This window comes from Kocuria sp. NPDC057446 (genome assembly GCF_042802875.1).
In the GTDB taxonomy this organism is placed as follows: domain Bacteria; phylum Actinomycetota; class Actinomycetes; order Actinomycetales; family Micrococcaceae; genus Kocuria.
In genome coordinates this window covers 1-54,719 of sequence record NZ_JBHVDI010000006.1, presented here as the reverse complement: position 1 = coordinate 54,719, position 54,719 = coordinate 1, and the positions used below count along the sequence as shown (strand labels likewise).

Sequence of the window (54,719 nt, the reverse complement as noted above, 5' to 3'; positions counted from 1 at the left end):
AGGGCCGCGCCGCTGATCGCGCACCCGGTGCCGGCGAGCACGTGGGTGGTGCCGCGCCGCAGGCTGGTGTCGGTCCAGGTCGCAAATTCGGCCTTCTGCAACCTCGACAGCAGATCAGGAGCCTGCATGGTGAACTTCGACGAGGACCCGCCCAGGTGGGGCGAGTCGGTGAACTCCTGCGCCCAGTCCGCAAAAGCATGCGGCGGCAGCCAGGTGTCGGCGTCAATGCACACAACCATGTCGGCGTCCTGGGCGTACCGGGCCCAGGCACGATTGAGCGCCTCCGACTTCCGGTGCTCCAGCTGCGGCAGCTCCATGACGGTCACCGGATACCCTCGCGCCACCTCGGCGGTGTCATCGGTGCACCCGTTGGGGACCACCACGACGTGATCAGCCGGCCGGTCCTGATCCAGGACAGCCTGGATCGTGGTTCCGATGCTTGCGGACTCGTTGTAGGCAGGCACCAGCGCAACGATTTTCATTCGGCCCCCCAGCCATGAATGTGCAGGGGCCATGTGGATCTATCAGCACCACCCCCACGGTGTGAACAAGAGGCGGCGCCGTCGCGCGAAGTCCCCACTTCTCCGCGGATCGCCGGAGCCCCCTGCTCCCGAACTACCCTCAACTATGCTTAAGCAATAAGCTACTGCCAAGTATTACATGATATGTCATTGGTGACTTGTCACTAACTTTGGGGACAACGGATTGGCAGGACTCAGTGGGCTTCTGTCGGCGCTGGCTACACTTGGCTGACCATGACGACCCCTCGCCCGGCGCATGACGTGCCGTCCTCGTGGCGCCCGGGCCACGAACACGGCCGCCGGCCGACCCGCCGAGGGGTGCTGCTCGGAATGGGAGCACTAATGCTCACCGGATGCGGTGGTTCCCCGGCGTCACGGCCCTTTGCTCCTCCTGTGCGCACCCGTTCCCTGGAGCACGGGGTGTGCCTGCCCGCAGGCCCAGCGGACCGTGCGGGCGTGAGCACCTACAACGCCATGGTCGGATCCCCCGCACAGTGGATTCTCCTGTTCTGCGACTGGGCCCTGGAGCGCCCACCGCTGCAGACCCTCGATGCGGCCCTGGCCCAAGGGGCGGTGCCGGTTCTGACCTGGGAGCCGTGGCACGCGCCCGCCTCAGAGGAATCACCCTCCGTTGTGGTGGAGCAAGCACAGTTCAGCTTGGTCCGGATCGCCGCAGGAGACCACGACGACCACATCCGCACCTGGGCCCAGGAACTGGGGCGATGGGGGCGCGACGTCGTGCTGCGTTTCGCCCATGAGATGAACGGTGACTGGTATCCCTGGGGTGCCGGTGTGCAAGGAAACACCGCGGAGCATTACGTGCAGGCCTGGCGCCACGTCCGCAACATCTTCGACACCGCCGAGGCTGACAATGTGCGCTGGTGCTGGGCCCCCAACGTCCCCAACGGGCTCACGACCAAGACACCCGGGACGCTCACGGACTACTTCCCAGGCCCTGAAACCGTGGACCTGCTCGGCCTTGACGGTTACAACTGGGGACAGCCCGGCCCCACCGGCTGGATTCAAGCACACAGCCTGTTCCAGGAAGGAATCCAGCAACTGCGGTCCCTCGACACCGACCTGCCGATCATCATCACCGAAACAGCATCGGCAGAAGACCCCGACGACGGTGAAGCCAAGGCCACCTGGATCACCGAGGCCTTCACGTACTTCGAACAACAAGGCGATGTGAAAGCCATCATCTGGTTCCACCTGGACAAGGAACTCGACTGGCGCATCAACTCATCGCCACAATCCCAAGCCGCCTACCACAACGCAGTGGCACGCCTGTAGCCCACCACACTGCCGGTGTCCTTTGTCGGCGGAGGACCCCGCCGACAGGCCCACAGCAAAAACGTGCTGGACTTCCTTCGGGTCTGCTGCCCGGGCGCTACACCACTACCTGGGGCTTGACCGATTCAGCCGAGTCTGGGGCGGTCCCAGGGCGGGGCTGACCGCTTCCCATGGGCCCGATCGTTCCCGCTGATGCATTGGGCAATACTCGCTGTTATCAGTAGTTGATGCCGGTGGACGCCGGCTGTCGTTCACCGATGAGCGCCTGGTTGTTGCTGGGCAAGACGTTCGCTTTCGGCTCGGACGCATACGGATCCTTTGACGACCACGGAGCGCAGACCCTCGTGCTGCGCACAGAGGTTGAGCATTTCTGAATCGCTCAGGATCTGTCCCTTGTCCACCGGACCCGGGCCCGCGCCCAAGCGTGTGTGACGGGATACGTCAGCTGATGACACCATTTCGATTTCCGTTCGCACATGGGGGTATGTGCCAGCGCCACCGGTGATGGACAGAAGTCCTGGAGAGCCACCGAGGCAGAACATATGGTGACCGCGGTTGACCGAGGACCCCCATCGCCGACCAGCCGCACCCTCCACCCCATGCAGCGACGGCACAGGACAAGGCCCTACCTCGGGCTCCGTCGCGGAACAGGACCCCCCATGCGCACTCCCTCCCCTCGTGCCCGCAAGATCGCCGGTTTCTCCGCCGCCCCTGTCGCCGTTCTGGTGGCCGGTCTCATGGTGTGGCAGGGCTCCACGGCCGCTTTCACGGCCACCACCCGCAATGCCGGCAACTCCTGGGCCACCGGCCAGGTCGCCCTGACCGACGACGACGCCGGACGCGCCGGGTTCACCGTGCAGAACCTGGTTCCTGGCCAGACCGGGCAGAAGTGCATCGAGGTGACCTCCAACTCCACCGTCGCCGGCGAGGTGCGCGCCTACACCCAGAACCTCTCCGGCTCCGCCGCCGGACTGCAGGACCACATCGACCTGGTCGTCGAGCGCGGCACCGGCGGTTCCTTCGACAACTGCGACGGCTTCAGCCCCGTGCCCGGCGCCCTGCCGGCTCAGTCGCTGTCCACCCTGGCCCAGGTCAACAACAACTACGCCACCGGCGGCGCCCGGTGGCAGACGGCCGGCACGGCCGGGGAGTCGACGACCTACCGCGGCACCTGGACGTTCGACACCACCGGGCTGACCCCGCAGCAGGTCGACGCCCTGCAGGGCGCGAACGTGAGCGTGGACCTGGTCTGGGAGCTGCAGAGCGCCGACGCCCCGGCCGGCTGAGCCGTTTCTCCGTGCGGAACCGGACCGAGCCAACCCCCAGCCCCACCGCCGAGCCAGCACCTGAGGGTATGACGGCCGCACTGTGGGGCTGGGCCCGGCTGGTCACCGGCACCGCCGCCCAAATCTACCTAGTGATGCTCGCCGCCCTGGCCGCGATCGCCCTCATCCCGGCCGTGTTCGGCTGGAGTTCCACCGTCATCCAGACCGGGTCCATGGAACCGCACATCGACCCCGGTGACGTCGTCGTGCTCTCCGCGCTGCCCGACGACCAGCCCGTGCCGCTGGGAGGCGTCGTGCAATTCACCAGCCCGGCCCCGGCCCAGCCCGACGGCATCGAACGCTCGGTGCTGCACCGGATCGTGATCGACCACGAGGACGGCACCTACGCCACCGCCGGGGACGCCAACGCCGACGTCGACTCCACCCCACTGATCCGGGAGCAGATCACCGGCCAGGCCCGCCTGCTGGTGCCCTTCATCGGCCTACCCGCACTGTGGGCCGACGCCGGCCGGCAACTGCCCCTGGCCTTGTGGGCCTCCGGCACTGTGGCTGCGCTGCTGCTCACCCTGACGGTCTTCGCCCCGCGCAACCACAGCGAGGACCTCACCGACGGCGCGGACAGCGACCACAACACACGACAGCTGCCCGTGCTCGCCCGCCGCAACGCCCTGGCCGTGGCCGGCACCGCGCTCCTGGCAGGGCTGGTGTCCGCCCCGATGCCACCGAGTACCGCGGCCTTCACCGCCCGCACCGGGACCCGGGCGTCCTGGCGGGTTGCCGCCCCGCCACCAGCGCTGACCCTGGGCCGGGCCGCCCCCTACGGTCTGCTGGCCTCCACCAGCGTCATCAATCAGACCCCGGGCGGGCACGAGACCGCCGTGAGCGCCAACGTCGGAACCTCCCCGGGGACCAATATCGTGGCGCTGCACAACACCGGCTCGCGACCCAACGTGACCGGCGCCGTCGAAGCCGGCACCCCGGCTGCGGCCGCTGCGATGACCGACGCCCGTGCCCTGGAGAGCGCCCTGCTGGCCCGGCCCGTCACCGCCAACCGCTCGGCGGCACTGACCGGCCCGATCACCGCCGGGGTCTACACCAGCACGACCGGGGCGTTCACCGTCTCCTCCACCCTGACCCTGGACGCCCAAGGGGACCCGACGGCGGTGTTCGTCTTCCGCGCCACCACCCTGACCGCTGCCCTGAACAGCCAGATCATCCTGGCCGGAGGAGCCAGAGCCGCCAACGTCTACTGGGTCGCGGCCGGGAACATCACCCTGGGAGCCAACACCACCACCCGTGGCACCTACCTCGCCCGCGGCGCCATCACGGCCAACCTCAACTCCGGCGGCCCCACCCAGCGGTTTACCCTGGAGGGTCGCCTGATCAGTCTGGGCACCGCATCCCCCGGTGGGACGATCGACCTGAACCGGCCCACCATCACCCTTCCCGCCTGAGCAACCACTCACCCTGCGAAGACCCAGATCCCCATGACAAGACGAGCGTTCCGGTGCACAGGAAACCGCCTCAAGCGTCTTCTGGAGGGAGAAGCCGTCGATCGCCTGATCGAATGATGGCCGTGGAATACCGTCCCGGCCGCTAACCGGTCTTATGAAAAGTCGTAAAGACTAGACCTGCGCTTTCCGCACATCGTGAGGTTCCGGGTGAAGGCCTTGGCACTCCCCCGATTGGCCCCTGACGTGGGATACCTCTGCCCGGGCATCGCAAGGCGACGTGGTGCGCATGACCTCACTGGTCCCGTCCTCCCGGTGGTGAGCCATGTGGGTGGCGCGCACGACATGTCCCGCGTGGCGCTCGGCCATGAGGACGCACCACACCTTCGCCGGCATGACCGGCCCCGTCGGCACCGAGACGATACGGGGGTTCCTTGCCGCATGCGCTCCAGCGCGCCGACAGGCACGCGCCGCGCCCCCTGGTCTACATCAGGACGAATCGAGTTGCCCGATGGAGAGCTTGGTTGCGGGCGGCCCTGACGGCTGCCCGATGCCACTCGTCCTCGACACATCCGTGGTGACTCTTGTCACAGGCACGTATCCGGCCATACGCTTGTGCGACATACACAGCGTTGTTGCAATATACGCAACATAGAGGAAAGAGGACGATGATGTCCGCACGATCGACGACCCGGCGCCGGCGCAGCATCACGGTGACTACCGCGCTGACCGGCTTGCTAGTGCTGAGTGCATGCGCTGACCGCGGCGGCGCTTCTGCTGCCGGTGGTGAGTTTCCTTCCGAGACGATCACTTTCATGACGCCTACCTCCGCCGGGGGCGCGACCGACCTGACGGCTCGCACGCTGGCTACGGAGATGGAGGAGGACCTCGGTGTTTCCATCGTGGTGGAGAACCGTCCCGGCGGGGCCGGAAGCGTTGGTATGGAGCACCTCGCAGCTCAGACCGCCGATGGCTACACCATCGCGGTCCTGCCGGTGGAGGTCAGCCTGCTGGGACACCAGGACTACGAGATCGATCCTGCCGACTACGACTTCCTCGGACAGGCGAACTCGCAGCCCGGGACCATCGCGGTCCCGGCCGACAGCCCCTTCCGCACCCTGGAGGACCTGGTCCACGCGGCCCAGGAGGAACCGGGCAGCGTGGCCGTGTCCAACGCCGGGCCCGGGTCCATCTGGGAGTTGGGCGCCACCGAGCTGGGCAACGCCGCCGGCGTGGAGTTCAAGAACGTCCCCTTCGACGGGGGCGCCCCGGCCGTGACGGCAGCCGTCGGTGGACAGGTCGACGCGGTCGTGGCCGGCATCGGTGAAACGGCGCCTGCCCACGAAGATGGCCGTTTGCGGGTGCTGGCGGTCTTCACCGAAGATCGCGCGCCTGCCCTTCCCGACGTGCCGACGGCCTCCGAGCAGGGCCACGACGTGGTGATCGGGAGCTGGGCCACGGTCGCCGCACCAGCCGGACTCGACCCGGAGGTCGCCGGCACCTTGGAGAAGTCCTTGGAGAAGGCGGTCTCCTCCGAGGCCTACGTCTCCTTCATCGAGAAGGGCGGCAATATCCCGCTTCACCGTTCCGCGTCCGAGACGGAAGAATTCGTCAACGCCGAGAGCAGCCGCTTCGCCGAGCTGGTCGGAGCCGGGTCGTGAAAGACGTGCCGGTGCTGAGCGCGCCGGATGTGGTGGCCGACACCGGTTCCACGGTTGTCACCGACCGTTCCGCGGCGGAGCCGGCGCCGGGGCCCGGGAAGATCAACGGACGCGGCCTCCTCGTGGCCCTGGCCGTGGCTTTGCTCGGTGGCACGGCGGTATGGTCGGCCACCGCCCTGGAGCTTGCGGTGGTGGATGGATCCGTCGGTCCGGGATGGTGGCCGACGGTGCTGGGCGGCTTGCTCGTCGCCGGTGCCGTGGCCATCGCGGTCGTGGCCCTGCGACGACCTGATCCGGTGCCGGAGGGCCGCGTCAGCGCCCACGGTCTGGGGCGGTTGGGAGCCGTCGTCGCGGCGATCGTTGTGTACGGCATCGGCTGGCAGTTCTTCCACTTCCTGCCGGTCACGGTCGTGTTCCTGTCCGTCTTGCTGTTCGTCACCGGCGGGCGGGGGATCAAGGCGTTGGTGGTGTTTCCGGCACTGACCGCAACGGTGCTGTACGGGTTGTTCGGTCTGCTGCTGCGGGTGCCGCTGTGAACGCCGTGGTCGAGGGTGTCACCGCCCTCCTGGATCCGACCATCGGGCTGTGCCTGCTGATCGGGGTGCTCCTGGGCACGCTGGTCGGCGCCGTGCCGGGGATCACGGCGACGATGGCCGTGGCCCTGGCCGCCGGATTCACCCTGACGCTGGAACCTCTCCAGGGCCTGGCCGTGCTGCTGTCCATCTATGTGGCAGCTCAGTTCGGCGACCGGGTGCCTGCCATCCTGGTGAACACCCCGGGCACCCCGGCCTCCATTGCTTCCACCTTTGACGGGTATCCGCTGGCGAAACAGGGCAAGGCGGGCATCGCGCTGACCAGTTCGGCGCTGGTCTCCGCGGTGGGCTCGATGGCCGGGATCCTCATCCTCGTGCTCGCCGCCCAACCCCTGGCCTCGGTGGCCCTGCGTTTCGGCCCGGCCGAGATGTTCGCCCTGGTCGTGTTCGGCCTGACCATGATGGTCGGGGTCTCGGGCAGCAACGTCCTGAGAGGCCTCGTCGCTGGGGCGGCAGGCCTGTTGCTGGGCACCGTCGGACGCGATCCCATCACCGGCGATACCCGGTTCACCCTCGGGTTCTCGGAGCTCAGTTCTGGCATCCCGTTCATCGCAGCGATCATCGGTCTGTTCGGGATCGCGGAGCTCTTCAACCAGCTGGCCGAAAGGCGCAAGAAGAACAACCCTGTGCCCATCACCCAACTGGGAGCGTGGTGGCCCACCCGGGCGCAACAGCGGGAGCTGCTCAAGCCCTCCGCCATCGGCACCGGGGTCGGTGCCGTCGTGGGTGTGGTCCCCGCCGCCGGCGGGGACATCGCCGGCGTCATCGCCTGGGCGCAGGCCAAACGTGCCTCCAAGCACCCGGAAAAGTTCGGGCACGGCTCGCTCGAGGGTCTGGCAGCGGCCGACAGCGCGAGCACGGCGACCATGGGCGGGTCCGTCACCACCACACTGGCCCTGGGCGTGCCCGGGGATTCCGTGATGGCCGTGATGATCGGCTCCATGATCATCTGGGGACTCCAGCCCGGCCCTGCCCTGTTCGTGGAGTCGCCTGATCTCGTCTACAGCCTGGCCACCATCATGGTGTTCGCCACGTTCCTGGCCCTGGCCCTGGCCCTCGTCCGGATGCAGGGCGTGGTCAAGTTGCTCGCCCTGCCGCAGCAGTACCTGACGGCCATCATCATCGCCTTCTGCATCGTAGGCACCTACGCAGTGCAGAGCAGCGTCTTCGACGTGGTCCTCATGCTGTGCTTCGGCGTCGTCGGTCTGCTCATGCGCCGGTTCGGTTTTCCCGCCGGCCCCATGGTGCTGGGTCTGATCCTGGGCCCCCTGGCCGAGAGCAATCTGCGTCGGGCCCTCGTCATCGACGGCTTCGGGACTGTGCTCACCAGTCCCATCGCCGTCGGTCTCCTCCTCCTCAGTCTCGGCGCTGTGTTGCTGCCGTGGCTCCGTTCCACCTCGAAAGCGAGGAAGCTCCGTGCCCGAGTCCCTGAATCCGTCCGGTGACGGCCCCGCCGTCCTGTGCCTGGGCGAGACGATGGCCCTCGTCGCACCGGCCGCCGCTGAACCCCTCGAGACCGCGGAGAGTTTTGTTCTCTCCGCCGGGGGCGCCGAGTCCACCGTCGCTCTCTATCTCTCCGGTGCGGGGCACCGCGCCGCCTGGTTGAGCCGTGTGGGCGACGACCCCCTGGGCCGGCGCCTGCTGCGGCAGATGCAGACGCACGAGGTCGACATCTCGCTCGTCGGCTTGGACCCCAGCGCCCCGACGGGGGTGTACTTCAAAGATCCCGGCGAGAGCGCCACCACGGTCTACTACTACCGTTCCGGCTCGGCCGCCTCGACGATGGGGCCCTCCGTCCTGCACGACGTCAACTGGGCGCAGCTACCGGTGCTGCACCTGTCCGGCATCACTGCTGGGCTCTCTGCGAGCTGCCGTGCCCTGCTCCATGCCGCTTTCCCCACCGCCCGGGACCACGGCACCCTCGTGTCCTTCGACGTCAATCACCGACCGGGGTTGTGGTCAGCTGAGGAAGCAGCACCAGTGCTCGCCGAGTGCGCTCGGCAGGCCGATCTCGTCTTCGTCGGCCGGGACGAGGCCGAGACGCTGTGGGGCACCGGTGACTCCGAGGAACTCTACGAACTCCTCGGGGCGCCACAACACCTGGTGGTCAAGGACGGAGCAGTGGGCGCCACTGACGTCTCCGCCGCCGAGTCCGTGTTCGTGCCCGCTCACACCATCGATGTCGTGGAGGTAGTCGGCGCCGGCGATGCCTTCGCCGCCGGATACCTTTCCGGGGTGCTCACCGGCGAGCAACCCGGTGCACGGCTGGCGCTGGGCCACACCCTGGCCGCCCGCGCCCTCTCCAGCGTCCACGACTTCGATCTGGTGTAGTGGGCGCCATGTCACAGAGCATTCAACGGGCCATCGAAATCCTCGAGTACGTCAGTATCCAGCCCCGCACGCCCAGCGAGGTCGGCGTGCACTTCGACATCCACCGGTCCACGGCCTTGCGCACCCTGCAGACCCTCACCGAGAGCGGACTGACTCGCCGACGGGAGGACGGGCGCTACGGCGTGGGCTACCGCCTGGCCGGACTGGCCAACCTCGCCCTGGACCAGTTCGACCTGGCCAATATCGCCCACCCCCACCTGCAGGAACTGGGGCGCCGGTGTGGGCACACGGTCCATCTGGCCGCCGTGCAGGGCCGGTCCATCGTCTACGCCGACAAGATCGAACAACCCGGCATGGTGCGGCTGTACTCCCAGATCGGCCACCCGGTCACGATCCACACCTCCGGGGTCAGCAAAGCCATCCTGGCTTACCAGACCCCGGAGTTCGTGGAGCATGTGCTCAGCGGCGTCGACTTCTCCCGCTACACCGCCACGACGATCACCTCCCGCGAGCAGTTCCTGGAGCAGCTGGCCCAGGTCGTGGAACGGGGCTACGCGGTGGACGACGGCGAGTACGAAGACTTCCTGCATTGTGTCGCCATGCCACTGCGCGACGCCACCGGCCAGGTCACCGGGGCTGTGTCGATCACCGCCCTGAAAGCGCGGGCCACCATGGACGACCTCGTGGACCTGCTGCCGGCCTTGAGAACCACCACCACCACGATCTCAGAGGAGTTGGGATGGCGTCCGTAGACGACCTTTTCGACAGTACTTTCGCCCACACATCGGTCATGGCCATCCTGCGCGGCTACACGCCCGAGCGCACCGTCGAGCTGGCCACCCGCGCCTGGGAACTCGGCATCGACTGTGTGGAGGTCCCGATCCAATCACCTGCAGCCATTGAGGCCCTGGCCGCGACCGTCGCCGCCGGGCGCGACCACGGGCGTGTGGTGGGTGCGGGCACCGTCGTGAGCCTGGAGCACCTGGAACAGGCCGTCGCGGCCGGAGCGGGCTTCACCGTGGCACCGGGCCTGGACCTCGCCGTGGCCCAGGCCAGCATCGCAGCAGGATTGGCTCACCTTCCCGGAGTCGCCACCGCCTCGGAGATCCAGCGTGCCGCCGATCACGGCATGCACTGGGTCAAAGCCTTCCCCGCCATCAGCCTCGGAACCTCCTGGTTCCACGGGATGCGCGGGCCTTTCCCCCAGATCAAGATCGTCGCCACCGGCGGCATCAACGCCCACAACGCCCCGGAGTACCTCGAGGCCGGAGCCGATGTCGTCGCGGTCGGATCCGCCCTCGAGGACCCGACGCAGCTGGAGCTATTGGCAGCACTGATGCCCTCACCGTCCACCACCGCCCCCTAAGCACCGCGGACACTCACCGCCCACCCCGAGAACAAGGACACACCCGTGCAGACCACCACCAGCCACTACACCCCGACCCCCACCCGGTACGACACGATGCATTACCGCCGGGTCGGCAACAGCGGGCTGAAGCTGCCCGCCGTGTCCCTGGGCATGTGGCACAACTTCGGCGACGACACACCCTTGGACCGGCAGCGCGCCATCATCCGCCGCGCCTTCGACCTGGGCATCACCCACTTCGACCTGGCCGATGGCTACGGCCCGCCCGCCGGCGCCTCCGAACGCAACGTCGGACGGCTCCTGGCCGAGGACTTCCGTGGGCTGCGCGACGAGCTGGTGATCTCCACGAAGTCCGGCTACCCGTTCTCCCCCGGCCCCTACGGCACCGGCAGCTCCCGCAAGCACCTGCTGGCCGCCTTGGAGCGGTCCCTCGACAACCTCGGGCTGGACTACGTGGACATCTACTACAGCCACCGCTTCGACCCGGAAACTCCCGTGGAAGAGACCGCTGCAGCCCTGGACACCGCGGTCCGGCAAGGCAAAGCCCTCTACGCCGGCGTCTCCTCCTACTCCCCCGCGCGCACCCAGGAGATCGCCACCGCACTGCGCGACCTGGGTACGCCTCTGCTGATCCACCAACCCTCCTACTCCCTGCTGAACCGATGGGTCGAGCACGGCACCCCCAGCCTGCTCGACGTCCTGGCCGGCGAAGACACCGGTTGCATCGCCTTCTCCGTCCTGGCCCAGGGCCTACTCACCGGCAAATACCTCAACGGCGTACCCGCCGGCTCCCGGGCCACCCAAGGCAAAACCCTCAAGGACGGCATGCTCTCCGAGGAGAACCTCGACCACGTCCGCGCGCTGGCCCGTATCGCCGAAGAGCGAGGACAGTCGCTGGCGCAGATGGCCGTCGCCTGGGTCCTGAAAGACCCCCAAATCTCCTCCGTGCTGGTCGGCGCGAGCAGGCCCGAGCAACTGGACGACACCGTCCAGGGGCTGCAGGGCCCGGACTTCACCACCGAGGAGCTCTCCCGCATCGAGGAGCACGCCCTCGACGGCAGGCTCAACCTCTGGACCGTCTCGAGCGAGGCATAGATGACCGCCGACCGCGCCTACCTGGAGCAGATCCAGGCCGACGAGCACGAGCTGCAATTCGCCACCTTCGACCGAGAGGACGCCTGGCGTTTAGGCAACGCACTACGCGAGGCGGCCATAGCGCAAGGCCTGCCCCTGGTCATCGGCATCTCCTTGGGCGCACAACGGGTCTTCCACACGGCACTCCCAGGGGCCACCCCGGACAACGACTCGTGGCTGGAACGCAAAGCGGCCGTGGTCACCCACTTCGAGCGCAGCTCCATGGGAGTCGGCGAGCAGTTCCGGGCACTGGGCCGGAGCTTCGAAGACGACTCGCGCCTGCCGTCCCACCGATACGCAGCCAATGGAGGAGTGTTCCCCATCAAGCTGCGCGAGTCCGGGACCGTCATCGGCACCGTCGGGGTGTCCGGACTACCCCAGCGCGACGACCACGCGTTCCTGACGCAGCAGCTACGGGCCTTCCTCTCCGGGCAGTGACCCCGGCCCCACCATCCCCGCGGCACGGTGTCCAAGAACCGGTCTCATGTGAAGGGGTAGTTGCCCGTGCATCTGAGCTGAGAGCAACCTGCGATCCGTACATAGGAGATGCACTGATCGATCGGACTCGTCGACGCGCAACTCCTGTCCTCATCGACGTCGCCGACTGATGTCCTCCGCGCCAGTCGGCAGGAGCTGCGTCGCGCATTGCACGAAGACGTTGGATACCTCTCCGCGGATGCTCCAGTCAGGGATCGGGCAGTAGGACGCAGCTCTCGGACCGGGCAAGGCATCGAGGTGCGTTGCGTAGGCTTGTTGCCGTGGCAGCGGAACGAACCTCCTCTGTGGCGCTGGTCGCCGTGGATGACACCGTACTGGCGCAGCTCGTCCGTGCCGCGATCACTGACGCCGGGGCCGATGAGGTGACTCCGCCGCTGACGGCCGGCCGAGCATGGACATCAGCCCGAGTCGGGTGGCTACGTGACTTCCATCGTGTCCGTCGCCCCGGACTGGCCGGGCCGACCGGAGAGGGAACCTGGGCTGTGGTCGTCGACGAGCTGGTCGTGGGTTCGGTCCGCCTCAAGCACACCGATGAGCCTGGCGTCCTGGAGACGGGCATATGGCTGACTCGTGGCGCCCGTGGTCGCGGCGTTGGAGGAGCAGCCACGGCCGCAGCTCTGCGTCAGGCCGCTTCACTCGGGGCGTCTGGTGTGCGGGCAGACACCACCGCCGCTAACGCGGGTGCCCTGGCCGTGCTGCGTCGCTTTGGCTTCCACCTCACGCTATCCGACGGCGGTCAGGACGTCCGGGCGCTGCTCCTTTTCGATCCAGAGAGGGACCGCTGCAAGTGACGACTGACCTGACTTGATGGCCGCTATCCGGCCATATGTAGAGCACAGGGCGTCTGTCTGCCTTGCTATCCCGAAGGAAGGTCCAGGGGTGGTCCCACCGAGTGAGTCGCCCACGGCCACCCATCACGCGGCACCACGGTCCACGGACTCAGCGGAGCCCCTGCCGGAGTGGTTCCGGCAGGGGCCCCGCTGCGACCACTGTCGCGGGCTACCGCTCGACGGTCGTGGCGTCGAGCATTGCTCTGACCTCGGGCCACGTCGCAGGTGCCTGCTCAGCGGGGAGCGTGCGGAAGGTCGACTCCTGCAGATGCGGCCGGTAGGTCCGCATGACGTGGGCGTGGAGTGCGGAGCGGGTGTAGCGGCGCATCGCGTCCTCGTCCGTCCAGCTGGACCAGGTCCAGAAGGTGGCGGTCAGCGGCTGGGCGGCCAGATCGAGCCAAAGGGCCCCTGGTGCTTGTCGCAAAGCCCGCCGCAGCCGCAGCGAAACGAGCAGAAAGCCCGGCACGTGCCGGAGCGAGCACAGCTGAAGCCGGGAGACGAGCACGATGCCGGCGTTGGGGGCCTCGTGTGTCGCTTCGGCGGGTCCGTAAGCCCGTGGCAGGGCGATGATGAGCTTCCCGGGCGCGTCGCTGAACACCGCGCGACGCCAGTGAGTGATCACCACGGCGATGGCGGAGGCGATGTAGAGCAGTTGCATGACGGCGCGCGGCAGCAGGGCGGTGGCCGGTTCCCCGGACAGCGTCAGACCGGCGGTGGCGGCGTAAACGTTCGCAGGGAACATCGCCACCATCAGCAGCGCCAGCCCACCTGCCGCCCATGCGGCCGTCCGCGGCAGCAGCAGTCCGACCGCACCGGCGAGCTCCAGCACCCCGGTGACCGTGACGAGCAGCTCAGGGTAGGGCATTACGGGCGGCACCATGGCGACGAGATCGTCGCGCAGACCCGCGAAGTGCGACACCCCGGTGACGAGGAACATCACCGACAGACCTCCGCGCAGGGCCAGGGGTGCTGACTCCCGGAAGCGGCGGCGCCCGAGGAGTGCGGCGACGCCGAGCGTAGCCAGGGTCGCGGCGAGAAAGACGAGCAGGACTGACATGATGCCCTCCTTGGCGTTCTATCTTGTCACTGACAAGACTGCGCCTCCAGCGCGATCTTGTCAATGCCTAAATATGGGATAGGGTGCAGGAATGAACCCCCGCACCTATCACCACGGCGACCTGCACCGCGCGGTGCTCGATGCCGCCGTCCAGGCCGTGCTCGAGGTGGGGCCCTCCCAGTTGAGCCTGCGGGACCTGGCGCGCCGGGCGGGGGTCTCCCACGCGGCCCCCGCCTATCACTTCGGCAACAAGGCCGGGCTCCTGACGACGCTGGCGGCGGAGGGGTTCCAGCTGCTCGCGGATCACCTCACCGAGGTGCTCGACCGCACCGGCAGCTTCCTCGAGGTCGGTGTCGCCTACGTGCACTTCGCCGTGGAGCACCGGGGGCACACCCAGGTGATGTTCCGCCCGGACCTCTACGAGGCCTCCCGCGCCGACGTCGTCCAGGCGCGCGCCGCCGCCGCCGAGGCGCTCTCCGCGGGGATCGCGACGTTGCCACCCGAGGTGGTGGGACCGGATCCGAAGGTCGCCGCCCTGGCCGCCTGGTCCCTGGTGCACGGTTTCGCGGACCTCTGGCTCGGCGGAGCGCTCACGGACACGGGAAAGGGCGATCTCACCGAGTCCGCCCAGGCGGTGGCCCGGTTCCTCTTCGACAAGGGCACAGCGGAGTAGCCGGAAGAGAGCGCCCGCGCCGGCTCCTGGACTTCCCGTGCCGCGGAGACAGGCCGCCTCGTGGGGACCCGCCGGGGTCCCGCCCGCACCAAGCTTTCCACCCGGACCCTGGCATGCCCGGCTTCCTCCCCGATGGGCACGCCGCGCGGGGGACCCACCATGACGAGGCCGGTGAGAGCGTTTCGGCCGGTGCTGGCGGACCCCCCTCCTTCCTGGAGACGATCACTCTCCCCCTGCTGACGGGCCGCTGAACCGGCCCAAGGTCCGCTCGATCGCTCCTTCACCGGTGGCCGAGTCTGCCCGCGCCTCCATCGGGACCGGGCGCTTCACGGCTGCGGTCAGCAGGCGGCACAGGTGCCGGTGCCGGTCATCGTTGCTACCCTTAACCGCATGGAGCGTGTTCAGCGATTTCTTCGCCCCCGGCCGTTCAGTGGCCGCGGGGTGGTGAGCGCGCCTTTCCAAGCCGCCTAGTCTCCGCAGGCACGGCCGGGGGAATTTCTCTTCCCAGCATCGGCCCAACCGCCTCAGGAGACTTCCATGTCGGCACTCTCGTACCTCAGCCCCGACCAGCTTGCCCGCGCGCTGGGCCTGCGTGACCTCAGCGACCCGGCACAAGGGGCGCACTCGATGCAGCTTCTGCTGGATCATCTCGTCACCGCGCTGCAGCACCAATGGGGCAGCTCCGTCCGCCAGGTCCGCAATCCACCTCTCGTTGCCGTCCGTGACAACTACGACCGTCTGGGCTACGACCGCGGTGACATCACCAGAGCACAGCGGTACACCCGCTACGTCTCGCCCACCGTGGTGCTGCGTACCCACACCAGCGCGGAGCTGCCCAGGGCCCTGCAGGACTACCGCGGCCGGACCGCCGTCGACGAACTGCTCGTCGTCCCAGGCCTCGTCTACCGGCGCGACGTCGTCGACCGCACGCACGTGGGGGAACCACATCAGGTCGACCTGTGGCGCATCCGGTCCACGTCGCAGACCACCGATCGGGACCTGCTCGAAATGATCACCACTGTCGTCGAAGCGGTCCTGCCGGGGGCGCAATGGCAGATCACCGACGTCGAGCACCCGTACACGCTCGACGGACGGCAGGTGGACGTGAACCTGGAGGGCGAGTGGCTCGAGCTTGCCGAATGCGGGCGCATCCACCCCCAGGTGCTGCACGGCTCGGGCCTGGACCCGGAGAAATGGTCCGGACTGGCCCTGGGCATGGGGCTGGAACGGGCCCTGATGCTGCGCAAGTCGATTCCAGATATCCGCTACCTGCGCTCCTCAGAGCCGCGCATCGCAGCCCAGATGCTCGACCTGCAACCATGGCAGCAGGTCTCGTTGCTCCCCAGGACGCGTCGGGACATCTCCGTCGTGCTCGACGACAGCGAGGACGGCGAGACCATCGGTGACCGGGTCCGGACAGCCCTGGGCAAGGACGCGGACCTCCTCGAAGCCGTCGAGGTCCTGTCGTTGACGCGATGTGCGGAGCTTCCGGTCACAGCTCGTGAGCGCCTCGGCATCAACGCCGGCCAGAGCAACGCGCTGATCCGGATCCACATCCGCCCGCTCCTGCGGACACTCACGTCCGCCGAGGCCAACGAGCTGCGCAACAGGATCTACCTCGCCGTCCACGAGGGTCCCCACGCCGAATTGATCTAAGCGCAAGCGCAGCCGTTGTGGATGAGCGCGAGCAGGACTCTGTCACCAGAAGCAGTATCAGCCGATGGAGGAACCTCCACCGCCCCACGGTCTGCCGCCAACCGGGCCATACGTAAAGCGGGTGGTAGGCCACCTGGACCGGATGTCTTCCAAGGTGTGGCCATGGCCGCCTCCACCCGTCCCAGTGTCCCGGCAGATGCCCGTGCGATCGCCGCTGCCGACCCCGCCGGGCAAGGCACCGCGGCCACCCTGCTCAGCTACCCGGGCCTGCACGCGGTGGCCGCCCATCGACTCGCCCACCGCCTGTGGTCCACCCGGTGGGGCAAACCGGGCGCCCAGGCCATCGCCACCGCTTCGGCGAAGGTCACCGGTATCACCATTCACCCGGGTGCGGTGATCGGGCATCGGCTGTTCATCGACCACGGCAGCGAGGTCGTCATCGGGGACACCAGCGTGATCGGCGACGACGTGACCATCTCCCAAGGTGCAAGCTTCGTCGGCGACGGCTCCCCGGGACGGCGCCACGCCCTCGTCGGGCACGGGGTGCTCATCGGTTCCGGGGCCAAGGTCGTCGGCCCAGTCGCCCTCGGGCCCAGGGCGCGAATCGGCGCGGGTGCTGTGGTCACCCACGATGTACCCGCCGACACCACGGTCGTGGGCATCAACGAATGATGAGCCCACACCGAGCCCTCCCTGCATCAGGCGCCACCGGATCCGGCGTGAGGTCGTCACACGGAGACCGGAATGTCGTCACACGGAGACCGGAATATGGGCGAAAAGGTTCAGTCGGTGTCTGCCTCGACGGGTTCGACCGTGGCGGTCGCTGCAGGGGTGCAGGGGGTTTGTGGGGGCAGTGCTGCGCTTAGGTGCGGGGCGATGCGTGCCAGCTGGGCGAGATGGCCGCAGATCTCCAGCTCGGTCAACGCGACAGGAAGCCGGGCCTTGGCAGTGCTGGCGCGGGCGGCGAGCTCGGCCAGGGCCAGCGTGTGCTCGGGACGGGTGCGGGCCACCGCGCGCAGCACCCGACGGGCCTCCGGGCTCAGCCGGGAGTCGGCGCTCGACTGGTGGATCAAGGCCTCCAGGTCCGGGCGCAGCGCGGCGAAGGCCGCCGCCCGGGACAGCGGATCCATCACGGAACTCGCCCAACTGACGTGCTCGCCGGCACGGTGGAGATCGTTCATGCGGGCCTCCTCAACCGGGACAACTTCCTGAGGGTGGTCCTCGTGCTGCCACAGAGCCAGAGGCCTTGTCATGGGTGCTGTGTGGGCCCGCCGCTCTGGCGGCAGAAGAGTCGCCCCCCGACGACGGAGCCCAAGGCCCCAGGTCTTCTGCCGCCAGGACGGCGGTCATTCGACCGGTCTGGAGCGGGTCAGCCCCCCGGCTGAGCACTCCGACACGGTCCACGCTGGGTGGGTCAGCCCCCCGACTGAGCACCGTGCGTGATATCCCAACCGTACCGACCAGTAAGGAGAAGATCGACTTTCATACTGTCCCCACTTTCGCTGGCGGACCTCCCCGTCGTGCTCGCGAGGTGTTTCCGGTCCGCGCGCTCCCCCCAGATGCGGCTTCCACCGGCTCGTACAGCAGGCGGGCGTTGCTGTGGCGCTGGCCCTGCGGACACCAACCCCTACTGGGTCTCTGTACGGCGATACGAGATCTGGTCGCCTCATCGGTGTGAGTGTCCTGGTCCCCGTAGGGTGTCGCCCAGGAAGCCCGCACACCGAGGAGCCGATGATGACCGCACCCCACGAGCCGGGCGGCACCGCTGGAAGGCCCTCGGGGTGGCCATCGGCCGGCGCGGGTTCGCGAGCTGCGGCCCTGAAGCTCATCGGGGGTTTCGAGAAGCACTGCGGTCATGGCGCTCCTTTGGTCTCGGAGGTGACGTTCGCGAATGAGCGCATCGGTCTGCGGCTGAGCTCCGGGCAGGAGCTGTCCTTTGCCGGCCTGCCCCCGCTGAAGAGTTACGTCGCCATCTGCACCGCAGCATCGGGCCCCGCGTCCGATCCGGCACCTGATCCGGAGCAACACCGGAAATGGGAGCAGTGGTGGGAGATGCTGCTGGATCTGTCCGGCTATCCCACCTACTTCCAGGACCTGCATCCTGGGCTGGAGGTGATCACCGTGCGGCGGCACCATCGCCAGGCACTGATCACCGTCGGGGACGGAACGACCGTTGAGACCTACAGCGTGGCCCTCGACGAGGACGTGCACTATCCCTTAGGGATCCCGGACGACATCCGTTACAGCTTCAACAACGAGATGGGCCCACCGGCACCATTCGCCAAGAAAATCGCACAACCACCCCTACCGCGCTGTCCTGGGCATGGAATGGTAGGCGGCGCCAGGGACGTAGGTTCACGATCGCGCCCGACGCCGGAGAACGAGAGCAAACACCGCCGTCAGCGCCAGTATCGACAGCGAAATCCAGAAGAGCCAGGGGCCGAGCGGATACATGTCGACGACGATCGGGGGCTGACCGACACCTTGATGGGGGTAGCCGCAGAAGAACGTCGGAGGGAAGAACGACATCTCCCCGGTGAGGTTCGCCTGGTCCATTGCCCCGAGTGCCTGCGTGCTCTGCGGGGGCCCCTCACTGAGGCAGACGTACTGAGGACCGTCCCGGACGGCCAACCCGTGTCCGAGCTGGTTGAAGCTCCACAGCATCAGCGCGAGCACCGCGATGATCCGGTTGGCGAAGCGCCAATCGCTGGGTTCCCTGCCGGCTCTCGGACCGGTTGAAGTGTCCGGCCCCCGGCAAGCCGGCACAGGCGTGCTCATGGCCTGAGCATAGGTCTCGGCGCCCGAACAGCCGTCGTACGGCGCCGGGCCGCTCGATGGGCCACGGGTCGGATTCGGAACCTCGACCGGGTGGAGAAGCCGCAAACCGGGCTAGAGCATCATCCGCGTGGACGGTCCCTGTTACTGCCGGGCCGACCGGGTGTGAGCATTCCGAGCTCATTCACCAGCAGCGCACCTCCTGCCGCAGGCAGGAAAAGCAAGGCGGGCATCCACTCGGTCACGGCGAACAGGCCTAGTGCGAGGAGGAGAACGACGATCGCTGCGACCCGGACTTTGGTGTGCATGACATCACTTCCGTTGCGTACGTGAAGCCAAGCATTCGCCTCTGGGGCAGCTCCGCGCCGGCTGCTTCAGCGTGCGGATTCCTCGTGAGAACAGGAACCGTTACTGAATCACAGCGGGGGGTCGAGGTGCTCGTCGACGTCGTGGATCTCATTGGTGAGACTGGTGCCCTCGGTACCGTCCAACGGGGTGAGATCCACGACGATGCCGGTGCCCACGTCCAGATGCACCCGGTACACCGTGGCCAGACCGCCCGTCGGGGTCGGGTCCTCGGGCCCGTATTCATAGATCCGGGATGCCGGACTGTCCAGCAACGGGCAGCACCCGCACCATGGGAGGTAACCACCCGCCCAGTCCTCGCCGTGACCGGCCAGCGGCCGGCAGGTGGCCGCCCAGGTTGCCCGGCCCCTCAGTACGGTGGCGGTGACGTCGCCGATTTCCACGCCCTGGTCCAGCTCGACGGGGTCGAGCATCGCCGTCCACTGGTAGTCCTGCCACATCGGGTCGCCATGGTCTAGGTGCCAGCCCTCTGGCCGCTGGGCGACCAGCCCGTCCGGGCGCAGCACCACCCCTATCTCGGGCAGGGACAACTCATTTCCCACGCCGTCCACGGCCCCGCCATAGGGCACGCCCTCGGCGACCTCGATCCCGCCCAAGGTGCGCACGACCACCCGGTGCCGGGCCCGGTCGAGCCAGGCCTCCACCGGCCCGCCCTCGGCGGTGGCCCCACCCTCCGACTGCCGACGGTGGGTGAAGTGCAACGTGGTGAACCGCCACGGCGAGCTGGCGGCCAGGGCACGGAAGTCCGCCACATCAGGCATGTCAGGCAGAACCGTCTCGCTCATGCACCCGAGTAGAGCACACCTCGGAGCACACCCAAGGAACGCAACTGCAACGTCGTTTTCTCGGGCAGTGTCCGGTGGTCGGCCATATGCAAAACGGAAAGGTCCGGGTCGATCTCGCATCTGCTGCCCACACGGCGGCTCCTCCGCTGGTCGGTCGTCTCCACGACCCAGGTGGCGCCCCGGCCGCAGAAGGGGCGTGACACCTTCGGTAGTTGGGTAACGATCCGGGGCAGGTCGGCCGGCCGGTCCGGAAGGCCGTCCTACGCTGGGGGCACCGCCTGTCCCACGAGCTCGTCCGGGCCGGTGTGTGATCCAGGGCCGTGGACCGGCCCGTGATCTCATCGATTCCATGGCCCGTGCGTGCTGTCGAGATGTGCCTTCGCGGTGGCGTGCGGCGCAGGGGTCGACTTCGTCGTCCACGACGACCGAGCCTGAAGCACTGTTCTCCGGGTGCAGGCCCTCCCCGGACGTGGTCTGCGCCGATCGAGAAGGAAACGAAGATGTCCTCACCTGCACGATCCACGCGCCACACGTTCGCCGCCGCCACGGCGGCGGTGCTCCTCATCGGGACCGGCGGGGCAACCGCCGTCCCGCCCTCTCCGGCCGCGCCGGCGGCCACTCCGGCCGCCGCGGCGGCACCGTCGGCTTCGGCCACGGGCTCCGAGTCCTGTGTCACCGATGTCGACGACGTCGTCGCCCGAGAACCCTCCGCACAGATGGCCGAGCCGTTGCCCGAGGAGCTGGCGACGACGTTGGATGCCGCCGCTCGGGCCTCGTTCGCCCATGCCTCTACCCCCGGCGCGGTGGTGGGGGTCTCCTCACCGGAGGGCACCTGGACGGCCGCCTACGGAGTGGCCGACCCGGCCACCGGGGAGCCCATGGAGGTGGGGGTGCACACCCGCGTCGGATCGGTCACCAAGCCCTTCACCGCCACCTTGATCCTGCAGCTGGCCGAGGAGGGTGAGCTCTCCCTGGAGGACCCCATCGCCGACTACGTCGAGGGCATCCCCAACGGGGAGCAGATCACCCTGCGCCATCTGGCGGACATGACCAGCGGGGTGGCCAGCTACACGCGCAGCACCCAGTTCACGGACCGCTTCTTCGCGGATCCGCAGCAGGTCTTCACCCCGGAGGAACTGGTCGCCGTCGGCGTCTCGGAATCTCCCCTGTTCGCCCCCGGTGAGCAGTTCGACTACTCCAACACCAACTACATCCTGCTGGGCCTGGTCATCGAACAGGTCACCGGCCAGCCGATCGGGGAGGTCCTGGAGGAGCAGATCTTCGACCCGCTGGGACTCGACGAGACCGCATGGCCCGGGGACTCCACCGAGATGCCGGAACCCTACGCGCAGGGCTTCACGCTCCAGGGCGACACCGCGACCCCGGAGGCACCGGTCAACGCCACCCACTGGAACCCCAGCTGGGGAGCCACCGCCGGGGCCCTGATCTCGGACGTGGACGACCTGCTGGCCTACGGCCGTGCCATGGGCACCGGGCACGGCCTGCTGGAACCGGAGGCCCAGCGAGAGCGCCTCACCTCGTTCCAGCCCCCCGAGTCCGGCTACGGGCTGGGCTTCGGGTGCATCGACGGCTGGGTCGGGCACACCGGGACGCAACCCGGCTACAACACCACCGTCTACTACGACACCACCACCGACACCACCGTGGTCGTGCAGGCCACCAGCGACATCCCCTCCGGGGACTGCCCGGAGTCCCCGGTGCTGGCCGACGACCCCAGGACACTGCCGTGCGCCACCCCGGCCACACGCATCTTCGCCGAGGTCTCCACCGCCCTGGGCCACACCTTCACCCCCAACCCAGAACGCTGATCACCCGCCCCACCGAATCGGGCGGACATCGATGATGGGCAGGTCCCCGTCTGTCTCGATGGCGTCCCCGCCTCCGTTGCGGGCGTGATAGCCGGCGGAGTACTGCTCCACGACGTGGACCGTGGCGCCGACGGCATGCAGGGACGAGACGACGAGATCACGCTCGCGGTCGGTGTCCGCGGCGATCTTGTGCGTGATCTGGAGGGTGAACAGGGACAGTCCCACGCGCCGGTCGAAAGTGGCCGCCCCGATGAGGTCGACGGCGTACCCGCCGGGAAGCCTCCACCCCGGCGGGCAGATCCAGAACCGGACGTGGTGGCGCTGGGCCGGGCTGCCCGCCACCTCCCGCTCGAACGCCAGGGACTGTCTGGACCCGAAGGCGAACAAGGGGCTGACGGGCGCCGCCGGGTAGCTCCGACGGAGCAGGGACGCCCGCACGATGTGCCAGCCGGTGCCGAGGGTCAGCGGATCCGCGGCGGTCCAGCCGGCCCCGACCATCGCCGCGGACAGCTGCGCGGGGGTACCGACCACCGCCAGGTTAACCGGGTCCCCCAGCAGGCCGTCGGAGGTGCGGGCCCGCCCGATGAAGTAGCTGGGGACGTAGATGCCGGTGAGCAGACGATTCAACCGGGGCAGGAGCACATAGGCCGACAGCACCCAGAGGGGCAGGAACAACCAGGGCAGACGCCCGTCGTCGTCGACCTCCTCGAGGACGAGATGGTAAACGCCCCAGCCGGACAGCACGCTGGTGATAAGGAAGCCGAACCGGTGCGCCCACAGCACCACGGTGGCCCGTCGGGCACCGCCCCCGGGCAGCGGGCTTCGCTCGTCGCTGTCGGGGTGCCCACGTCCTGCGTCCATCTCGTGCTCCCCGCCCCGTGTCCCGCACCGGACGTCCCCGGCGCCGGTCGTGGTACTCCCAGGCTAGTGACGGCACCAGCACCGGTGGAAGCGCCGCGGGGGCCTGCCGCAGGACTGGGCGCTGTCCGAGTCGGCTGATGGCCGCCATCCGGCCCTATGTAAAGCGGCAGGGTCTGACGCGTGGTCAGGTTCCATCTGATCGCTGATCAGATCCACCAATGACAGAGCGCCGGCGAATCCACCAGCAGAAGAAGGAATCGAGGCGATCATGGACAAGCCGGTGAACTGCGCCCCAGTGACACTGCGGTCCACTTGTCGTTGGCTGCGGCCATCAGCGTTGCGGCCACTACGAGCGGCCCTAGCACGAGATGACCCTTCCCCAACTAATGAACGTGTTTCACATCACGCGTAACATGCACTCTTTACGTTCGCAATGAGATGCGTTTTCATCCTATTGTGAAGGCGCCCCCCTGGCTCGAGCGACGCCTCCCTTCGCCTTTCGCGGACCTTCCTGGTGTGTCGATGCGAGTGCCCCCGCCTGATGGACACATTCATGCACTCTTCCTCGCCTTCTCCTGCGACATCTGAAATCCTCGCCGTGAAGTACCCGGCCGAATGGCCGCAGGCACACGCCGCGCATAGGGCACTCCTGTCTGTGGAGCTTCGTCGATGATCCGAGTGCAGAGTGGCCTGTGGCGCTCCATCGTGTGGTTGCTGGTCCCGGTCCTGTTGGCGACATCCTTGCTCTTCCTGGCCGCTGCTCCAGCCCGAGCGGCCGGCAGCGTTCTGCTCACGGAATCCTTCTCCGGGACTTCAGTGCCCGATTCCGCGTGGGCTCGACTGGGTCAGGCGTGCTTGACCCGGGCGACCACCGCCCCTGCTGCTGGCTCGTCCCCCTTGGGGGTGTGTGCGAACCGCACCAGCGCACCAGTGTCCAGCACGAATCCCGGTTTTCTTCAGCTCACCGACACCCGGGGCAACGTCAGTGGTGGGGTGGTCTACAACAAGCCGATCCCGGCCAATGGCGGGCTGGATGTGACTTTTGATCAGTACCAGTACGGCGGCACCGGGGCGGACGGCATCGGGTTCTTCCTTTCAGACGGTTCCAAGGACCTGACCAGCACCGGTGCCATCGGCGGGTCCTTGGGCTACGCACCGAACACCAGCACAGATGGTGTCAACGGTGGCTATTTCGGGGTGGGACTGGATGCTTTCGGCAACTACTCGAACCCCACCGAGGGTCGTGACACCGGCTGCACCGCCCCGACCCGTGGTCCTGGTCCACGGGCGAACTCCATCGCACTGCGAGGACCTGGACAAGGCAAGACCGGATACTGCTATCTGGGGGGCACCGCCGCTGGATCTGCCACGTTCCTGCGCGCCTCCTCCACCAACCTCAGCACCTCGAACCCAGCGGCCGGAGCTGGGCGCAGTATCCGGGTCACGGTCTCGGCCGAGACCCGGCCGCTGGTCATCGTCTACCGAGGCACCAGCGCCGGGGCGGCAACCACTGAAGTCTTCAGGTACCGGATGACCACCGATACGCCGGCCACCTACAAGCTGGGCTTCGTCGCTTCCACCGGTGGATCCACCGACACTCACTTGATCCGCAACGTCAGCGTGTCCTCCGTCGAAGACCTCGGGGCACTGAATCTGGTGAAGCAGATCGACCAGACCACCACCCAGCCGGCCTCCTACAAGGAGGGCGACAGAATCCCGTATTCCTTCGTGGTCACCAACCCATCCCAAGCCACGCTGAGCAACGTCGCCGTCAACGACCCGAAGATCGCCAATGTGTCCTGCCCGGCGACCACCTTGGCCCCGCTGGCCTCGGTCACCTGCACCGGCAGCTACACCGTCACCGCCGCGGACGCGGTCGGCTCCGCACGGGAGGTCACGAACACCGCCACGGCCACCGCCCAGCAGGGCACCACCACCATCACCTCCAATGTCTCTACAGCCACCGCCCCGCTCACGGCCCCGTCCCCCGCCCTGGGGCTGACCAAAACCGGCAACCTGGCTGACACCAACGGCAATGGTGCCGGGGACCCCGGGGAGAAAGTCACCTACTCCTTCACGGCCCGCAATACCGGCAACGTGACCTTGTCGGGGGTGACCGTGACGGATCCGAAGGTCACAGGGATCACCCCGGCCACGGCCACGATTGCCCCGGGCGCGACCGCGACGTTCACCTCCGCGGCTTACACGATCACCCAGGCCGACGTGGATGCCGGCACCGCGTTGCGCAACACCGCCACCGCCACCGGGCGCACCGGAGTCAACGTCACGGTGTCCTCCGCGGCGGCCACCGCCGACACCCCGATCCGCTACACCCCACAACTGTCCTTGACCAAGACCGGGGCCCTGCCCTCGACCACGACCAGCACGGCCGGGGACACCGTGCGCTACTCCTTCACCGTGGAGAACACCGGCAACGTCGCGGTGACCGGGGTGGGGATCACCGACCCGCTGGCCGGGCTGTCGAACATCTCCTTCGGCGCTTGGCCCGGTACCACCGGCGCCCTGAGCCCAGGACAAAAGGTTACCGCCACCGCCACCTACCCCTTGAAGCAGTCCGACATCGACGCCGGGAAGCTGGCCAACACCGCCACCGCCACTGGCCAAGCGCCCAACGGCTCGACCGTGACCCGACAGGCCACCCACACCCTCACCGTGCCGCAAACCCCGAAACTGGCCCTGACCAAGACCGCGGACCGCTCCGGGATCACCGCGGCCGGGGAGAAGATCACCTACACGTTTACCGCCACCAACACCGGCAACACCACCCTGACCGGGGTGCGGATCACCGACCCCAAGGCCGGGCTGTCGACGATCACCTACGGCACCTGGCCCGGGGCCGCCAACACCTTAGGCCCGGGGCAGAAGGTCACCGCGACCGCCACCTACACCGTGACCACAGCGGACATGTCCACCACCGCGGTCTCCAACACCGCCACGGCCACCGGCACCCCGGGCACGGCCGCAGCGATCACCACCACCGCTACCTCCACCGTGGCGGTGCGCCCGGATCCACGGGCCGATCAGGTGCGGGTGACCCAGGGGGAGGAAATCACCTTCAACGTGCTGGCCAACGACGGGCCGGCCGCCGAAGGGGCCACTTTCACCCGCGCCCAGGCATCCCCCACACCGAAGCTGATCGGGGAAGCCACCGGCCCCGTCCCGGTCTCTCCCGCCCACGGCAGTATCACCTGCATCGATTCCGGACCCGACCGCGGGCAGTGCACCTACCGGTCCCTGGACTCCTACACCGGCACCGACGGCTTCGACTACGCCCTGCGCCAGTCCTACCAGACCTGGAACGTGCACGTGGCCATCACCGTGGTTCCCACCAACCACACTCCCACCGCCCGGGCCGACCGGGCCGTGGCCACCGCCGGCGGTGACCCGGTCACCATCCGGCCCCTCACCAACGACAGTGACCCGGACACCGGCGACACCCTGGTGATCGCCGAGGCCACCGCCCCGGCTAGCACCGCCGGGCAGTTCTCCTGCACCGACACCGAGTGCACCTACACCCCCGAGGACGACTGGACCGGGATCATCGAGATCCCCTACACCGTCACCGACCGCTCCACCACCGACCCGGGACCTAGAACCGCGGCCTCCACCATCCGCATCTACGTCGACCCCCCGCCCCTGGACGTACGCGGGTTCCACGACCGGGCCAGCACCGACGTTCCCGTTGCGGCCGGGGTGTGGCAGGAGACCACCACGATCACCGGCGCCACCCCGATGTGCGCTGCCGGGCGCCCGGCTACCCGCATCACCTGGGCCGGTCAGCAGGCTGCCACCGGGTGGATGCTCGAGCGCCGGCTGGCCCCGGCCGGTGGCACAGACCCGGCCTGGCAGCGCGTGGCGTCCCTGGGAGCGGGCACCACCGAGTTCACCGACACCCGCCTGGGCGAGGGGCGCACCTACCAGTGGCGGACCCGACCGGACCTGCACCGCTGGGAAGGGACCCCCTCGACCGCCTCCCCACCGGCCACCCAACCGTCCGCCACCACCGCCGCCGGCTGCTGACCCCCCCCCCCCCCCATGAGACCAACCTCCTCCCCCCACCCGGAGAACCCCCCGATACTCGGGCTCCACCACCAGAAAGGCACCACCATGACTGCAACCACCCCCTCCCCCACCCCCGACGCCCAGAAGAAGGCGACCCGCAAGAAGATCGTCGCCTCCACCGCCGTGCTGGCCGGTGTGGCCGCCGTGGCCGGCATGGGCGCCTTCGCGGTGTTCACCGACTCCGACTCCACCACCGCCAACGTCGACGCCGGGCAACTGGGCATCGTGCTCTCGGAGGACTACACCGTCTCCGACATCGCCCCCGGCGACACCATTCAGCGCCCGGTCACCATCTCCCTGCCCGACAACCTCAACGACGGCGACCTGGTCCGAGCCATCGACCTCTCCGCCGCCGCCACCACCGAGACCCTCGGCACCAACGACCCCGCCCTGCCCGGTGACGGCGAGTCCCTGGTGACCGGCGCGGATGGCCTCAACTACGAACTGCGCACCTGCAACGGCGGGACCTGGGCAGCCCCGGACACCACCCCGGCCGGGCCCTACACCTGCTCGGGTACTACGGTGACCACCGCCTCCGGGAAGCTCTCCACCATTGAGACCGCCACCCCCGCCGAACTGACCCCGGCCGACTTCGGCTACCCCGCCGGTACGGCGACCTTCCCCTCCGACGCCGGGGACGTGAACCTCAACACCCTGCTGGTGCTGCAGCTGCCCACCGCGGCCGACAACGACTACGAGAACGCCGCTGCGGCCATCACCTTCACCGGTGAGGCCATCCAGCGCGACGGCATCCAGAAGTAGCCACCCCCTTCACTGCGGTGGGGGCCGGTGTCACCAGCACACCGGTCCCCACCACAGCCACCCCACACACTTTGAGCTGACCCGGGAAGGAGACCCGTCATCCGCGCCCCCGCCCTGACCGCGGTGCTCCTGGCCCCGGCCCTTCTGCTCACCGCCGCCGCATCGGCCACCGCGAACCACGTGGCTGGCAGCGGCGGTCTCGAGGTCGTGGCCCTGCCCGGCGCCCCCGGTCATTTCAGCAACCTCGCCCCCGGGGACCGCACCGAGTGGGGCATCCAGATCACCAACTCCACCCACGACACCGTCCCGCTCTATGTCACCTTCGGCACCGCCGGCCAAGACGTGCTCATCACCGACGTCCAGGACGGACTGCAGTTGGACGTGCAACTGTGCCGGCAACCCTTGGACACGGCCACACGGGACAACGGTGCTGTGGTCTTCGCCTGCCCCACCGAGCCGGTGGAGATCTGCACCGCAGCCGCCGCCGAGCTGCGGACCTTGAAAACGTCCACGGGGCTGGAGGCCGGGGCCACTGTGGGACTGCGGGTGCGGGTGGAACTGCCGGTCACCGCCGGCAACGACTTCGAACTCACCGACGGGCAACTGCGGGCCCGCTTCGCCACCACCGGCACCCCCACCCCGTGCCCGAACCAGCCCACCCCCGGGCCCACACCGGAGACCCCCGAGACTCCGGATGGAAGCGCCTCACCCCAACCCGGCCCGCCGACCCCGACCCCGGCCACCCCCGGCAACAGTCCGACGCCGCACCCGGGTGCGGGGTGGCCAGATCCCGGCCCTACCGGGGTCACCGATGCCCCCGCCGCCGACGGGCCGGTCGGGTCCGGGACACACACCGGCAACGGCCCCGGTGCCGCGGCCGGCCACGACGCCACCGGGGGCGGCCCGGGTGAGTCCTTGGCCCAGACCGGGCGCAACCTCCTGGCCGCCGCCCTGGGGGCGATTGCCGCCATGGCACTGGGAGCCATCCTGCTGGGCGTCGCCCGCCGCACTCGAGCCCAGGACAGCCCATGAGCGGGGTCCCCGCCCTTGCGGGCCAATTCCTGAACCGGCTCACCGGGGTGCTGCTGGGCCTGGCAGCGGTAATCGCGGTGACCCTGTTCGTGCTCACCGCCACCGGCACCGCCCGTTTCGTCCCGGTGCTCTCCAACTCCATGGCCCCGGACATGCCCAAAGGCTCCCTCGCGATCGTCACCCCCACCCCGGCTGCGGCCGTCGAGGCCGGAGACGTCATCGTCTTCACCGCCCCGGACGAATCCCGCCGCCCGGTCATCCACCGCGTCACCCACCGCTACGGCCCCGAGGCCGCCGCCACCATCGACGACTGGAGCCCGGACAAACTGTTCCTGAGAACCGCCGGCGACAACAACCCCGGACCCGACCCCTGGATCCTCGTGCTCGATGAGACCTCCGTATGGGAACAGCACACCGTCATCCCCTACGCCGGATGGCCCGTCCTGAGCCTGTCCGAGCCCACCACCCGGATGATCGCCTTCGGCGCTGGAGGCGCACTCATCGCCACCTGGGCGATGATCCACATCTGGCGACGCCCCACCCCCACCTCGGAGACCCCTACCCCGGACACCCCTCCGGTCGAGACGACCCCTCATCCGGCTGCCGGCGACACCACCGGCCGTACCACCACGGACACCCGACCATGACTTCTCCTGCTCCCTCCTCCCCCGAATCCAGCCCACCGCGCCGGTTCCGGCGCATGGCCTTGACCGCCACGCTGGCCGGGACCTTGGTGGTGGGCGGCACCGCGTGGGCGGTCTTCACCGCCGCCGACACCAGCACCGCCTCCGTGGCCTCCGGGGCCGTCGACCTGGAGTGGGACGACACCGGGCTCCTGCCTCTGGCCTTGCAGATCGGTCCGCTGTACCCCGGGGAATCCACTGAGCAACTGGTGAACCTCGACCACCAAGGCACCGTGCCCGTCACCGAGATGCAACTGGCCTACACCGGCACCGACTCCGCCCCCACCAACCCCTCCGACGGCATCCAGATGGCCTTGGAAGAATGCTCCCTGCCCTGGGCCGGCACGGGGCAGAACACCGCCTGCCCCGGGATCACCACCACCCTGGCACCGGACCGGCCCGTCACCGGGCGCACCGACCTCAGCACCACCGCCGCCACCACACCCGGGGCCACCAGCCACCTGCGCTTCACCTTCCGCCGCCCCGACTCCAGCCCCACCGAAGCCCAAGGAACCTCCACGACCCTGGAGTTCACCGTGCTCGGCAACCAACGCCCCGGCCAACAACGCTGACCCCGCCCATGGACCCCACCGCCCGGTGCCGCCCCCAGAACCCCAGCCTTTCGATGACACACCTGGCAGGGGAACTGTTGATCACCGTGGGGGCACTGTTGGGGCTGTTCCTGCTGTGGCAACTGTGGTGGACCAACATCGAAGCCAACAGCGTTCACGAACAAGCCGTCGCCGAAATGACCGAGCGTTTCAACGAGCCTCAACGTGCTCTGGACGCCACCAGCACCGGCGGGGACCCCGTCGTGGCCACAGCACCGGCCTACGGGCAGGACATCGGCATCATCTACATCCCCCGCTTCGGCCCCGACTACGCCCGCCCCGTCATCGAAGGCACCGGTCCTGATGTGCTCGACACCCTCGGGATCGGCCACTACCCCGACACCGCCATGCCCGGAGACACCGGCAACTTCTCCCTCGCCGGCCACCGGCAGACCAACGGCAAAGTCTTCGACCTGATCCACACCCTGGAAACCGGAGACCACATCCACCTCCGCACAGCCCAGGGGTACTACACCTACACCGTGATTTCCCACAAGATCGTGGCCCCCACCCACACCCAGGTCATCGCACCCAACCCGGAGAACCCCCAGGCCGCACCGGAGCAGCGGCTGCTCACCCTCACCAGCTGCCACCCCCGCTACGGGGATGCCGAACGCTACATCGTCCACGCCGAACTCGGCGCCTGGCGCCCCACCCAGACCGGCCCCCCACCCGAGATCGCCACCATCGTGGCCGCCCACACCTCCAAGGAATGACCGTGTACCGCTGGATCTACCACCACTTACCCGGACCCCGGCCCGTGCGTATCGTGCTGCTCGCCGCCCTCCTGGCAACCGTGCTGATCCTGCTCTTCCAGCTCGTCTTCCCCTACGCCGCACAGTTCTCGCCACTGGGCACCGCAAACACAGTGGAGTAACGCACCCGTGCACCCCGGAGGAAGATTGCTCCAGAGAAAAGCGACTCTAACCGGCCATATGTAAAGCGGAGGGGATGGTCCCGATAGTCCGTGCTGACTTCATAAGGTGATTGTGTCGAGGTCCATAGGCGCGAGTATCTGGCCGGTGTAGCCGGCCTTCTCAGCAGCAGGGCGGATTATGGCCAGCCAAGTGGCGGCCGGGTGGACGACGGGGGTGTAGTGGTTGAGGACCAGTTTCTTGGCACGGGCGGCCTTGGCCACGGCCGGGAGGTCCAGCACATCGGAGTGCGATCGGTAGAGGTGCTTGCGCAGCGCTTCGCCCTGGGCCGGCGGGTAGCTGGCGGCGACGCGGTCCACGGCGGTGTTGTCCTGGGCCTCGTGCACCAGCACGTCGCAGCCCTGGGCGAGGGCGATAAGGTTTTGGTCCGGGGCGGCGGTGTCGCCGGAGAACACGACGGTCTTGCTGGTGTGCTTGAGGGTGAACCGGTAGGCGTAGGCGTCCTTGACTTCAGGGCCGTGGAAGACACGGGTGGCGTCGACGGCGACGTTGTCGTCTTCCATCACCCGGGTGATTCTCCGGGTGGCCGACAGGGAGACGTCGTGGGCCTTCAGCGCGGGGAACACGGGGATGATCCCACCTGCTGTGAACAGGTTGATGTCCTCGCCGAAGGTGGTGCGGATGCCGGCGATCTTGCGTGACATTCCGGGGGGTCCCCATAGGTCAAGGGAGGTCAGCGGGGGGCGGCCTCCGGCCCAGCCGTGGAGGACCAGGTCGGGCAGACCGGAGGTGTGGTCCAGGTGCTGATGGGTGATGAAGACATGCTTCACGTCCCCGAAGCCCAGCCCGGAAGCGACCAGCTGTCGGGTGGTGTCCAGGCCGGCGTCGATGAGGTACACGCGGCCGTTGGCCACCAGCGCCAGTGCTGGTTTCGCCTGTCCGGGGGCGACGACGGGGCCACCGCCCACGCCCAGCATGACCAGTCGGTCCCCGCTCGGGGTGGCGGCGGCCGCCTGTGCAGAGGCAACGGTCGTCTGTCCCAGGGCGCCGGCTGTGAAAGCGGCGCCACCCAGTGCCACGGTCGTTTTGAGGAGGGAGCGGCGCGAGGCTGCGAAGGCCGGCGTGGCAGGTGCGTCGCTGTCTGTTCCGCCGTTTCGGGTTCCGCGGCTCAGGTTCTCGTCGGCATCACACATGAGTCCTCGATTGGTCGTTGAGTGGGTTGGCGCAGCCCCTGCAATATCGGTCATGTGGGGCTGTGCGGTGGGGTTAAGGGGTGGAGAGGGTTCAGGCGGCCTGGTTGAGGAGGGTCTCGACTGTGGCCATCTGGCCGGGCAGGGCTTCGCGCATGTGCTCCACGGCGTGGGGCAGTGCTTCCTCGGTGACGGCCATCTCGCCGAAGAGGATGGCGTGGGAGACGTCCTGGACCAGCTTCGCCCGCTCGAAGCGGCGCTCCATGAAGCACTGCAGGGCATCTGAGACGGAGGGCTTGTTCTGGAGTTCCTCGGCGAGGATGACGGCGTCCTCCAGTGCCATGGCCGCGCCCTGGGTGAGGTGGGGGGCCGAGGCGTGGGCGGCGTCGCCGATGATGACGGTGCGCCCGGAGAACCAGGGCGCGGGCAGGGACACTTCGCTCAGCGGGCTGTAGACGATGCCTTCCGGGCCGGTGATGCTCTCGCGCACCTGCCCGATGATTCCGCCGTAGCCGGCCAGGCGGTCCTTGAGCAGGGTGTCGAACTGTGCCGGGTCGTGCTTGGGGTTGCCGGGCTCGGGGGTGACGTGCAGGAGGTACATGGTGTCCTCGGACAGCGGGATCAGCCCGGCCTTGGTGCCATTGCCTTGGAAGAGCATGGTGTGGGTGACTTCCTGCGGGCGGGGACGCATCAGCCTCCACACGGCGTAACCGGTGAACTGCGGCTCGCCCAGGTTCCCGAAGACCTTCCGGCGCAGCGGTGACCGGTAGCCGTCGGCGCCGATCACCAGGTCGTAGGTGGCCGTCCGGCCGTCGGTGAAGCCCACGGACACCGCGTCGGGACCGTTCTCGACGGTGTCCACGGTGACCCCGTTGGTGATGGTGGCTCCGGCCTCGGTGGCGGCGGTGAGCAGAATGGCCTGCAGGTCCTTGCGCGAGAGCGCGTTGTTGGCCGGGATCCGGTCATCACCCATGGACGTGGGCACCTCCACCACGGGGGTGCCTTGCCAGTCGAAGAAGGCATTGCGGTCGTACTGGTATCCCGCCGCCAGGCACTGCTCGAGCACCCCGATGGCATCCAGGGCTCGCAGGGAGTTGGCCGGCTGGTTGATGCCGACCCCCAGCACGTGGTTGTCGGCGCGGACTTCCACGACCTCAACGGCGACTCCTCGTTGGCCCAGGGCTGTGGCCGTGGCCAGGCCCCCGACCCCGGCTCCGACGATGAGCACTTTCTCGACAGACATCATGGCGATCTCCCCTAAGCTGTGACGGGCGTTACACATTGGTGTTGACCCTAGGGCGGGCCCGAGCGCGCCGGTACGGGGAGATTTGCGATCCCCACCATTGATGAGATTGATAGATAGGACCGGTGCCATGTCAGCGCAGTTGCGGAACGTGGATCTGAACCTCCTGGTGGCCCTGGACGCGCTGCTGACCGAACGCAGTGTGACGAAAGCGGCCCAGCGCCAGCACATCGGCCAGCCGGCGATGAGCACGGCCCTGGGGCGGTTGCGCCGGATGTTCGATGACCCGCTGCTGGTGCGCAGCGGCCGCGGACTGACACCCACCCCCCTGGGGGAGTCCCTGGAGGGGCCGGTGCGCAAGCTGCTGGCCGATGCTGATGCCTTGCTGGCCGTGCGCCGCCGGTTCGATCCGACCACCGACCAGCGGGCCTTCTCGGTCATCGCCAGCGACTACGTCGCCCTGGTCCTGCTGCGCCCACTGCTGCGCCGGCTGGCGGTCCAGGCCCCGAACGTGCGGGTCCACATCCGCCCGGTGCAGGAGGACTACGCCGATCAGCTGCGCAAGGGCGCCACCGACCTGGTGATCCTGCCCCGGGACGTGCTGCCGACCCAGCTGCAGTTCCCGCACGAGCCGCTGTTCACCGACGAGTACGTCTGCACGGTGGGCACCGACCACCCCACGGTGGGGGCGGAGATCTCTCTGGAGCAGTTCCAGACCGAGCCTTACCTGGCCTACAACGCCGGACCGCTGCCTTCGATCGCCGAGCAGCAGCTGGATGCCCTGGGGATCTCCCGCAACGTCGAGGTCACCACCCAGACCTTCGTGTTGGCGCCCTTTCTGCTCTACGGCACCCGGTTGATCACCTTGTTGCACCGGCGCCTGGTGCTCTCCATCCAGGACCAGGCCGGATTGCGCACCGTGGCCACCCCGATCCCGTTGCGCCCGATCCAGGAGCTGATGGTGTGGACCCACGCGGTCCAGGAAGATCCGGGGCACATCTGGTTGCGTCAGCAGGTCCGCCAGCTCGCCGACGAACTCGATACATCAACGGCATTGATGGATCCCATTCCAGACTGAGCATTGAGTGAATAATCCAGCGCCCATAGTGTCCTCACCAACACCTAAAACGTGAGGAAGCTAACAAATGCGCTGGGTTACCTATCGCTCCGCCGCGGATCCCACTCCGCGGGCCGGGCTGCTGGTCGGGGACACCGTCCGGGCCCCGTCTGCTGATGCGTCGCTGCGGGATCTGCTGGCCGAGGGTCAGATCTCTTTGAGCGCGGCGGCCCGTGAGGCCTGCGGCCACCCGCACGAGGTGCTGCCCCTGGCCCAGGTGCAGGTGCTCGCCCCGATTCCGGACCCGCCCTCGGTGCGCGACTTCATGGCCTTCGAGGAGCATGTGGTGACTTCCATGGGCGCCCTGGGCACCAGCGTGGACCCGGTCTGGTACGAGCAGCCGGTCTTCTACTTCACCAACCCGGCCGCGGTGGTCGGGCCCACACAGGACGTGGCGGTCTCCCCCGGGTCCACGGAGTTCGACTACGAGCTCGAGATCGCCGCGGTGATCGGGCGCCCGGGATCGAACCTCACCGTCGAGCAGGCCGAGGAGCACATCGCCGGGTACACGATCCTGTGCGACTGGAGTGCCCGGGATCTGCAGGCGGCGGAGATGCGCGTGGGCCTGGGCCCGGCTAAGGGCAAGGACACCGCCACCTCGCTGGGGCCCTACCTGATCACCCCGGACGAGCTGGCTTCCTACCGGGCCGGCAACGGCTACGACCTGTCCATGAGCGTGCGCGTCAACGGCACCACCTATAGCACCGGCAACTGGGCGGATCTGTACTGGTCCTTCCCGCAGATGATCTCCTACGCCTCGCGCGGGACCACGCTGCGCACCGGCGATGTGATCGGCAGCGGCACCGTGGGCACCGGCTGCATTCTCGAGCTCTCCCGCGTCCACGGCACCGGCGCCTACCCCTGGCTGCGCCCCGGGGACCAGGTGGAGGTGGCCGTCGAGGCTCTGGGCACCCTGCATTCCACGATCCGGCCCCCGGTTGTTCTGCACCCGCTGGGGCCAGCTTTGACCACGACACCGACCCAAGGGGACCGTTCCTGATGTATGAGTATTTCCCGACCAACTACGTGTGGAATCTGGCGACGAACATCGCGCTGAACACCGGCGGGCACATCACCGAGATCGACGAGATCTGCCGTCCCCTCCTGGAGGTCTCCGCCGGCGGTGACGACGAGGGCACCGAGGCCTTCTTCCAGGCCTGGTGCGCCCGGGCGGACCGGTTGGTGGAGCTGGCCCGGCGGGACCAGGCCGCTGGCCACGACCTCAGCGCGGCCCGCAAGTACGAACGCGCCTCGGTCTACTACCTCACCGCCGAACGCCAGCAGAGCCGCCACTTCGCCCCCCGCCAAGAGGCCTACCGCAAGATGCTCGAGACCTTCGAGCTGGCCATCACCTGCGGGCAGCGCAACTGTGAGCGGGTGCAGATCCCTTACGAGGGCACCACTCTTCCCGGGTTGTTCGTGCGCGCCCAGGGCGTCGAGGGTCCTGCACCCACGATGGTGCACTACAACGGCCTGGACAGCACCAAGGAAATGATCTACGGCTCCGGGATCGCCGATGAACTGGCCGCCCGCGGCATCAACACCCTCATGGTCGACCACCCCGGGGTGGGGGAAGCCCTGCGGCTGCAGGGACTGACCGGCTACGCCAACAGTGAGCGCTGGTCCGGGCCGGTCGTGGACTACCTGGAAACCCGCCCCGAGGTTGAGAACACCCGGATCGGGGTCATGGCCTGGTCCCTGGGCGGCTACTACGCCCCGCGGGCGGCGGCCTTCGAGAAGCGCTTCGCCCTGTGCGTGGCCTGGGGCGCGAACTACAACTGGGGCGAGATGCAGAAACGCCGCCAGGCCAAGGAAGGAGCCAACCCCGTTCCGCACTACTGGGACCACGTTCAGTGGGTCTTCGGCAAGGACTCCATGGACAGCTTCATGGCCTTCGCCCCCCAGATGAGCCTGGAAGGTGTCGTCGAGAAGATCGAGGTGCCCTTCCTCGTCACCCACGGCGCCAACGACCGGCAGATCCCCCTGGAGTACGCCTACGCCCAGTACGAGGCGGCCACCGCCAGCCCCAAACGAGAGCTGCGGATTTTCACCGCCGAAGAAGGCGGGGCCGAGCACGTCAGCGCCGACAACATGTCCATCGCCACCTCTTACATCTCCGACTGGGTCGCCGAGAACCTCTGACCCCGCACGTCCTGCCCCACCCCTTTCCTACCCACATCACCGTTTCGCTGGAGGAAGACCATGGAAAAGCTCCTGGCCCACATCGCCCACCTGGAGATCACCACCGCCAATGTGGAGGCCTCGGCCGCCTTCTACGTGGAGAAGTTCGGCCTGCGCATCGTGGACCGCATCAACGGCTCCGTCTACCTGCGCTGCTGGGGCGACTACGACCGCTACAGCCTGGTCATCACCGAAGGCCCCCACACCGGCCTGGCCGTGATGGCCTGGCGCACCACCTCTCCCGAGGCCCTCGAGGCAGCCGCCGCCAAGGTGGAGGCCGCCGGCGTGCAGGGGACCTGGTCCGAGGCAGGTCACGGTCACGGCCGCTCCTACACCTTCACCGGACCCTACGGTCACACCATGAAGCTGGTGTGGGAGGTGGAGAAGTACACCGCCGAACCCGAGTTCGCCTCGAACTACCCCGACCGTCCCGAGAAGCGCAGCAACCACGCCGCCGCCCCGCGCTTCCTGGACCACGTCACCATCGCCAGCTCCGACGTCGACGGGTTCGCGCAGTGGTACTCCCAAACGCTGGGCTTCCGCATCATGGCCCGCACCGAGCTCGACGACGCCCCGATCTCGGTGTTCTCCGTGATCACCACCAACGAGAAGTCCCACGACCTGGGCATCGTCATCGACACCTCCGACCGCCCCGGACGGGTGCACCACATCGCCTTCTGGGTCGACACCCACGAAGATCTGCTGCGCACCGCCGACGTCATGATGGAGCACGGCACCCCGATGGAGTACGGCCCCTCGATCCACGGCATCGGCGAGCAGAGCTACCTCTACCTGCGTGATCCCTCCGGGCTGCGCGTGGAGGTCAACTCCGGGGGCTACCGCAACTACGTGCCCGACTGGCAGGCCAACACCTGGAAGCCCTCCACCGGATCGGTGAACTTCTACCGCAACGGGGCCATGCCCGACTCCATGAACGAGGCCTTCCCCCTGGCCGACGGGCTGGCGGGCACCGAGCAGGGGGTGTCCGAGGAGCTGCGGGCGCAGCTGCTCAACCCCTACGCCGGCCACGGGCAGGGGTGACCCCGGCCATGGGCGAGATCATCGATCTGTCGGTGCCGCTGCAGGCCGGCATCGCCTCCGACCCACCTGGGCACCTGCCCGAGATCGAGTACTACGACCACACCCAGACCTACGAGGACATGCTGCGGTTCTTCCCCGGGGCCCAACGATCCGACCTGCCCGATGGGGAGGGCTGGGCCCTCGAGCGGGTGCACATCACCACCCACAACGGCACCCACCTCGACGCCCCGTACCACTACGCCTCGACGATGGACCACGGGCAACGGGCGATCACCATCGACGAGGTGCCCCTGGACTGGTGCTTCGCCCGCGGTGTGAAGCTGGACTTCCGCCGCTGCCCCGATGGCTACGTGGTCACCGCCCCGGACGTGGCCCAGGAGCTGGAACGGATCGGGCACGAGCTCCAGCCCAAGGACATCGTGGTGGTCAACACCAGTGCCGGGACCCGGTACGGTCACGACGACTACGTCGGCAAGGGCTGCGGTATCGGACGCGAAGCCACCCTGTACCTGCTCGAACGAGGCGTCCGGGTCACTGGCACGGACGCCTGGAGCTGGGACGCTCCGTTCACCTACACCGCCCAGAAGTACGCCCAGACCCATGATCCGTCCCTGATCTGGGAAGGCCACCGGGCAGGCCGGGACATCGGGTACTGCCACATCGAGAAACTGCACAACCTCGAGGCCCTGCCGGCCACCGGCTTCACCATTTCCTGCTTCCCGGTGAAGATCCACGCCGCCTCCGCCGGCTGGACCCGCGCCGTGGCCATCCTCGATTGAGACAGCACCACGACCCCACAGGGACATACGGCAAGGCGCGCAGGGACACACCACCCCTTGCGCGCCTTGCCGTACCCACAATGCAACGTGGTCCGCCGCTAATAGGCCTTACGTAAACCAGGCGCTCACACACCGTTTATCGGGCAGTCCCCGTTCCGGCACATGCCAACCTCTCCGGGTTGGGCGAGTGGTTGGACACACGCAGGCCGATCGGATCATGACTGTTCGCACGAGCAGATCGGCAGCGGGCTGCACCTCAGGCGGAAACACCCCAGTTCCCGTCAGCCTCCGGATGTCACCGCCAGCACGGCGTCTCGCAGACGGTCATCGTCCTGAGACAGCCCGTTGATGGCCTCTTCGAGGCTGACGTCTGTCTGCACGATCCGCTTCAGGCCCTGCTGGCCCGCGGCTTTGAGCGTCACGAACACTCGCGAGTAGTCAGGGTCGGACACCGGCTCTGGCGCGCTCTCGTTCTCCACGACGGCAGTGGGCCCGAACACGAGGAGGATCGTCGGCTGCGCATCAGCGCGGTGCAGAACGACGCACCACTGCCATATTCCCTTGAGATTCGCCTCGACTTTCTGCACCTGCCCCCTCTCGACCTTCTCGTTCACCTGATCCGTCAGCGTGGTCCGTGCAAAACCCTGCAGCCCGGTCTTCGCCTTGGCAAGGGTCTTGCGGCTGTCCTCCATCTGCCGCCGCGCGTGCTCGGCGACGAGGTCGGCGAACTCCTGGGCCGCAAGATCCTGCGCCTGGTACCCGTAACGTGCAGACTCCCCGGTCTCGCACATGGCTTTGATGAAGGAGATCTGGTCGTCGAGGTTCACTGCCGCCGGGCCTTCCACAAATTGACGAATCATCTGTTGGATGAAGAAGAACTGATCAGGATGCCGCCGACGCCACGCCGGATCGCGATCGACGTGTGCGTGAAGATCCCCCAGGACCTCGGCGTAAGTGACGACAACAGCCTCTTCCCAGCCACATCGCTGGCGGTGGGCCTCGCGCCGGTGGCAGAGCAGAACGACTGCGGCCGCTCTCCCGCGCCCGACAGCGTGGGCGAGGTACCGGTGGTAGCCGTGACAGTGTCCATCGGAGGTCCAGTAGTTCTCGATGACGACGGCGGCATCTTGTCGCGAGAGGACGATGTCGGCGATGTCCATGCCGACCTGGCCGCCAGCGGCTTCCTCGTCCCTTCTGGTGTCGACTTCCTGGGCCACTCGGTAGCCGGTCGAAGGCAGTTGCTTGTCGATCAGCGGATCGGCGTTGATCCTCTCGAGGAAGATGCGCTGGAAGGCATCTCCGAGTCCATGTGTCGCATCGGCGGCCAGCAACCAGGCGAAGACGTTGGAGAGTTGCTTCTCGTGGGTGCCGTGGTGCATCACCCGGAAGACATTGAACTCCTCGGCCAGGCTCCGCGAGAGCATGGGCACAAGCGCCGTGACGAAGCCACTCATATCCGTCCGCCGTGGGGTCATAGCCTGATGCTAGATGAATGGTCGCCAGATAGAGCGACCCACACGCAGAGCGTCAGACCCGGCCGCTCCCACGTCGCAGTCAACATCTGAGATCTGGTTTCAGACATTGAACCCCAATTGCAATTCGGCCGGCCAACTGAAGTGTCAGCAGTCCCACGACATGCTGGCCCTCCCCTTTCAGGCGTCGCGTTCCTGTTCCTGATTCGCGTCGGGGTGACCGAGTGGCCGTTCATTCCTGAAGCCCTCGGAAGCTGCCGCCCAGTCCTCAGGGTGAGAGACCGGCAATAGACGGCGCTGCTGTTCGCGGGTGCTGTCGTACGAGGTGACTGCTTCTAACTTCATCCGGCTGTGGTCGCGAATAAGTAGCATCTCAACAACCTGCGCGGCAGTCTGGAGGTCCTCGGCGATGGTCCCAACATCGATGCTCGTGGGCGACAGGACGGCGCCGTTGCTGTCGCGGTCCACGTAAAAGCCACGCTTCTTGGAATTGTTCGCCTCGACCGCGGCAGCTGCAGCTTCCTGCTTCCTTCGTTCCCGGGCTTCCTCCCAGGATTCAGCGTCCCGCCAATTGCCCGACATCGCGCTGTAGTCACCCCAGAAGGACGCGAGCTCGTCGCCGAACACGACGGCTTGCAAGTACTTCTTCGTGTGGTTGCACCCGTACTGCTTGAGCGCGCTCACAACGAGGGGCGTGTCGTCGCCCTCGCTCCAAGCCTGTTCGAAGGTCTCGTAGATCCACAGCGCCTTGCCCAGCTCCTCCTGCGCCAAAACGGTAAGCGACCTGGCGCGTCCGTATGACTCGGCGGCGAGTAAGACGTGGGCGTCCGAAATCAGTGCAGATGCGTTATCCACCAACGCCTTCCAGAACTTCCGCGCTTCTACGGCACTCATCTCGGTCATGTTCCCAGTGTCGCTCAGTGGCCCGACAGGACTACGGCTTGGATGCGACACCGCTGGCGGCAATGGGGGTGGAGGAGCTTCGGGTACAGGGGCTTCACGAGGGCGTGTCCCAAGCGCGGCACATGGCGCGCGCTGGAGGGACCTCGAGCGGGCCCGGATGCGCCCACGCGGAGCTCAGGCAACCGGGGGTGGTTGTCATGCCCGTTTACCCCGTGCGATGAAAAGCCCGCTCAGGTGCGTCATACGCACCACGATGTCCACCGGCGACGACGGCCTCAGATGGTCGTCGCTTGCGGTAGCTCCCGGATCCGCCGGTACAAGGTCGCGCGGGACATGCCGAGGTCCTTGGCCACTTGGGTGGCCGGCTCCCCGCCCTCGATCAGTCGCAGGGCATTGCGGATCTGGGAGTCAGTGAAAGTCTGACGGCGCCCGCCCAGGTCCTTGCCGGCGGCCCGGCGTTTGGCCACCGAATCAGTGATCCGCTCCCGCTTGATTTCCAGTTCCATCTGCGCCAGCGCCGCCATGACCGTGAAGACCATGGACCCCATCGGGGTCGCGGTGTCCACATCTCCCCCGCCGAGGTTGAGTACCCGTAGACCGACACCTCTTCCCCGCAGCGCCGCGGCGAAGGCCAGCATGTTCTGTGTCGACCGCCCCAGGCGATCCAGCGTGGTGATCACCAATGTGTCGTCCTTCTCCAGCGCAGCCACGGCACGGTCGAACTGCGGGCGTGACGCGCGTCCTCCAGACACTCCATGGTCGATGTAGATGTCATCGCGCCGCACGCCTGCGGCCAGGAGGTCATGCACTTGACGGTCTGCGTCCTGCTGCCGTGTCGACACTCGCGCGTAGCCGATCAGCTTGCCCAAGTCCACCTCATCTGTCTCGCAACCAACGTTGAGTATCAAATTCTATCGGCATGGATAAAGCACAAGGATGCGAGACACCCGGATCCGCGGAAACATGCGGGCGCAAATTTTCCGGACGAGACGTCTCGCATCCCATGCGTTGCGCCACCAGCTCGGGAGCTGGCCTGCTCCCTCGGCTCCGCCCACCGCGTCCGCATCGGGGCGAGCAGAGGGGTGGTCACCGTCTGCAGCAGGGTCCGCATCAGGTCCGGGGGTGCTTCGGACGGGGCTGCGCCGAGCAGCCCGGCAGGGCCGACAGCATGAGGAGCGATCTTCATGCTGGGGTCTTGTCGAGGGTGCTGTGGGGGGCACTCGAGCGATCTCACGGTGGCCGCCCCCTCAAGAGGAGCGACGGGCTCGGCCACCGAGTGCTTCACCGTCATGTGATGGCTCCATCGGCCGGACGTCGGCTGTCGTATCGGTATCTCACCACCCACCCCCGTTGATGCAGACGGAGGCGCCGAGGTGCGGATGCATCGGATCGGGACCCGCACCTCGGCGCCGGCCTGTGGCCCGCCTCTGGTCAGGCGCGGTCACCCAGCTCCACGATGTGCGCGGGGAGACGGTCGTTGCTGCCGTACATGAAGTGGTTCTCCATCCGCTCGGAGAACCGGCTTGCTTCGGTCACACGCCCGACGGCCTCGGCGACCTCACGGACATGCATCGGAGAAGCCCCGCAGCACACACCGAGGTAGTGGACACCGAGCTCGAGGGCCTCCTCCGCGAAACGCCTGATCTCGTACCGGTTGGTGGCCAGCGGGTCCAGCGCGGTCGGGAACGCCCGGTGGTGCGGAGAGGCCACGCTGGCCCGCGGGTCGCTGAGGTTGAAGAAGGTCGGCTCGGCGTTCGTCGTCCGGTACGGCACCGGGAGCGCAGCCACGTGGCACGAGACCGCCTCGCGGATCTGCCGCACCCACGGCATCATCGTCTCCGGGCCCCGGAAGCAGTTCATGCCCACGACATCTGCTCCGGCCTGCTCGAGGCGCTGCGCGGTCTCCACCACGCCGATGCCGTCCGCCATCTCCTCGAAGGCCATCGGAGCGAGGGTGATGACGACGGGCAGCCCGGACCTCTGGGCCACGTCGAGGGCGGCGAGTGCCTCACCGGCGTAGTAGAAGGTCTCCCCGACGATCAGGTCGGCCCCCTCCTCGACCGCCCACCCCACCATCTCCTCGAACATCGCCCGCACGCTGGCCTGGCTGCCCGGGTCGGACGGATCCCAGATGTTGGTGTTCGAGATGTTTCCCGCCATCAGGTCACCGGGACGGGCATCGGCAACGCCTCGGGCGATCTTCAGTGCGGATCGATTGAGCGGTTCGAGCAGATCCTCTTTGCCGATGACCCGCATCTTCTCGCGGTGTCCGTTGTAGGTGAATGCCTCGACGATGTCCGATCCGGCGCGCTGGAAGTCCACGTGCAGCGCGCGCAGGGCCTCCGGGTACTCCAGGGCGACCTCGGGTACGAACTCACCGGCGCTGAGGTATCCCCTCCGCTCCAGTTCGAACAGGAAGCCCTCCGCGCAGATCACAGGACCTGCTGCCAGACGCTCGGTCAGGGTGGGTGTCGTGGCCATGCGGCCTCCTCGGATCTCGACTGATGTGAGAGTGAACGATCCCGCGCCGTCGTGGGACGAGCCCCGGAGTCGTGCAGTTAGTAGGGGAACATACGCACCTGCCCGGGCCATGGGCTACCGGCCGCCTTCCGCCGCCACATTTCGCCACGGATCGTCATGTCGCTGAACCCCAGAAGACCCGGGTCCTGTGGATGTGGCCGTTCCGGGGTGGTCTTCGGTGCATGCTTCGTGGCGGCATTCGCTCCGGCGCACGAAGCGCGGCGAGGGCTGCGCAGTTGTTCGCCCGGATCAGCACCGCCTCACGTGCTTCGCTTCCACGCCAGGAGACTGCGCCCGCCCTTGCGCATCTCACCGGTGGGCGAGACGTTTCGGAAGTGGGTCTGGCGGTCGACCAGGACCTGGACTCCCGCATCATCCTGTTGCCTGCTGCGTCGAAGCAGTTGCTGTCGCGCGCAGAAGACAGGTTGTGCCGGTTCGCCCGGACGGAGAGTTCCGACGACGGGCTCAGATCCACAGGCGTGGCTGCAGGAGCCTCGTGACCGGCATGGACCCGAGCAGCCCCCGTTCCTCTGCGAAGGTGGTGCGCTCGTCGAGAAAATCGAGGACGAGATCAGCATCGCCCGAGGCGAACGCGGCTTTCATGACGTGCAACGCGCTTTCAGGATCGTGCCTCCACATCTTGAGCACGGGCCTGTCGTACCAACGGAAGCGCGGGGACGGCCGGGGAGTCTCAGGTGACCCGGTGGACGCCAGCGTGGAAGCGATGTGCCGGGTCTGGTGAAGGATTCGGGTGAGGCCGTATCCAGTGGTGGCCTTGACGACTCCGGAGGGAGATCCGATGCGCACATGGCGGCCGCGGGGAGAACTGGGCCGGACGCCCAGGGGGATGGAGCCCCGTTCCACGGACAACGAGGAGAATCTGTTCACGCCCCACACCTCGCGCAGATAAGCCGACGTGGCCTGTTCGAACGAGAATTCCGGGCTCGAAGCCTCCCCCGGCATGATCCGGGTGACTTCGACGAGGGCTTCTCGGGCTGAGATCGGCAGGACGCAGTGGAAATGCACGGGGTCGTCTTCACCGGACCGGAAGTCGATGAAGGTGGCAATCGATGGGTCGAAGGAATCATGCTCAGTTCGCACCCGTCGAACCTCGCCCGACATGAGCAGTGGTGCCTTGATCCCGACGGGGGGCCAGGTGCTGTCGAAGCAGTGGGACGCCGTGAAGAGCCGGCCGTCGGAGAGGGACACCGCCACCGAGTCGGCGCGGGCCCGCACTCGAGAGACGTGTGCGTCGAGACGGGTGATGTGAGGGTTGGCGTCGATGACGTCGTCGAGGCACCGAAAAACGGCCCGCGACGAGGTGAGGCACAGGCGGTGGCGCCTGAGCGGCAGGACCCGCTGGGCAGGTCCTGCGTCAACCGCGAGGCTCGTGAACGTGGCCGCGGGAGGCAGGGGCAAGGGGAGGGCGCCGTCGTGCCAGTAGATCAGGGAACGGTGCGGGTATCGATCCTCGGCGTCGTCGATGATGAGGATCCGCGTCCCGGTCAGCCCTGGTTCCCGACTCAGGAAATAGGCGAGGCTGCGCCCGGCAAGTCCGCCCCCGGCAACGATGACGTCGTACTCCTGCGCTTGGTGGGTCATCAGCAGGACACTCCTCTTCCCGGCGCCGACATCTCAGCGGCCACTCTCGAAACCGTCAGCGGCCCTCGTGGCGATCGTGCCAACCGGAGCGACCGCTTGGCGTCGGCGGGCCCGCCCCGTCACAGCCCTGCCGAGTCTCCGCCCAGGATCGGAACCACGCCCCCGTTCCGGCACGGAGACAGCGCGATGTCCAGTCTGACCGATCTGCGAGAGGTCGTCGACGTCGTCACCGGCGTCGACACCCCCCGCCCACACCCGTTCCGCCGCCGTCGATGCCGGCACCTGTGGTGGGCTCGGGGAGGCACTCGGCACCTGCGGCCCATCTCCATGCATCTGCACAGTGTGGTCGGCCATGACATTACCGTCTGGTAGTTTTCGGGAGGCACCGGCCCCCACGCCGGTGCGGCGACCCCCATGATCCGTTCCCCGGCGGTCGGGGGTCATCCGCTGCGCCTCGGCGCAGTGAAGCGCTCCTGCCCTCTCCCGGGCAGGAGCGCTTCGTTCCGAGCAGCCGGGACGGCGGACGGCTGTCCGGGACCGGTCGGGCGGTGAGCCCGACGGCCCGGCGGTCACCGGCGGAAGGACGCCCCGCGGTGGTCGTCGGCCAGCCGCGGGCCGGCCCCGGCCAGGGCCTCCCGCAGCGTCCTGCCGGCGGGGAGGGTCCCGGGGTCCGGCAGCAGGCCCCGTCGCCGCAGCTCCGGCGACAGCATCGTGGTGAACCGCTCCAGGTCCGCCGGCCGCACGGCCGCCGAGATGTTGAAGCCGTCCACGCCAGCCTCCTCGCGCCAGCACTCGAGCTCGTCCGCCACGGTGCCGGGGGCCCCGGCGATGACGGGCCCGCGGCCGCCGATGGCCACGAACTCGGCGAGGTCCCGCACCGTCCAGGTCCGGTCCGGGGACAGTGAGGTGAACGCCGCGAGCGCGGACTGGTTGGCGTCGGTGGCCACGTACTCGAGCGGCGCGTCAGGCTCCGCCCCGGCCAGGTCGACCCCGGTCCAGCCACCGAACAGGGACAGGGCCCCCTCGATGTCCACGTGCCGGCGATATCCGTCGAGTCTGGCCTGGGCCTCCTCGTCGGTCTCGGCGACCACCACGGTGGCCATGGTGAAGGTCTTCACGGTGTCCTCGGCCCGTCCCTGCGCGGCCAGTTCGGCCCGGACGCCGTCGGTCCACCGGCGCACGAGCTGCGGGGTGTTGCCGATGAAGAAGATGGCCTCGGCGTGGTCCACGGCGAACTGCTGTCCGCGCCGGGAGGCGCCGGCCTGGAACAGGAACGGGGTGCCCTGGGGGCCGGGGTGGGTCAGTGCCTGGCCGGGCACGGAGAACCAGGTGCCCTCGTGGCCGATGGGGTGCACCAGGTCCGGGTCCACGAAGACCCCGGCGCCGGCGTCGGCCTTCACCGCTCCGGGCTCGAAGGAGCCCTCGAGGAGCTTGTACATGACCTCCATGTACTCGTCGGCGCGGTCGTAGCGCTCGTCGTGCGGGATCTGCCGGTCCATGCCGAGGTTCCGGGCGGCGGAGTCCTGGTAGGAGGTCACCACGTTCCACGCCACCCGGCCGCGGGTGAAGTGGTCCAGGGTCGCGAAGGTGCGGGCCAGAAGATAGGGGGCCTCGTAGGTGACCGAGGCGGTCACCCCGAAGCCGAGCCGTTCGGTGACCGCGGCCATGGCCGGCACCGCCACGAGCGGGTCGAGCACCGGGCACTGCACTCCCCCGCGGGCGGTGGCCTCGGTCCCGCCGCCGTAGACGTCGTAGACGCCGGGGACGTCCGCCAGGAACAGCGAGGTGAAGCCGCCCTCCTCGAGGGTGCGGGCCAGGGACGTCCAGTACTCGAGCGTGTCGAAGTGCGTGACCCCGGCCTCCGGGTGGCGCCACAGCCCCGGGGACTGGTGCACGGGCACCATCATGTCGAAGGCGTTCAGCAGCAGGGGGCGGCTCATACGGTGGTCCTCTCGGGGATGGTCTCGGTGGCGCTCGCGGCGCCGGTCGGGGAGGCCGCGGTCCGGCCGGCGTGCAGATCGGTGAGCTCGGTGCCGCGCTGCTCGCGGGCGGGGTCCTTCGCGACCAGGGCGGCGACGACGGAGAGCACGGACAGCACCGAGAGGTAGCCGGCGATCAGCCACGGGGTGTCCCCGCCGGCGGCGAAGAGCAGGGCGGCGATCATCGGCATCAGCCCGCCGCCCAGGACGGTGCCCACCTGGTAGCCGAAGCTCACGCCCGAGTACCGCACGTGCACGGGGAACTGCTCGGCGAACCAGGCCGCCTGCGGTCCGTAGACCGCGTCGTGGACGAGGTTGATGCCGAGGATCACCACGAGCGGCAGCAGCGCGAGCGGGCCGGTGCCCAGGAAGGCGAACAGTACCCAGCCGAAGACGCCGATCGCCGCGTAGGCGGTCACCGAGACGACCCTGCGGCCCACCCGGTCGGACAGCCAGGCCCAGAACGGGGTGGAGAACAGGCCGATGGCCGAGGCGATCATCACGGCGGTCACGCCCGCGGCGCTGTCCCCGCGCACGTCCCGCAGATAGGTCAGCATGTAGACCGTCACCAGGTAGTAGACGGCGTTCTGGGCCAGGCGCAGGCCGATCGTGATCAGCACCGGGCGGCGGTGGTGGACCAGCAGCTCCCGCAGGGGGGCCTTGGCCACGCTGCCCGAGGCCCGGTGCTCCAGGAACTCCGGGGCGTCGGCCACGCCGAGGCGGATCCAGAGGCCCACCATCACCAGCAGGGCCGAGAGCAGGAAGGGGATGCGCCAGCCGTAGGCGGCGAACTGCTCCTCGCCCATGACGTTCTGCACGATGAAGAACGCCCCGGTGGCCAGCAGCATGCCGGCGGAGGAGCCGATCTGGGTGAAGGACCCGAAGAACCCGCGGTGCCGGGCCGGGGAGTGCTCCACGCTCAGCAGCGCGGAGCCGCCCCACTCCGCGCCCGCGGACAGGCCCTGGAGGATGCGCAGGACCACGAGCCCGGCGACGGCCCACCAGCCGATCACGTCGTAGGTGGGCAGCAGGCCGATGAGGGTGGAGGCCACGCCCATGAGCAGCAGGGAGGCCACCAGGAGGGCCTTGCGGCCGATCCGGTCCCCCAGGTGCCCGGCGATGATCCCGCCCAGGGGCCGGGCGATCACGCCGACCGCGAGCGTGGCGAAGGACGCCACGATGCCGCCGAGCTCGGTGGCCATGGGGAAGAACTGGACGTTGAAGACCAGCGCGGCGGCGGTGCCGTAGAGGTAGAAGTCGTACCACTCGATGGTGGTCCCGGCGAAGGCGGAGGCCAGGACGCGCTTCTTGCCGTGGACGATGCTGCTGCGGCCCGGGGCCGCCGTGGTCGTGGTGCTCATGCGTCAGGCTCCTGGGGTTCGGGCGGCATCGGTCGTGACATCGGTCTTGGCGTCCCCGATGGCGTTCAGGCCCTCCGGCAGGGTGCCGTTGACCAGGTAGTCGCCGAGGGCCCGGGCGCGGAAGGCGATGGGGTTGTGGGTGGCCACGGTCTGCGCGTTGCGCCAGTGCCGGTCCAGGCCCTTGGCCGTGGACGTGGCGGAGGCGCCCACGGTGAGGAACAGGTCCTGGGCCGCGCCGAGGGCCAGCTCCGGCACGGTGACCTGGGCGTGCTCCACAGCGATCTCGGACTCGTGCAGCGCCGCCGGGAGGGCGCCGGTGAAGTCCGGCCGGTCGGCGCCGGCCGCTGCGGCGGCGGCGATGCCGGCGTCCAGGGCGCGGGCGGCGTGCAGGACGGTGGCCTCGGCGGCGAAGACCTTGGCGGAGATCCGCCCGGTGGCCTCCTGGATCAGCGGGTCCTCCCGGAACGGCAGGCCGAGTCCGGTGTTGAAGGTCCGCCGGCGGGTGGCGACGGTCTCCACCGCGTCCCGCCGGGCGGCCCGGGCGATGCCGGCCAGCACGGCCAGCAGGACCAGCTGGAAGAAGGCGGCCTCGTGGACGGCCTCGGCGCTGCCGGCGGTGCGGTCCAGCACGGCGTCGTCCGGGACGCGCACCCGGTCGAAGACCGCGGTGCCCGTGCCGGTGAGCTTCTGCCCGAAGCCGTCCCAGTCGTCCTCGAGCGTCACGCCCTCGGCGTCCGTGGCGACGACGGCGAAGCGGCGCCCGTCCTGACCGTCCAAAGCGGCCGAGACCCGGGTGTAGTCGCAGAAGACGGAGCCGGTGGCGTAGAACTTCCGGCCGGTGATCTCCCACCCTCCGGCGGTGCGGGTGAGCACGGTGTTCAGGGTGCCCAGGGCGTTGCCGCCCTTCTCCGTGGAGGCGTTGCCGACGGTGGCCCCGGCCAGCACCCGCGGGTACCAGACCTCCTGGAGCTCCCGGGGCAGGAAGCGCAGGGACTCCACGAAGCCGGAGTGGGAGCGGTAGAGGTGGGCGATGTTGGAGTCCGCCTCGGCCAGGTCCACCAGCAGCCGGGTGAAGTCCTCGATGCTGACCCCGGGGCCGCCGTGGGCCGCCGGGACGCGCAGCGCACCGAATCCGGCCCGGTCCAGCCGGCGGACCTCCGCGTAGGGCAGCGCGCGCCGGAGGTCCCGGTCCAGGGAGCCGGCGGCGATCTCCGCGAACAGCGGCCGGAAGTGCTCCGCCAGTCCGGGGTAGTCCCCGGGCAGGCCGGCGGCGAGGTCCGTGCCGGCGCGGGGATGGGCGGTGGTCTCCTCGACCGTGCTCGGGGTCATGCGGTGGTCCTCTCGGTCGCACCGAGGATTGCCGGTCGGCCGGTCGCGCCGGGGCGGGCCCGGTGGCGGCGGCCCCGGAGGCTGACGTCACGGACCGGCTGCAGATCCGGGATCTCCATCGGTTCTGGCGTTAGCACCCTGACCCCTGGGGAGGGCGGGTTGCTGCGGCGTCGTCGAGCCAGATCTCTCGGCCGCTCTGAATGGGGCGCTTGCCATGGGACCAGACCCGGGTGGTGGCGTGCCAACCGTGACCGGCGTGACGTCATCGGGTGTCACGACGACGTCACAGTCGGCCACGTCGTCGTGAGTGGTGTACGGGGTCGGCGCCATGGACGCGCGGACCGGCTGGCCCGCGCTGCCGCGGTGCACCGCGGTTTCGGTGCACCGAAACCGGCTGGGCGCGGAACTGGATACGGTGGGGGTGTCGAAGGGGAGTAGTTCCCGCCACCCGACGGGTGGATGCAGAGGCGTGTCGACATGCTGGTCTCCCCGGACGGGGGACCCGGCGCGCCACTCGAGCACCTGCGTGCCCGAGCGAACGAGACCTTCGGCCGGACACCGCTCCGGCCGAGGTCTCCCCGCCCCCGGGGTCGCTCCGGCCGGGGCCCTGCCTCGAGGACGAATGATGACCACCCCTTCCGACACCCCGGCACCCCACGCCCCGACCCCGGCCGAGATCCGCCGCTGGCGCCGCTACCTGGCCGACGAGCGCGCCGAAGCCGCCGTCTACCGCGACCTCGCCGCCCGCCGCACCGGCGAGGAGCGCGAGATCCTGCTGGGCCTGGCCGAGGCCGAGGCCCGCCACGAGCAGCACTGGGTCGTGCTCCTCGGCCACCAGGTGGGGCATCCTCGCCGCGGGTCCCTGCGCTCCCGCCTCCTGGGCTTCCTCGCCCGCCACTTCGGTTCCGTGTTCGCCCTGGCCCTGATGCAGCGCGCGGAGTCCCGCTCCCCGTACGAGGCCGATCTCCACGCCACCGACGCGATGGCCGCCGACGAGCAGATCCACGAGGAGGTCGTCCGGGCCCTCGCCACCCGGGGGCGCAACCGGATGGCCGGCAGCTTCCGGGCAGCCGTCTTCGGGGCCAACGACGGACTGGTCTCCAATCTGGCGCTGGTGCTGGGCATCAGCGCCAGCGGAGTGTCCAGCGCGGTCGTGCTGCTGACCGGGGTCTCCGGCCTGCTCGCCGGGGCCCTGTCCATGGGGGCCGGCGAGTACGTCTCGGTCCGGTCCCAGCGCGAGCTGCTGGAGGCCTCCACCCCCAACGCGGACACCCGGCAGAAGGTCCCGATGCTCGACGCCGAGGCCAACGAGCTCGCCCTGTTCTACCGGGCCCGCGGCCTGGACCCCGAAGCCGCCGAGGCCAAGGCGGCCCGGGTCCTGGGCGGGGCGCACCTGGAGCACGCCGAGCACACCGGACCCGTGCCCACGGTGGAGGTCGATGAGCACGAAGCGGTGGGCACCGGGCTGGGAGCCGCGGCGTCGAGCTTCTGCTTCTTCGCCTCCGGGGCCGTCCTGCCGATCCTGCCCTACCTGTTCGGGCTGGAGGGCACCACCGCGGTGATCGTCGCGGCCGCGACCGTGGGCCTGGCGCTGCTGTCCACCGGCACCGTGGTGGCCCTGCTCTCCGGCAGCTCACCGGCGCGGATGGCGCTGCGGCAGCTGGCCATCGGCTTCGGCGCGGCCGGAGCCACCTACGCCCTGGGACTGCTCTTCGGCACCAGCATCGCCTGACCTCCTTCTGGAGTGCTGTCGGCACGTGCCCCGGGCAGGCGGGAATCGTCGATGGGGCGGAGGAGACGGAGTGGCGCCCCTCCCGCGGCGACGCGCCGGCTCAGTAGACCGGCCGGTCCGGGTCCACCCGCGCCACCCAGGCGAGCACCCCGCCCTCGAGGTGGCGGACCCGCTCCTCCCGCCCGGCGTAGAAGGGCCGCAGCGCGGCGAGCGCGGTCGCGGAGCGGGTCCCGGCCTTGCAGTGCAGCACGAGGTCCGCGCCGCGGGCCTCCGGCGGCAGGGCGTCCGCCCCGCGGTCCACGATCTCCTGCAGCGGCACGGGCACGGCGCCGTCGATGGCCACGAGCTCCCGCTCCCAGTCCTCGCGCACGTCCACCAGGGTGAAGGACGCCTCCCCACGCTCCCGGCGCTCGAGCAGCCGGGCCAGTTCGGCCGCCCCGACAGTCTCGGCAGGGTCCGCGCCGGGCAGCGCGCAGACCGCCGCGGGCCGGGCCACCGCGGTGACCGGGGCGGCGTCGGGGTCCGGGGCCAGGCGCATCTCGCGCCAGGTCATCGCGAGCGCGTCGTGCAGCAGCACCCGCCCGAGCAGCGGCTCCCCGGTGCCGGTGATGAGCTTGACGGCCTCCGTGACCATGACCGCGCCGACGGTGGCGGGGAGCATGCCGAAGACGCCTCCCTCGGCGCAGCTGGGCACCTCCCCGTCCGGCGGGGCCTCGGGGTAGAGGTCCCGGTAGGTGGGCCCGTGCCCGGCCCAGAAGACGCTGACCTGGCCCTCGAAGCGCAGGATGGAGCCCCAGACGCAGGGCGTGCCGGTCAGGGCGGCGGCGTCGCTGACCACGTACCGGGTGGCGAAGTTGTCGGCGCCGTCCAGGACCAGGTCGTACCCGCCGAGGATGTCCACGGCGTTGTCCGCGTCCAGCCGGACGGGATGGGTCCGGACCGTGACCAGCGGGTTCAGCGCGGTGACGGCCTCGGCGGCGGAGACGGCCTTGGGGCGGCCGACGTCGGCGGTCGTGTGCACCACCTGGCGCTGCAGGTTGGACAGCGCCACCACGTCGTCGTCGACGATCCCGAGGGTCCCGACCCCCGCCGCGGCGAGGTACTGCAGGGCCGGGGCGCCCAGTCCCCCGGCGCCGACGACGAGCACCCGGGCGCCGCGCAGCCGCCGCTGGCCGAGGGTCCCGATCCCGGGCAGGGTCAGGTGCCGGGCGTAGCGCTCGAGCTCCTCGCGGGTGAGCTCGGGGCCGGGCTCCACGAGCGGGGGCAGCGGGCTCACGGCCGCTTCCCCACGGGTGCCCAGTCCCCGCGCGGCACGTCCGCCGGGTCGGCGGCCGGCGCGTCCTCGGGGGCGTCCGTGTCGATCCGCCCGGCCATCGGCGAGGAGGCCTGGGCGTGGCGGCGGGCGGGGATGCGCCCGGCACCGGCGGCGAGCCGGCCGGCGACCACGGCGTGGCGCATGGCGGTGGCCATCGCCACCGGGTCCTGGGCACGGGTGACGGCGCTGGCCAGCAGCACGGCGTCGCAGCCGAGCTCCATGGCCAGGGAGGCCTCGGAGGCGGTGCCGATCCCGGCGTCGAGCACCACGGGCACGGACGCCCGGGAGGCGATGAGCTCGATGTTGTGCGGGTTGAGGATGCCCAGGCCCGTGCCGATGGGAGCACCCAGGGGCATCACCGCCGCCGCCCCCAGGTCCTCCAGCCGGCGGGCCACAGCCGGGTCGTCGGAGGTGTAGGCGAAGACCCGGAAGCCGCGCGCCACGAGCTGCTCGGTGGCGTCGAGGAGCTCCACCACGTCGGGCAGCAGGGTGTCCTCGTCGGCGATCACCTCGAGCTTGACCCAGTCCGTCTCGAGGGCCTCGCGGCCGAGCTCGGCGGTCAGCAGGGCGTCCCGGGCCGTGTAGCACCCGGCGGTGTTGGGCAGGATCCGGATGTCGTTGCGCTCGAGCATCGCGAAGAGCGAGTCGCCCTGGCCGGGCGCGTAGCGGCGCAGGGCCACGGTGGTCAGCTCGGTGCCGGAGGCCAGCAGCGCCTGCTCGAGGGTGTGCAGCGAGCTGAGGCCGCCGGTGCCCATGATCAGCCGGGAGCTCAGCGCGGTGCCGTCGAGCACGAGCGGGTCGCGGCTCGCGCCGGAGTGCGGCTCGGAGCGCAGGTCAGGGTGCGGGACGGTCACGTCAGCCTCCTTGGACGGCGGTGATGATCTCGACAGCCTGGCCCTCCGCCACAGGGGTTCGCCGCCAGCGGCTGCGGGGGACGACCGCGGCGTCCACGGCCACGGCCACCCCGAGGCGCCCGCCGTCCAGCGGGGCGCCGTCGGGGCCCAGGGCGCGGCCGACGGTCTCGGCGACGAGGTCGACGACGGTCGTGTCGGCCGGCACGCGGTGGGGCTGGCCGTTGAGGATGATGGCGGTCATCGGGGGCTCCTGCTCCGGGGCCCGGGTCCGGCGGCGGCCGGCTCGGGGTCCCCTCGACGGGCCTCGACGGGTCGGTCGAAGCGGTGGGGGTCGGTGGTGGCGAGGTGCTCGGCGTCGGCGCCCGGATCCGCTCCGGCGTCCCCGGCGACCAGCTGCGCGGCGAGCCGGGCGGCCAGCGGGGCGAGCAGCACGCCGTGGCGGAAGTATCCGGTGGAGACCACCAGCCCCGGCACGGGGGAGCCGGCCGGGTCCCGGACCCGGCCCAGGTACGGGATGTCGTCCGGGGTGCCGGGGCGGGCGCGGGCCAGCACCTCGACCAGCTCGAGGTCGGCGACGCCGGGCACGAGCGCCTGGGCGTCGCGCAGCAGCCGGAACACGCCACCGGCACTGGGACCGGTCAGCCCGTCCTCGCGGGAGGTCGCCCCGATCACCACGGTCCCGTCGGTGCGGGGCACCAGGTAGACGGGCGCGCCGTGCACCAGGCCGCGGACGGTGCGCTCGACCAGCTCCGGCGACCCGGCGGGGACGCGGGCGCGCAGGATGTCCCCGTGCACGGGCCGCAGCGGCGGGCGCCAGTCCACCGGCAGCCCCTCGAGCTCGCCGAGGCCGGCGCCCGGGGCGAGGACCGTCCAGCTCGCGGAGACCATGCCGCCGTCGGCCAGGCGGACGCCGGTCACGGCGCCCTCGGCGCTGCGGCGCAGCCCCGTGGCGAGACCGTGGACGAACCGGGCGGGGCCGCCGTCGCGCGCGGCCCGGAGCCCGGGGGCCTCCGGGAACGTCCGCGACTCCGGGGGCCCCCAGGATTCCGGGGCCCCCGCGGCCCCCGAGGAATCCGGGCCCTCGGGAGC

Annotated in this window: 49 protein-coding genes, 1 pseudogene and 1 riboswitch; of the genes and pseudogenes, 30 read left to right on the top strand and 20 right to left on the bottom strand. The window is 69.0% G+C overall.

The genetic code is table 11. The features are described from left to right. Nucleotides 1-482, bottom strand: a 482-nt coding sequence (locus ACFU0Y_RS01810; RefSeq protein ID WP_380212733.1) for a glycosyltransferase family 2 protein, incomplete at its 3' end; no start/stop codon positions are given. Nucleotides 483-977: 495 nt separating this feature from the next. Between ACFU0Y_RS01810 and ACFU0Y_RS01805 the strand changes: the two genes are divergently transcribed. The 12 genes from ACFU0Y_RS01805 (at nucleotide 978) to ACFU0Y_RS01750 (ending at nucleotide 12,925) form a co-directional block, all read left to right on the top strand. Next, nucleotides 978-1,814, top strand: a complete 837-nt coding sequence (locus ACFU0Y_RS01805; protein WP_380212732.1) for a glycoside hydrolase family 26 protein — start codon at nucleotides 978-980, stop codon at nucleotides 1,812-1,814. A gap of 659 nt (nucleotides 1,815-2,473) precedes the next feature. Then, nucleotides 2,474-3,100, top strand: a complete 627-nt coding sequence (locus ACFU0Y_RS01800) for a hypothetical protein (RefSeq protein ID WP_380212731.1) — start codon at nucleotides 2,474-2,476, stop codon at nucleotides 3,098-3,100. 68 nt (nucleotides 3,101-3,168) lie between these two features. Beyond that, nucleotides 3,169-4,554, top strand: a complete 1,386-nt coding sequence (locus tag ACFU0Y_RS01795; protein ID WP_380212730.1) for an ice-binding family protein — start codon at nucleotides 3,169-3,171, stop codon at nucleotides 4,552-4,554. A gap of 665 nt (nucleotides 4,555-5,219) precedes the next feature. Then, complete coding sequence (locus ACFU0Y_RS01790) at nucleotides 5,220-6,212, top strand: Bug family tripartite tricarboxylate transporter substrate binding protein (RefSeq protein ID WP_380212729.1); 993 nt, start codon at nucleotides 5,220-5,222, stop codon at nucleotides 6,210-6,212. Next, complete coding sequence (locus ACFU0Y_RS01785; RefSeq protein ID WP_380212728.1) at nucleotides 6,209-6,748, top strand: tripartite tricarboxylate transporter TctB family protein; 540 nt, start codon at nucleotides 6,209-6,211, stop codon at nucleotides 6,746-6,748. The genes ACFU0Y_RS01790 and ACFU0Y_RS01785 overlap by 4 nt, the downstream gene beginning before the upstream one ends. After that, complete coding sequence (locus tag ACFU0Y_RS01780; RefSeq protein ID WP_380212727.1) at nucleotides 6,745-8,250, top strand: tripartite tricarboxylate transporter permease; 1,506 nt, start codon at nucleotides 6,745-6,747, stop codon at nucleotides 8,248-8,250. Before ACFU0Y_RS01785 ends, ACFU0Y_RS01780 begins: the two co-directional genes overlap by 4 nt. After that, complete coding sequence (locus ACFU0Y_RS01775; protein WP_380212726.1) at nucleotides 8,222-9,136, top strand: sugar kinase; 915 nt, start codon at nucleotides 8,222-8,224, stop codon at nucleotides 9,134-9,136. The genes ACFU0Y_RS01780 and ACFU0Y_RS01775 overlap by 29 nt, the downstream gene beginning before the upstream one ends. An 8-nt stretch (nucleotides 9,137-9,144) precedes the next feature. Continuing rightward, entirely contained in the window at nucleotides 9,145-9,888 is a 744-nt protein-coding gene (locus ACFU0Y_RS01770; RefSeq protein WP_380212725.1) for an IclR family transcriptional regulator, read from the top strand. Continuing rightward, entirely contained in the window at nucleotides 9,876-10,502 is a 627-nt protein-coding gene (locus ACFU0Y_RS01765) for a bifunctional 4-hydroxy-2-oxoglutarate aldolase/2-dehydro-3-deoxy-phosphogluconate aldolase (protein ID WP_380212724.1), read from the top strand. The genes ACFU0Y_RS01770 and ACFU0Y_RS01765 overlap by 13 nt, the downstream gene beginning before the upstream one ends. A gap of 45 nt (nucleotides 10,503-10,547) precedes the next feature. After that, entirely contained in the window at nucleotides 10,548-11,597 is a 1,050-nt protein-coding gene (mgrA, locus tag ACFU0Y_RS01760; RefSeq protein ID WP_380212723.1) for an L-glyceraldehyde 3-phosphate reductase, read from the top strand. Next, entirely contained in the window at nucleotides 11,598-12,074 is a 477-nt protein-coding gene (locus ACFU0Y_RS01755) for a heme-degrading domain-containing protein (protein WP_380212722.1), read from the top strand. 320 nt (nucleotides 12,075-12,394) lie between these two features. Further along, the gene (locus tag ACFU0Y_RS01750) at nucleotides 12,395-12,925 is read left to right on the top strand and encodes a GNAT family N-acetyltransferase (protein WP_380212721.1); all 531 of its coding nucleotides are present in this window, start codon (nucleotides 12,395-12,397) and stop codon (nucleotides 12,923-12,925) included. A 208-nt stretch (nucleotides 12,926-13,133) separates the two neighbouring features. On the opposite strand, the gene ACFU0Y_RS01745 is transcribed toward ACFU0Y_RS01750, so the two are convergent. Beyond that, nucleotides 13,134-14,021, bottom strand: coding sequence for a DoxX family protein (locus tag ACFU0Y_RS01745; RefSeq protein WP_380212720.1), 888 nt, complete (start codon nucleotides 14,019-14,021; stop codon nucleotides 13,134-13,136). Between the two features lie 91 nt (nucleotides 14,022-14,112). Between ACFU0Y_RS01745 and ACFU0Y_RS01740 the strand changes: the two genes are divergently transcribed. The 3 genes from ACFU0Y_RS01740 to ACFU0Y_RS01730 all read left to right on the top strand — a co-directional run bounded on the left by ACFU0Y_RS01740 (nucleotide 14,113) and on the right by ACFU0Y_RS01730 (nucleotide 17,022). Next, complete coding sequence (locus ACFU0Y_RS01740; RefSeq protein WP_380212719.1) at nucleotides 14,113-14,694, top strand: TetR/AcrR family transcriptional regulator; 582 nt, start codon at nucleotides 14,113-14,115, stop codon at nucleotides 14,692-14,694. 537 nt (nucleotides 14,695-15,231) lie between these two features. Then, the gene (locus ACFU0Y_RS01735) at nucleotides 15,232-16,350 is read left to right on the top strand and encodes a hypothetical protein (protein ID WP_380212718.1); all 1,119 of its coding nucleotides are present in this window, start codon (nucleotides 15,232-15,234) and stop codon (nucleotides 16,348-16,350) included. A 162-nt stretch (nucleotides 16,351-16,512) separates the two neighbouring features. Further along, entirely contained in the window at nucleotides 16,513-17,022 is a 510-nt protein-coding gene (locus tag ACFU0Y_RS01730; RefSeq protein WP_380212717.1) for a serine O-acetyltransferase, read from the top strand. 110 nt (nucleotides 17,023-17,132) lie between these two features. Here the strand turns inward: ACFU0Y_RS01730 and ACFU0Y_RS01725 are convergent, their stop codons facing one another. Next, the gene (locus ACFU0Y_RS01725) at nucleotides 17,133-17,531 is read right to left on the bottom strand and encodes a hypothetical protein (RefSeq protein WP_380212716.1); all 399 of its coding nucleotides are present in this window, start codon (nucleotides 17,529-17,531) and stop codon (nucleotides 17,133-17,135) included. 553 nt (nucleotides 17,532-18,084) lie between these two features. On the opposite strand from ACFU0Y_RS01725, the gene ACFU0Y_RS01720 reads away from it, so the two are divergent. Beyond that, nucleotides 18,085-19,089 carry a hypothetical protein gene (locus ACFU0Y_RS01720; protein ID WP_380212715.1) on the top strand — a complete coding sequence of 335 codons (1,005 nt, stop codon included), beginning with the start codon at nucleotides 18,085-18,087 and terminating at the stop codon, nucleotides 19,087-19,089. 452 nt (nucleotides 19,090-19,541) lie between these two features. Here ACFU0Y_RS01720 and ACFU0Y_RS01715 read toward each other — a convergent pair whose 3' ends face one another. Then, nucleotides 19,542-20,276: a hypothetical protein gene (locus tag ACFU0Y_RS01715; RefSeq protein WP_380212714.1), complete on the bottom strand. Its 735-nt coding sequence runs from the start codon at nucleotides 20,274-20,276 to the stop codon at nucleotides 19,542-19,544. Between the two features lie 500 nt (nucleotides 20,277-20,776). Here ACFU0Y_RS01715 and ACFU0Y_RS01710 point away from each other — a divergent pair, with 500 nt between their 5' ends. Beyond that, complete coding sequence (locus ACFU0Y_RS01710; protein ID WP_380212713.1) at nucleotides 20,777-22,105, top strand: serine hydrolase domain-containing protein; 1,329 nt, start codon at nucleotides 20,777-20,779, stop codon at nucleotides 22,103-22,105. Here ACFU0Y_RS01710 and ACFU0Y_RS01705 read toward each other — a convergent pair whose 3' ends face one another. Further along, nucleotides 22,106-22,966 carry an LssY C-terminal domain-containing protein gene (locus tag ACFU0Y_RS01705; RefSeq protein ID WP_380212712.1) on the bottom strand — a complete coding sequence of 287 codons (861 nt, stop codon included), beginning with the start codon at nucleotides 22,964-22,966 and terminating at the stop codon, nucleotides 22,106-22,108. 930 nt (nucleotides 22,967-23,896) lie between these two features. On the opposite strand from ACFU0Y_RS01705, the gene ACFU0Y_RS01700 reads away from it, so the two are divergent. From ACFU0Y_RS01700 to ACFU0Y_RS01670, 7 genes are all read left to right on the top strand, one after another. Continuing rightward, nucleotides 23,897-27,007 (top strand): Ig-like domain-containing protein, encoded by a 3,111-nt coding sequence (locus tag ACFU0Y_RS01700; protein WP_380212711.1) that lies wholly within the window; start codon nucleotides 23,897-23,899, stop codon nucleotides 27,005-27,007. An 87-nt stretch (nucleotides 27,008-27,094) separates the two neighbouring features. Beyond that, the gene (locus ACFU0Y_RS01695; RefSeq protein WP_380212710.1) at nucleotides 27,095-27,811 is read left to right on the top strand and encodes a TasA family protein; all 717 of its coding nucleotides are present in this window, start codon (nucleotides 27,095-27,097) and stop codon (nucleotides 27,809-27,811) included. A 123-nt stretch (nucleotides 27,812-27,934) separates the two neighbouring features. Beyond that, the gene (locus tag ACFU0Y_RS01690; protein ID WP_380212709.1) at nucleotides 27,935-28,843 is read left to right on the top strand and encodes a hypothetical protein; all 909 of its coding nucleotides are present in this window, start codon (nucleotides 27,935-27,937) and stop codon (nucleotides 28,841-28,843) included. Beyond that, a complete protein-coding gene (locus tag ACFU0Y_RS01685; protein WP_380212708.1) occupies nucleotides 28,840-29,490 on the top strand; it encodes a signal peptidase I in 651 nt (216 codons plus the stop codon). Before ACFU0Y_RS01690 ends, ACFU0Y_RS01685 begins: the two co-directional genes overlap by 4 nt. Nucleotides 29,491-29,543: 53 nt before the next feature. Next, entirely contained in the window at nucleotides 29,544-30,098 is a 555-nt protein-coding gene (locus tag ACFU0Y_RS01680) for a TasA family protein (protein ID WP_380212707.1), read from the top strand. A gap of 53 nt (nucleotides 30,099-30,151) precedes the next feature. Then, a complete protein-coding gene (locus ACFU0Y_RS01675; protein ID WP_380212706.1) occupies nucleotides 30,152-30,853 on the top strand; it encodes a class E sortase in 702 nt (233 codons plus the stop codon). Nucleotides 30,854-30,855: 2 nt separating this feature from the next. Next, nucleotides 30,856-31,014, top strand: coding sequence for a hypothetical protein (locus tag ACFU0Y_RS01670; RefSeq protein WP_380212705.1), 159 nt, complete (start codon nucleotides 30,856-30,858; stop codon nucleotides 31,012-31,014). 99 nt (nucleotides 31,015-31,113) lie between these two features. Here ACFU0Y_RS01670 and ACFU0Y_RS01665 read toward each other — a convergent pair whose 3' ends face one another. Both ACFU0Y_RS01665 and ACFU0Y_RS01660 read right to left on the bottom strand, forming a co-directional pair. After that, nucleotides 31,114-32,205: an MBL fold metallo-hydrolase gene (locus tag ACFU0Y_RS01665; RefSeq protein WP_380212704.1), complete on the bottom strand. Its 1,092-nt coding sequence runs from the start codon at nucleotides 32,203-32,205 to the stop codon at nucleotides 31,114-31,116. Between the two features lie 91 nt (nucleotides 32,206-32,296). After that, nucleotides 32,297-33,448, bottom strand: coding sequence for an FAD-dependent monooxygenase (locus ACFU0Y_RS01660; RefSeq protein ID WP_380212703.1), 1,152 nt, complete (start codon nucleotides 33,446-33,448; stop codon nucleotides 32,297-32,299). A gap of 127 nt (nucleotides 33,449-33,575) precedes the next feature. On the opposite strand from ACFU0Y_RS01660, the gene ACFU0Y_RS01655 reads away from it, so the two are divergent. The 5 genes from ACFU0Y_RS01655 (at nucleotide 33,576) to ACFU0Y_RS01635 (ending at nucleotide 38,563) form a co-directional block, all read left to right on the top strand. Continuing rightward, nucleotides 33,576-34,523, top strand: a complete 948-nt coding sequence (locus tag ACFU0Y_RS01655) for a LysR family transcriptional regulator (RefSeq protein WP_380212702.1) — start codon at nucleotides 33,576-33,578, stop codon at nucleotides 34,521-34,523. Nucleotides 34,524-34,590: 67 nt separating this feature from the next. Then, complete coding sequence (locus ACFU0Y_RS01650; protein WP_380212701.1) at nucleotides 34,591-35,562, top strand: fumarylacetoacetate hydrolase family protein; 972 nt, start codon at nucleotides 34,591-34,593, stop codon at nucleotides 35,560-35,562. Then, nucleotides 35,562-36,704: an alpha/beta hydrolase family protein gene (locus ACFU0Y_RS01645; RefSeq protein WP_380212700.1), complete on the top strand. Its 1,143-nt coding sequence runs from the start codon at nucleotides 35,562-35,564 to the stop codon at nucleotides 36,702-36,704. Before ACFU0Y_RS01650 ends, ACFU0Y_RS01645 begins: the two co-directional genes overlap by 1 nt. A gap of 60 nt (nucleotides 36,705-36,764) precedes the next feature. Then, complete coding sequence (locus tag ACFU0Y_RS01640) at nucleotides 36,765-37,784, top strand: VOC family protein (protein ID WP_380212699.1); 1,020 nt, start codon at nucleotides 36,765-36,767, stop codon at nucleotides 37,782-37,784. A gap of 8 nt (nucleotides 37,785-37,792) precedes the next feature. Continuing rightward, the gene (locus ACFU0Y_RS01635; protein WP_380212698.1) at nucleotides 37,793-38,563 is read left to right on the top strand and encodes a cyclase family protein; all 771 of its coding nucleotides are present in this window, start codon (nucleotides 37,793-37,795) and stop codon (nucleotides 38,561-38,563) included. A 281-nt stretch (nucleotides 38,564-38,844) separates the two neighbouring features. On the opposite strand, the gene ACFU0Y_RS01630 is transcribed toward ACFU0Y_RS01635, so the two are convergent. The 9 genes and pseudogenes from ACFU0Y_RS01630 to ACFU0Y_RS01590 form a co-directional block, all read right to left on the bottom strand. Continuing rightward, the gene (locus tag ACFU0Y_RS01630) at nucleotides 38,845-40,038 is read right to left on the bottom strand and encodes a PD-(D/E)XK nuclease family protein (protein ID WP_380212697.1); all 1,194 of its coding nucleotides are present in this window, start codon (nucleotides 40,036-40,038) and stop codon (nucleotides 38,845-38,847) included. 177 nt (nucleotides 40,039-40,215) lie between these two features. Next, nucleotides 40,216-40,938, bottom strand: coding sequence for an AbiV family abortive infection protein (locus ACFU0Y_RS01625; protein ID WP_380212696.1), 723 nt, complete (start codon nucleotides 40,936-40,938; stop codon nucleotides 40,216-40,218). Nucleotides 40,939-41,213: 275 nt separating this feature from the next. Further along, nucleotides 41,214-41,807 (bottom strand): recombinase family protein, encoded by a 594-nt coding sequence (locus ACFU0Y_RS01620; RefSeq protein ID WP_380212695.1) that lies wholly within the window; start codon nucleotides 41,805-41,807, stop codon nucleotides 41,214-41,216. A gap of 130 nt (nucleotides 41,808-41,937) precedes the next feature. Then, nucleotides 41,938-42,124: pseudogene (locus tag ACFU0Y_RS01615) on the bottom strand (IS256 family transposase); the annotation flags it as partial. A gap of 245 nt (nucleotides 42,125-42,369) precedes the next feature. Beyond that, nucleotides 42,370-43,419: a homocysteine S-methyltransferase family protein gene (locus ACFU0Y_RS01610; protein ID WP_380212694.1), complete on the bottom strand. Its 1,050-nt coding sequence runs from the start codon at nucleotides 43,417-43,419 to the stop codon at nucleotides 42,370-42,372. Between the two features lie 504 nt (nucleotides 43,420-43,923). Further along, nucleotides 43,924-45,060 (bottom strand): lycopene cyclase family protein, encoded by a 1,137-nt coding sequence (locus tag ACFU0Y_RS01605; RefSeq protein ID WP_380212693.1) that lies wholly within the window; start codon nucleotides 45,058-45,060, stop codon nucleotides 43,924-43,926. 569 nt (nucleotides 45,061-45,629) lie between these two features. Continuing rightward, nucleotides 45,630-47,000: an LLM class flavin-dependent oxidoreductase gene (locus ACFU0Y_RS01600; protein WP_380212692.1), complete on the bottom strand. Its 1,371-nt coding sequence runs from the start codon at nucleotides 46,998-47,000 to the stop codon at nucleotides 45,630-45,632. Continuing rightward, a complete protein-coding gene (locus tag ACFU0Y_RS01595; RefSeq protein WP_380212691.1) occupies nucleotides 46,997-48,400 on the bottom strand; it encodes an MFS transporter in 1,404 nt (467 codons plus the stop codon). Before ACFU0Y_RS01595 ends, ACFU0Y_RS01600 begins: the two co-directional genes overlap by 4 nt. Nucleotides 48,401-48,403: 3 nt before the next feature. After that, nucleotides 48,404-49,729: an acyl-CoA dehydrogenase family protein gene (locus ACFU0Y_RS01590; RefSeq protein WP_380212690.1), complete on the bottom strand. Its 1,326-nt coding sequence runs from the start codon at nucleotides 49,727-49,729 to the stop codon at nucleotides 48,404-48,406. A 112-nt stretch (nucleotides 49,730-49,841) separates the two neighbouring features. Next, nucleotides 49,842-49,936, bottom strand: a riboswitch (SAM riboswitch). 418 nt (nucleotides 49,937-50,354) lie between these two features. Between ACFU0Y_RS01590 and ACFU0Y_RS01585 the strand changes: the two genes are divergently transcribed. Continuing rightward, on the top strand, nucleotides 50,355-51,461 hold the full coding sequence (locus ACFU0Y_RS01585) for a VIT1/CCC1 transporter family protein (RefSeq protein WP_380212689.1): 1,107 nt from the start codon (nucleotides 50,355-50,357) through the stop codon (nucleotides 51,459-51,461). A gap of 100 nt (nucleotides 51,462-51,561) precedes the next feature. Here the strand turns inward: ACFU0Y_RS01585 and moeB are convergent, their stop codons facing one another. The 4 genes from moeB to ACFU0Y_RS01565 all read right to left on the bottom strand — a co-directional run. Beyond that, the gene (moeB, locus tag ACFU0Y_RS01580; RefSeq protein WP_380212688.1) at nucleotides 51,562-52,737 is read right to left on the bottom strand and encodes a molybdopterin-synthase adenylyltransferase MoeB; all 1,176 of its coding nucleotides are present in this window, start codon (nucleotides 52,735-52,737) and stop codon (nucleotides 51,562-51,564) included. Further along, nucleotides 52,734-53,630: a thiazole synthase gene (locus tag ACFU0Y_RS01575; RefSeq protein WP_380212687.1), complete on the bottom strand. Its 897-nt coding sequence runs from the start codon at nucleotides 53,628-53,630 to the stop codon at nucleotides 52,734-52,736. The genes moeB and ACFU0Y_RS01575 overlap by 4 nt, the downstream gene beginning before the upstream one ends. Before the next feature lies 1 nt (nucleotide 53,631). Next, nucleotides 53,632-53,871, bottom strand: coding sequence for a sulfur carrier protein ThiS (gene thiS, locus ACFU0Y_RS01570; protein WP_380212686.1), 240 nt, complete (start codon nucleotides 53,869-53,871; stop codon nucleotides 53,632-53,634). Next, nucleotides 53,868-54,719, bottom strand: an 852-nt coding sequence (locus ACFU0Y_RS01565) for an FAD-dependent oxidoreductase (protein WP_380212685.1), incomplete at its 5' end; no start/stop codon positions are given. The genes thiS and ACFU0Y_RS01565, both read right to left, overlap by 4 nt.

What these genes read in the sequence shown, in the direction of transcription:
- ACFU0Y_RS01685 (WP_380212708.1), top strand. Translation starts at nt 28,840, where the DNA reads ATGAGCGGGGTCCCCGCCCTTGCGGGCCAATTCCTGAACCGGCTCACC.
- ACFU0Y_RS01655 (WP_380212702.1), top strand. Translation starts at nt 33,576, where the DNA reads ATGTCAGCGCAGTTGCGGAACGTGGATCTGAACCTCCTGGTGGCCCTG.
- ACFU0Y_RS01680 (WP_380212707.1), top strand. Translation starts at nt 29,544, where the DNA reads ATGGCCTTGACCGCCACGCTGGCCGGGACCTTGGTGGTGGGCGGCACC.
- ACFU0Y_RS01585 (WP_380212689.1), top strand. Translation starts at nt 50,355, where the DNA reads ATGACCACCCCTTCCGACACCCCGGCACCCCACGCCCCGACCCCGGCC.
- ACFU0Y_RS01625 (WP_380212696.1), bottom strand. Translation starts at nt 40,938, where the DNA reads ATGACCGAGATGAGTGCCGTAGAAGCGCGGAAGTTCTGGAAGGCGTTG.
- ACFU0Y_RS01650 (WP_380212701.1), top strand. Translation starts at nt 34,591, where the DNA reads ATGCGCTGGGTTACCTATCGCTCCGCCGCGGATCCCACTCCGCGGGCC.
- ACFU0Y_RS01695 (WP_380212710.1), top strand. Translation starts at nt 27,095, where the DNA reads ATGACTGCAACCACCCCCTCCCCCACCCCCGACGCCCAGAAGAAGGCG.
- ACFU0Y_RS01595 (WP_380212691.1), bottom strand. Translation starts at nt 48,400, where the DNA reads ATGAGCACCACGACCACGGCGGCCCCGGGCCGCAGCAGCATCGTCCAC.
- ACFU0Y_RS01600 (WP_380212692.1), bottom strand. Translation starts at nt 47,000, where the DNA reads ATGAGCCGCCCCCTGCTGCTGAACGCCTTCGACATGATGGTGCCCGTG.
- ACFU0Y_RS01705 (WP_380212712.1), bottom strand. Translation starts at nt 22,966, where the DNA reads ATGGACGCAGGACGTGGGCACCCCGACAGCGACGAGCGAAGCCCGCTG.
- ACFU0Y_RS01660 (WP_380212703.1), bottom strand. Translation starts at nt 33,448, where the DNA reads ATGATGTCTGTCGAGAAAGTGCTCATCGTCGGAGCCGGGGTCGGGGGC.
- thiS (WP_380212686.1), bottom strand. Translation starts at nt 53,871, where the DNA reads ATGACCGCCATCATCCTCAACGGCCAGCCCCACCGCGTGCCGGCCGAC.
- ACFU0Y_RS01790 (WP_380212729.1), top strand. Translation starts at nt 5,220, where the DNA reads ATGATGTCCGCACGATCGACGACCCGGCGCCGGCGCAGCATCACGGTG.
- ACFU0Y_RS01710 (WP_380212713.1), top strand. Translation starts at nt 20,777, where the DNA reads ATGTCCTCACCTGCACGATCCACGCGCCACACGTTCGCCGCCGCCACG.
- ACFU0Y_RS01800 (WP_380212731.1), top strand. Translation starts at nt 2,474, where the DNA reads ATGCGCACTCCCTCCCCTCGTGCCCGCAAGATCGCCGGTTTCTCCGCC.
- ACFU0Y_RS01725 (WP_380212716.1), bottom strand. Translation starts at nt 17,531, where the DNA reads ATGAACGATCTCCACCGTGCCGGCGAGCACGTCAGTTGGGCGAGTTCC.
- ACFU0Y_RS01590 (WP_380212690.1), bottom strand. Translation starts at nt 49,729, where the DNA reads ATGACCCCGAGCACGGTCGAGGAGACCACCGCCCATCCCCGCGCCGGC.
- ACFU0Y_RS01755 (WP_380212722.1), top strand. Translation starts at nt 11,598, where the DNA reads ATGACCGCCGACCGCGCCTACCTGGAGCAGATCCAGGCCGACGAGCAC.
- ACFU0Y_RS01610 (WP_380212694.1), bottom strand. Translation starts at nt 43,419, where the DNA reads ATGGCCACGACACCCACCCTGACCGAGCGTCTGGCAGCAGGTCCTGTG.
- ACFU0Y_RS01645 (WP_380212700.1), top strand. Translation starts at nt 35,562, where the DNA reads ATGTATGAGTATTTCCCGACCAACTACGTGTGGAATCTGGCGACGAAC.
- ACFU0Y_RS01665 (WP_380212704.1), bottom strand. Translation starts at nt 32,205, where the DNA reads ATGTGTGATGCCGACGAGAACCTGAGCCGCGGAACCCGAAACGGCGGA.
- ACFU0Y_RS01605 (WP_380212693.1), bottom strand. Translation starts at nt 45,060, where the DNA reads ATGACCCACCAAGCGCAGGAGTACGACGTCATCGTTGCCGGGGGCGGA.
- ACFU0Y_RS01770 (WP_380212725.1), top strand. Translation starts at nt 9,145, where the DNA reads ATGTCACAGAGCATTCAACGGGCCATCGAAATCCTCGAGTACGTCAGT.
- ACFU0Y_RS01765 (WP_380212724.1), top strand. Translation starts at nt 9,876, where the DNA reads ATGGCGTCCGTAGACGACCTTTTCGACAGTACTTTCGCCCACACATCG.
- ACFU0Y_RS01730 (WP_380212717.1), top strand. Translation starts at nt 16,513, where the DNA reads ATGGCCGCCTCCACCCGTCCCAGTGTCCCGGCAGATGCCCGTGCGATC.
- ACFU0Y_RS01640 (WP_380212699.1), top strand. Translation starts at nt 36,765, where the DNA reads ATGGAAAAGCTCCTGGCCCACATCGCCCACCTGGAGATCACCACCGCC.
- ACFU0Y_RS01675 (WP_380212706.1), top strand. Translation starts at nt 30,152, where the DNA reads ATGACACACCTGGCAGGGGAACTGTTGATCACCGTGGGGGCACTGTTG.
- ACFU0Y_RS01635 (WP_380212698.1), top strand. Translation starts at nt 37,793, where the DNA reads ATGGGCGAGATCATCGATCTGTCGGTGCCGCTGCAGGCCGGCATCGCC.
- ACFU0Y_RS01740 (WP_380212719.1), top strand. Translation starts at nt 14,113, where the DNA reads ATGAACCCCCGCACCTATCACCACGGCGACCTGCACCGCGCGGTGCTC.
- ACFU0Y_RS01720 (WP_380212715.1), top strand. Translation starts at nt 18,085, where the DNA reads ATGACCGCACCCCACGAGCCGGGCGGCACCGCTGGAAGGCCCTCGGGG.
- ACFU0Y_RS01630 (WP_380212697.1), bottom strand. Translation starts at nt 40,038, where the DNA reads ATGACCCCACGGCGGACGGATATGAGTGGCTTCGTCACGGCGCTTGTG.
- ACFU0Y_RS01745 (WP_380212720.1), bottom strand. Translation starts at nt 14,021, where the DNA reads ATGTCAGTCCTGCTCGTCTTTCTCGCCGCGACCCTGGCTACGCTCGGC.
- ACFU0Y_RS01735 (WP_380212718.1), top strand. Translation starts at nt 15,232, where the DNA reads ATGTCGGCACTCTCGTACCTCAGCCCCGACCAGCTTGCCCGCGCGCTG.
- ACFU0Y_RS01795 (WP_380212730.1), top strand. Translation starts at nt 3,169, where the DNA reads ATGACGGCCGCACTGTGGGGCTGGGCCCGGCTGGTCACCGGCACCGCC.
- ACFU0Y_RS01715 (WP_380212714.1), bottom strand. Translation starts at nt 20,276, where the DNA reads ATGAGCGAGACGGTTCTGCCTGACATGCCTGATGTGGCGGACTTCCGT.